The sequence below is a fragment of the Clostridium saudiense genome (assembly GCF_000577815.1).
In the GTDB taxonomy this organism is placed as follows: Bacteria; Bacillota; Clostridia; order Clostridiales; family Clostridiaceae; genus Clostridium; species Clostridium saudiense.
In genome coordinates this window covers 1-57,671 of record NZ_CBYM010000014.1, presented here as the reverse complement: position 1 = coordinate 57,671, position 57,671 = coordinate 1, and the positions used below count along the sequence as shown (strand labels likewise).

At 27.0% G+C, this 57,671-nt stretch carries 54 protein-coding genes and 3 pseudogenes (1 of these 57 running past the window's edge); 10 read left to right on the top strand and 47 right to left on the bottom strand.

Translation table 11 applies throughout. From position 1 onward, the window contains the following. A protein-coding gene (locus TY07_RS08840; protein WP_042398287.1) for an MATE family efflux transporter crosses the window boundary here: on the top strand, positions 1–1,107 show its 3' portion. It extends 231 nt beyond the left edge of the window; only the last 1,107 of its 1,338 coding nucleotides appear in the window; the start codon falls outside the window, past its left edge; it ends in the stop codon at positions 1,105–1,107. Between the two features lie 63 nt (positions 1,108–1,170). Here the strand turns inward: TY07_RS08840 and TY07_RS08835 are convergent, their stop codons facing one another. Further along, the gene (locus TY07_RS08835; RefSeq protein WP_042398284.1) at positions 1,171–1,644 is read right to left on the bottom strand and encodes a hypothetical protein; all 474 of its coding nucleotides are present in this window, start codon (positions 1,642–1,644) and stop codon (positions 1,171–1,173) included. A gap of 188 nt (positions 1,645–1,832) precedes the next feature. Then, on the bottom strand, positions 1,833–2,072 hold the full coding sequence (locus TY07_RS08830; RefSeq protein ID WP_042398281.1) for a hypothetical protein: 240 nt from the start codon (positions 2,070–2,072) through the stop codon (positions 1,833–1,835). Between the two features lie 321 nt (positions 2,073–2,393). On the opposite strand from TY07_RS08830, the gene TY07_RS08825 reads away from it, so the two are divergent. Beyond that, positions 2,394–2,657: a DUF4190 domain-containing protein gene (locus tag TY07_RS08825; RefSeq protein ID WP_052330662.1), complete on the top strand. Its 264-nt coding sequence runs from the start codon at positions 2,394–2,396 to the stop codon at positions 2,655–2,657. 56 nt (positions 2,658–2,713) lie between these two features. Here the strand turns inward: TY07_RS08825 and TY07_RS08820 are convergent, their stop codons facing one another. From TY07_RS08820 to TY07_RS08805, 4 genes are all read right to left on the bottom strand, one after another. Beyond that, positions 2,714–3,280: a 50S ribosomal protein L25 gene (locus TY07_RS08820; protein ID WP_042398276.1), complete on the bottom strand. Its 567-nt coding sequence runs from the start codon at positions 3,278–3,280 to the stop codon at positions 2,714–2,716. Between the two features lie 107 nt (positions 3,281–3,387). After that, positions 3,388–3,954 (bottom strand): GNAT family N-acetyltransferase, encoded by a 567-nt coding sequence (locus TY07_RS08815; RefSeq protein ID WP_042398274.1) that lies wholly within the window; start codon positions 3,952–3,954, stop codon positions 3,388–3,390. A gap of 131 nt (positions 3,955–4,085) precedes the next feature. After that, positions 4,086–4,955 carry an N-acetylmuramoyl-L-alanine amidase gene (locus tag TY07_RS08810; protein WP_042398271.1) on the bottom strand — a complete coding sequence of 290 codons (870 nt, stop codon included), beginning with the start codon at positions 4,953–4,955 and terminating at the stop codon, positions 4,086–4,088. 276 nt (positions 4,956–5,231) lie between these two features. Beyond that, complete coding sequence (locus TY07_RS08805) at positions 5,232–5,435, bottom strand: heavy-metal-associated domain-containing protein (protein ID WP_042398268.1); 204 nt, start codon at positions 5,433–5,435, stop codon at positions 5,232–5,234. A gap of 221 nt (positions 5,436–5,656) precedes the next feature. On the opposite strand from TY07_RS08805, the gene TY07_RS08800 reads away from it, so the two are divergent. Beyond that, positions 5,657–7,093 (top strand): carbon starvation CstA family protein, encoded by a 1,437-nt coding sequence (locus TY07_RS08800; protein ID WP_042398265.1) that lies wholly within the window; start codon positions 5,657–5,659, stop codon positions 7,091–7,093. A 139-nt stretch (positions 7,094–7,232) separates the two neighbouring features. Here TY07_RS08800 and TY07_RS08795 read toward each other — a convergent pair whose 3' ends face one another. The 11 genes from TY07_RS08795 to treP form a co-directional block, all read right to left on the bottom strand. After that, positions 7,233–7,910, bottom strand: coding sequence for a hypothetical protein (locus TY07_RS08795; RefSeq protein WP_042398262.1), 678 nt, complete (start codon positions 7,908–7,910; stop codon positions 7,233–7,235). A gap of 32 nt (positions 7,911–7,942) precedes the next feature. Beyond that, positions 7,943–8,353: a peptide deformylase gene (locus tag TY07_RS08790; RefSeq protein WP_042398259.1), complete on the bottom strand. Its 411-nt coding sequence runs from the start codon at positions 8,351–8,353 to the stop codon at positions 7,943–7,945. 36 nt (positions 8,354–8,389) lie between these two features. Next, positions 8,390–8,893 carry a GNAT family N-acetyltransferase gene (locus TY07_RS08785; RefSeq protein ID WP_042398256.1) on the bottom strand — a complete coding sequence of 168 codons (504 nt, stop codon included), beginning with the start codon at positions 8,891–8,893 and terminating at the stop codon, positions 8,390–8,392. A gap of 426 nt (positions 8,894–9,319) precedes the next feature. Then, on the bottom strand, positions 9,320–11,086 hold the full coding sequence (locus TY07_RS08780; protein ID WP_042398252.1) for an ABC transporter ATP-binding protein: 1,767 nt from the start codon (positions 11,084–11,086) through the stop codon (positions 9,320–9,322). Continuing rightward, complete coding sequence (locus TY07_RS08775; protein ID WP_042398249.1) at positions 11,086–12,891, bottom strand: ABC transporter ATP-binding protein; 1,806 nt, start codon at positions 12,889–12,891, stop codon at positions 11,086–11,088. Before TY07_RS08775 ends, TY07_RS08780 begins: the two co-directional genes overlap by 1 nt. A gap of 170 nt (positions 12,892–13,061) precedes the next feature. Beyond that, positions 13,062–14,012, bottom strand: coding sequence for a HAMP domain-containing sensor histidine kinase (locus TY07_RS08770; RefSeq protein WP_242833243.1), 951 nt, complete (start codon positions 14,010–14,012; stop codon positions 13,062–13,064). Between the two features lie 226 nt (positions 14,013–14,238). Continuing rightward, positions 14,239–14,862 carry a hypothetical protein gene (locus tag TY07_RS08765; protein ID WP_042398243.1) on the bottom strand — a complete coding sequence of 208 codons (624 nt, stop codon included), beginning with the start codon at positions 14,860–14,862 and terminating at the stop codon, positions 14,239–14,241. 339 nt (positions 14,863–15,201) lie between these two features. Continuing rightward, complete coding sequence (locus tag TY07_RS08760) at positions 15,202–17,991, bottom strand: sugar-binding domain-containing protein (RefSeq protein WP_042398240.1); 2,790 nt, start codon at positions 17,989–17,991, stop codon at positions 15,202–15,204. Between the two features lie 305 nt (positions 17,992–18,296). Continuing rightward, positions 18,297–19,007, bottom strand: coding sequence for a trehalose operon repressor (gene treR / locus TY07_RS08755; protein ID WP_042398237.1), 711 nt, complete (start codon positions 19,005–19,007; stop codon positions 18,297–18,299). A 34-nt stretch (positions 19,008–19,041) separates the two neighbouring features. Next, positions 19,042–20,706 (bottom strand): alpha,alpha-phosphotrehalase, encoded by a 1,665-nt coding sequence (gene treC, locus TY07_RS08750; RefSeq protein ID WP_042398235.1) that lies wholly within the window; start codon positions 20,704–20,706, stop codon positions 19,042–19,044. Between the two features lie 97 nt (positions 20,707–20,803). Next, a complete protein-coding gene (gene treP, locus TY07_RS08745; protein WP_042398232.1) occupies positions 20,804–22,246 on the bottom strand; it encodes a PTS system trehalose-specific EIIBC component in 1,443 nt (480 codons plus the stop codon). Between the two features lie 233 nt (positions 22,247–22,479). Here treP and TY07_RS17260 point away from each other — a divergent pair, with 233 nt between their 5' ends. Continuing rightward, entirely contained in the window at positions 22,480–23,277 is a 798-nt protein-coding gene (locus TY07_RS17260) for a hypothetical protein (protein ID WP_052330661.1), read from the top strand. Between the two features lie 336 nt (positions 23,278–23,613). Beyond that, on the top strand, positions 23,614–24,567 hold the full coding sequence (locus TY07_RS08735) for a calcium/sodium antiporter (RefSeq protein ID WP_042398229.1): 954 nt from the start codon (positions 23,614–23,616) through the stop codon (positions 24,565–24,567). 109 nt (positions 24,568–24,676) lie between these two features. Here TY07_RS08735 and TY07_RS08730 read toward each other — a convergent pair whose 3' ends face one another. Beyond that, entirely contained in the window at positions 24,677–25,630 is a 954-nt protein-coding gene (locus TY07_RS08730) for an L-lactate dehydrogenase (protein WP_042398226.1), read from the bottom strand. 331 nt (positions 25,631–25,961) lie between these two features. On the opposite strand from TY07_RS08730, the pseudogene TY07_RS18885 reads away from it, so the two are divergent. Then, positions 25,962–26,483 (top strand): annotated as a pseudogene (locus TY07_RS18885) (metallophosphoesterase family protein); the annotation flags it as partial. A 329-nt stretch (positions 26,484–26,812) separates the two neighbouring features. On the opposite strand, the gene TY07_RS08725 reads toward TY07_RS18885, so the two are convergent. The 9 genes and pseudogenes from TY07_RS08725 to TY07_RS18560 form a co-directional block, all read right to left on the bottom strand. Next, entirely contained in the window at positions 26,813–27,127 is a 315-nt protein-coding gene (locus TY07_RS08725; RefSeq protein WP_042398224.1) for a hypothetical protein, read from the bottom strand. 84 nt (positions 27,128–27,211) lie between these two features. Continuing rightward, positions 27,212–27,955 carry an ATP-binding cassette domain-containing protein gene (locus tag TY07_RS08720; protein WP_042398223.1) on the bottom strand — a complete coding sequence of 248 codons (744 nt, stop codon included), beginning with the start codon at positions 27,953–27,955 and terminating at the stop codon, positions 27,212–27,214. 22 nt (positions 27,956–27,977) lie between these two features. After that, entirely contained in the window at positions 27,978–28,874 is an 897-nt protein-coding gene (locus TY07_RS18575) for a glycine betaine ABC transporter substrate-binding protein (RefSeq protein ID WP_042398221.1), read from the bottom strand. Positions 28,875–28,876: 2 nt separating this feature from the next. Beyond that, the gene (locus tag TY07_RS18570; protein ID WP_042398219.1) at positions 28,877–29,521 is read right to left on the bottom strand and encodes an ABC transporter permease; all 645 of its coding nucleotides are present in this window, start codon (positions 29,519–29,521) and stop codon (positions 28,877–28,879) included. Positions 29,522–29,623: 102 nt separating this feature from the next. Beyond that, positions 29,624–30,214 carry an MFS transporter gene (locus TY07_RS08705; RefSeq protein WP_052330660.1) on the bottom strand — a complete coding sequence of 197 codons (591 nt, stop codon included), beginning with the start codon at positions 30,212–30,214 and terminating at the stop codon, positions 29,624–29,626. 198 nt (positions 30,215–30,412) lie between these two features. Beyond that, entirely contained in the window at positions 30,413–31,606 is a 1,194-nt protein-coding gene (locus tag TY07_RS08700) for an MFS transporter (protein WP_042398216.1), read from the bottom strand. An 86-nt stretch (positions 31,607–31,692) separates the two neighbouring features. Then, positions 31,693–32,487, bottom strand: coding sequence for an ATP-dependent sacrificial sulfur transferase LarE (larE, locus tag TY07_RS08695; protein WP_042398213.1), 795 nt, complete (start codon positions 32,485–32,487; stop codon positions 31,693–31,695). 618 nt (positions 32,488–33,105) lie between these two features. Beyond that, positions 33,106–33,690, bottom strand: a complete 585-nt coding sequence (locus tag TY07_RS18565; protein WP_278244482.1) for a beta-xylosidase family glycoside hydrolase — start codon at positions 33,688–33,690, stop codon at positions 33,106–33,108. 75 nt (positions 33,691–33,765) lie between these two features. Further along, positions 33,766–34,602, bottom strand: a pseudogene (locus tag TY07_RS18560) (glycoside hydrolase family 43 protein); the annotation flags it as partial. Between the two features lie 294 nt (positions 34,603–34,896). Here TY07_RS18560 and TY07_RS08685 point away from each other — a divergent pair. Beyond that, positions 34,897–35,547, top strand: coding sequence for a hypothetical protein (locus TY07_RS08685; RefSeq protein ID WP_207743027.1), 651 nt, complete (start codon positions 34,897–34,899; stop codon positions 35,545–35,547). A gap of 200 nt (positions 35,548–35,747) precedes the next feature. On the opposite strand, the gene TY07_RS08680 is transcribed toward TY07_RS08685, so the two are convergent. The 18 genes from TY07_RS08680 to TY07_RS08595 form a co-directional block, all read right to left on the bottom strand. After that, positions 35,748–37,007 carry an MATE family efflux transporter gene (locus tag TY07_RS08680; RefSeq protein WP_242833242.1) on the bottom strand — a complete coding sequence of 420 codons (1,260 nt, stop codon included), beginning with the start codon at positions 37,005–37,007 and terminating at the stop codon, positions 35,748–35,750. Between the two features lie 73 nt (positions 37,008–37,080). After that, positions 37,081–37,506, bottom strand: a complete 426-nt coding sequence (locus TY07_RS08675; protein ID WP_052330659.1) for a MarR family winged helix-turn-helix transcriptional regulator — start codon at positions 37,504–37,506, stop codon at positions 37,081–37,083. Positions 37,507–37,629: 123 nt separating this feature from the next. Then, positions 37,630–38,286, bottom strand: coding sequence for a 7-cyano-7-deazaguanine synthase QueC (gene queC / locus TY07_RS08670; RefSeq protein WP_042398210.1), 657 nt, complete (start codon positions 38,284–38,286; stop codon positions 37,630–37,632). Between the two features lie 392 nt (positions 38,287–38,678). Beyond that, positions 38,679–38,834 carry a zinc-ribbon domain-containing protein gene (locus tag TY07_RS08665; protein WP_042398208.1) on the bottom strand — a complete coding sequence of 52 codons (156 nt, stop codon included), beginning with the start codon at positions 38,832–38,834 and terminating at the stop codon, positions 38,679–38,681. A 148-nt stretch (positions 38,835–38,982) separates the two neighbouring features. Beyond that, positions 38,983–39,489 carry a CarD family transcriptional regulator gene (locus TY07_RS08660; RefSeq protein ID WP_042398206.1) on the bottom strand — a complete coding sequence of 169 codons (507 nt, stop codon included), beginning with the start codon at positions 39,487–39,489 and terminating at the stop codon, positions 38,983–38,985. A 177-nt stretch (positions 39,490–39,666) separates the two neighbouring features. Further along, on the bottom strand, positions 39,667–41,130 hold the full coding sequence (locus tag TY07_RS08655) for a protein adenylyltransferase SelO (RefSeq protein WP_042398203.1): 1,464 nt from the start codon (positions 41,128–41,130) through the stop codon (positions 39,667–39,669). Between the two features lie 279 nt (positions 41,131–41,409). Continuing rightward, entirely contained in the window at positions 41,410–42,963 is a 1,554-nt protein-coding gene (locus tag TY07_RS08650) for a GxxExxY protein (RefSeq protein ID WP_042398200.1), read from the bottom strand. Positions 42,964–43,224: 261 nt separating this feature from the next. Continuing rightward, the gene (locus tag TY07_RS08645) at positions 43,225–44,217 is read right to left on the bottom strand and encodes a hypothetical protein (protein ID WP_042398197.1); all 993 of its coding nucleotides are present in this window, start codon (positions 44,215–44,217) and stop codon (positions 43,225–43,227) included. Positions 44,218–44,571: 354 nt separating this feature from the next. Then, positions 44,572–44,979 (bottom strand): cupin domain-containing protein, encoded by a 408-nt coding sequence (locus tag TY07_RS08640; RefSeq protein WP_042398194.1) that lies wholly within the window; start codon positions 44,977–44,979, stop codon positions 44,572–44,574. Positions 44,980–44,999: 20 nt separating this feature from the next. Beyond that, positions 45,000–45,761 (bottom strand): carboxymuconolactone decarboxylase family protein, encoded by a 762-nt coding sequence (locus TY07_RS08635; RefSeq protein ID WP_042398191.1) that lies wholly within the window; start codon positions 45,759–45,761, stop codon positions 45,000–45,002. Positions 45,762–45,844: 83 nt separating this feature from the next. Beyond that, positions 45,845–46,663 (bottom strand): MBL fold metallo-hydrolase, encoded by an 819-nt coding sequence (locus TY07_RS08630; RefSeq protein ID WP_042398186.1) that lies wholly within the window; start codon positions 46,661–46,663, stop codon positions 45,845–45,847. 35 nt (positions 46,664–46,698) lie between these two features. Beyond that, a complete protein-coding gene (locus TY07_RS08625) occupies positions 46,699–47,583 on the bottom strand; it encodes a LysR family transcriptional regulator (protein WP_042398181.1) in 885 nt (294 codons plus the stop codon). 64 nt (positions 47,584–47,647) lie between these two features. After that, a complete protein-coding gene (locus TY07_RS08620; protein WP_042398177.1) occupies positions 47,648–48,877 on the bottom strand; it encodes an MFS transporter in 1,230 nt (409 codons plus the stop codon). 14 nt (positions 48,878–48,891) lie between these two features. Continuing rightward, positions 48,892–49,869 (bottom strand): aldo/keto reductase, encoded by a 978-nt coding sequence (locus TY07_RS08615; RefSeq protein ID WP_042398175.1) that lies wholly within the window; start codon positions 49,867–49,869, stop codon positions 48,892–48,894. Between the two features lie 241 nt (positions 49,870–50,110). Then, positions 50,111–50,650 carry a flavodoxin family protein gene (locus TY07_RS08610; RefSeq protein ID WP_042398172.1) on the bottom strand — a complete coding sequence of 180 codons (540 nt, stop codon included), beginning with the start codon at positions 50,648–50,650 and terminating at the stop codon, positions 50,111–50,113. 309 nt (positions 50,651–50,959) lie between these two features. After that, positions 50,960–51,385 (bottom strand): hypothetical protein, encoded by a 426-nt coding sequence (locus TY07_RS08605; RefSeq protein ID WP_042398168.1) that lies wholly within the window; start codon positions 51,383–51,385, stop codon positions 50,960–50,962. Next, positions 51,378–51,812: a nucleotidyltransferase family protein gene (locus TY07_RS18350; RefSeq protein ID WP_052330658.1), complete on the bottom strand. Its 435-nt coding sequence runs from the start codon at positions 51,810–51,812 to the stop codon at positions 51,378–51,380. The genes TY07_RS08605 and TY07_RS18350 overlap by 8 nt, the downstream gene beginning before the upstream one ends. A gap of 145 nt (positions 51,813–51,957) precedes the next feature. Further along, positions 51,958–52,845, bottom strand: coding sequence for an AraC family transcriptional regulator (locus TY07_RS08595; RefSeq protein ID WP_042398165.1), 888 nt, complete (start codon positions 52,843–52,845; stop codon positions 51,958–51,960). A 107-nt stretch (positions 52,846–52,952) separates the two neighbouring features. Here TY07_RS08595 and TY07_RS08590 point away from each other — a divergent pair, with 107 nt between their 5' ends. After that, positions 52,953–54,146, top strand: a complete 1,194-nt coding sequence (locus TY07_RS08590) for an MFS transporter (protein WP_042398162.1) — start codon at positions 52,953–52,955, stop codon at positions 54,144–54,146. Positions 54,147–54,229: 83 nt separating this feature from the next. Here the strand turns inward: TY07_RS08590 and TY07_RS08585 are convergent, their stop codons facing one another. Then, positions 54,230–54,739: a ferritin gene (locus TY07_RS08585; RefSeq protein WP_042398159.1), complete on the bottom strand. Its 510-nt coding sequence runs from the start codon at positions 54,737–54,739 to the stop codon at positions 54,230–54,232. 281 nt (positions 54,740–55,020) lie between these two features. Then, entirely contained in the window at positions 55,021–55,800 is a 780-nt protein-coding gene (locus tag TY07_RS08580; protein ID WP_042398157.1) for a formate/nitrite transporter family protein, read from the bottom strand. A 937-nt stretch (positions 55,801–56,737) separates the two neighbouring features. Here TY07_RS08580 and TY07_RS18880 point away from each other — a divergent pair. Both TY07_RS18880 and TY07_RS08575 read left to right on the top strand, forming a co-directional pair. Then, a pseudogene (locus tag TY07_RS18880) lies at positions 56,738–56,848 on the top strand (ribbon-helix-helix domain-containing protein); the annotation flags it as partial. Positions 56,849–56,987: 139 nt separating this feature from the next. Further along, positions 56,988–57,563, top strand: a complete 576-nt coding sequence (locus TY07_RS08575) for a Uma2 family endonuclease (protein ID WP_078061319.1) — start codon at positions 56,988–56,990, stop codon at positions 57,561–57,563. Positions 57,564–57,671: the final 108 nt, after the last annotated feature.

Below are 57,671 nucleotides of genomic sequence, written 5' to 3'. Positions count from 1 at the left end.
CTTTATTTAGGCGCTGAAAAAAAAGAAAAAGCTAATTCTATAGCAACTCAAGGAATGGTATTTAGTATTATTCATGGTATTATACTTACTATTATTGGAATCATTATTATGCCACAATTTTTAAAATTATTTACTTCGGATACTACAATAATAAATTTAGGAATACGCTATTCAAACATTGTATTATCTTTTTCAGTAATCGTTATGCTTGGAGTTACATTTGAAAAAGTCTTTCAATCAGTTGGTAAAATGGTAATTGCAATGATTAGTTTAGTAGCTGGTTGTATTGTTAATATAATATTAGACCCTATCATGATCTTTGGACTTGGACCTATTCCAGCTATGGGAATTGAAGGTGCAGCTTGGGCCACATGTATTGGACAAACAGTAACATTACTTATTTATATAATTGCTTATTTACTTAAAGCTATTAATATTAAAATGTCATTTAAATATTTAAAACCTGGAAATCATATTTGTTGGAAGGTTTATTCAATTGGAATTCCTGCCTCATTAAACATGGCTCTACCTTCATTATTGGTATCAGCATTAAATGGAATTCTTTCATCCTTCTCTCCAATGTATGTAGTTATACTAGGTATATATTATAAACTTCAAACATTTATATACCTTCCAGCTAACGGAATAATTCAAGGTATGCGTCCAATTTTAAGCTATAATTATGGTGCCAAAGAATATAAGAGAGTTAAAAAAATATATAATATTTCATTACTATTAATTCTTGGAATAATGTTTTTTGGAATGATTTTATGCTTAGTAATTCCAAATCAACTACTTGGAATGTTTACTGATAATCCTGAAACTATAAAAGCTGGTGTAATAGCTCTAAGAATTATAAGTATAGGATTTATAGTATCTGCTTTCTCAATAGCAGCTTCTGGTGCATTAGAAGCCCTTGGTAAAGGCTTAAATTCACTAATAATTTCTTTATTACGTTATGTATTAATAATTATTCCACTAGCATTTTTATTAAGCCTTCCTTTTGGTGTAAATGGTGTATGGAATGCCTTTTGGATTACTGAATTAATTACTGCAGTAATTGCATATATTATATATAATAAATCAGTTAATAATCAGTTAATATAAATAATATCTAAAAAATATCGCTAACTTACAGAAGCTAGCGATATTTTTTATTTAAAATTATGTTTAATTTTCTTCACTGATACAGTTTTTCAATTCTTCTTGATAATCTCTTACGGCTTCTAATGCATTTAGACATTCCTCTCCATCTTTTAAATTAATATATAATAAAGCAGATAAATTACCATCCCTTTCACTTATTCTTGTTGCAACTCTATAGTGATCCTCTAATTTTTTAATCTCCATTTTGTAAATTAAATCTAAATGCGTTGTTTTTCCATTTAATTTTACGTTTATATTATTTTTCTCTACTTCTAGTTTAACATCTTTTTCAGTAATTCCTTCACTTATATTTCCAAACTTAGTAAAAGTATAGGATGCTTGATTATAATCAAATCGATTGCTCTCTTTTAAATTTTTTAATATATATTCTCCATCTTTAACAGCTTCTATAAATTCTTCTTCTTCATAAAAATGATATTTTCCTACATAGTCTAAAGTATAACTTTTAAAAATATTATCATTTATAGCTTCGTTCATTATTAAATCACATCCATTTTTTATTGTTTGTTTAAAAGAATTTGATTACTTTATTATAGTATGTACTATATTTTTTCTTTTTATTTTATTCTCATTTACGAGTATATTATTTAAAAGTATAAATATAAAAATAATAGAGAATAGCTTTATAATAATTAATAAAACTATTCTCTATTTAGAAAAATCTATTACTTTTTATATGCTTTTGTTGCTTCAATGGCTTCTTCCTTTGAAGAAAAGATAAACTTACCAATATTAGAATCACTTACAGAATACGCCCCATTCCAATAATCACAATTATTGTCACTAGTTAAGAATATTAAATTTTCATTTCCTCTATTCTCTACATTTGATACCTTTAATTCCAGTAATGTTTTATGATCTGATTCAATAGTATAATAACTATCGCCTACGTTTATATTGTTCATTTTTATATCCTCTTTCTTTAATAAATTAATTAATTATTATTTATTAATATTTAAAACATTTTTTCACTTCCTATATCAAATCTATTTAGATGTGATTTTCTTTTTATCACCATTTTTAATAATGATTCTATATATTGCAAATTAAACCAATCAGCAAGATTATTATGTGCATATATGTTAAATTATATTCCTTTTTTAGTATTTTTTTCTCATTTTCTTACAAATGCATTAGTAATTATTTTTTATACAATTATATTTCTTTTATCATTATTGCTAATTATTAATCATATACTATATTAATCAATGCTGGGGGTACTTAATTTGGATAATAATAAAGATGATCAAATAATTACTACTAAAAATTCTTATAATGTTTTTGCAATCGTAGGATTTGTTTTAGGAATTATTTCTTTTTTCCTTAACTTTTTTGGTATTGTAGGAATTTTAGCTGTAGTTTTTTCTGCAATTGGTTTATCTCAAATATCTAAAAATCAACAAAAAGGAAAAGTCTTAGCTATTTTAGGTATAATCTTTGGAGCAATTAATATCATTTATGCTATTTGCGCTATTTCTCTTATTTTTTAACATTTTCAATTTTAATTGTACATTAATAAAGGATGGCATATGCCATCCCTTATCTTTTATTCTTCAGATTCATCTTCACTTACATTATTTGTTCTATAACTAATTTTAGCTACTGCTAAATCAACATTGCCTTCAATTACCATATCCTTTGAAATAGGTAAATCTCTAACAAGTATTTGGTTTCCTTCTTCTAATTTAGATACATCAATAGATATATTATCTGGGAACTTACCTACTTCCCCTTGTAATTCAACCTCATTAACAAATGATTCTAATAATAATCCTTTTGCTTCTAGTGCTTCTTGTCCATAGAATATTACTGGTATTTTTAGCTTTACTAATTCACCTTTACTTATGCTTTGGAAATCTATATGAATTATCTTTCCAAAAGGATCTTTTTGCATTTCTTTTACTATGCATTTCTTATAATCTCCATTTAAATTTAAAGATACTACAGAACTCTTAGGATATCCTAATAATCTAATCAACTCTCTTTTAGTGATTTTTGCAGATAAAGCCTTATTAAGATCTCTTCCATAAATAATACATGGAATTTGTCCATTCATTCGTACCTTTTTACCATTTTCACATCTTTCACTTATGTTGAATACTAAATTATCCATTCTAATCCTTCCTTTTCATTTATGATATATAGTTTTTTTATTCTGTACATCATATACTATTCAGAAAAGGTATTTAATATTACTTTAACTTCTACTCTTGACTGTTCTTATTTGTTATTTACATATAAATTTTTAACTAAAACATATCTTCTTAAACCACCATATTTTAATTTGTCTTTTTTTATTTCATAACCTAAATTTATAAATGTATTTACACTAAATTTATTATAAGGTGATGCTGTAGCACATAATAATTCATTATTATTTTCCTTTGCTATTTTTTCTAATTCTTCACACATCAATTTTTGAAGTTTATTTCCTCTATATTCATCTTTTACTATAGTTGCTTCTATTTGTCCGACCTTTAATATATCTTCGCCACATAAATCTAAATCATATGCATAATTAGATTCATCGTATCCCTTACTAACATATACGCCCATTGCTATAAGCTCATGATCACTTGTTACATATCCTATTACTTTTCCCTTACCATTTAAATATTCTTCAAACTCATCTTTTTCTGTTTCTGCATAAATTTCTTTATTTTCTAATCCATTTATTATAGCTTCTTGAAGCTCCATTATCTTATCTATATCTGATAATTTTAATTCTATTAATTGTGTATCTACCATTACTCCGTCTTTTCTTTTTAGTTTTAGTAAATTATTCATTTTTCTTTCTCCTTATATTGGTAATCCTAATTACTAAAGTGCATTATATCCCATGGAAATAAGAAAAGCAAGGATATGAACAACACCATATTAAACTTTAAGGTTTGTCCAATAATCCTTGACTTAAATAATTATAAACCTAATAATTTTTTCCAAGTATTAGGTCCTACAATTCCATCAGCAGATAATCCATTAGCTTTTTGATAAGAAATAACTGCTGCTTTAGTATTAGCTCCAAAAATTCCATCAGCACTTATACCTAATTTTTCTTGAAGTAACTTTGTAATATTGCCCCTAGCACCTTGCTTTAACATAGGGCATCCATTTAAAGTATTAGGACCTGCAATACCATCTACCTTTTGATTTGAAAAACCTTGTTTATTGCATTCTTCTTGTAATCTAGCCACCCAGCTATCATAATTAGTAGTTGGTGGGTTTGATGGAGTAGGCTCAGGTGTTGTAGAGTCTGTTGAATTTGTAGAACTATTGACTATAGCCTCTGCTATTGTCTTACCAATTTTATCATAACCGAGCTTCTTATATAAAGCAACATCTTCAGTTGCTTCAACAAAACAAACTTCTACTATCATTGATTTCATGCTAGTATGCCTCAATTCATACAAACCAGTTCTTACCTTTTGTCCTCTATTTTTAAATCCTAAAGAAGCCATTTTATTAACGACTCTTTTAGCTGTATCATATTCAGAATAAACACATACTTCAGTTCCTAACGCTCCATTATAAGAGCTATAAGCATTATTAAAGTGTATTGATACAAATAAGTCAGCACCCCAATTATTAGCTTCATTAACCCCATAACTTAAGTCTGAAGATGAAGATGAAGTTGTATCTGGTGGTGTAACATCAAGAACATTTATTCCTAATTGTTTTAAATATTTAATTACTGCATTTTTTACTAATCTATCTTCTGTCAATTCATCTATTAAAGCACTTGATCCTGGAACATTTGGACAATGTCCTCCTCTAACTGCAATTTTCATAATTAACACACTCCTTTAGTTTATATTATGAAAAGTCTAATGCTATTGTTCTGAATTTGTGTCATAATTCACCACTTTTCTTTTAAAACTCTATTTTTCTATTTTTTTTAACATTATATATTCTAGATTTTCATTCTAAATCGCTACTAAATAATGAAAATATTAAAGCCATATTTTTTAACTTTTCATTTATATAATACAAATACTCTCTTTAATTTTTACAAAAAAATAAAGTTAATTTCATTAAAAAAATTAACCTTATTTATTGCTTATTTCTTATTCTATTTTATGGCCAGTATTTTCTATGCAACTTCTTATTTCTTGTTCTGTAGCTGGGTTGTTATATATAACTTCAACACTTCCCCTTGACATATCCACACAAACATTATTTACTCCATCTATTTTTTCAAGTGAATTTTTAATTTGTGTTTTCATATTTTCATTTGCTATTCCATTTACTATATAATGTTCTCTTTTCATTAATTCGTCTCCTTATGTTTAAAATCACATAAATAATATTTACAAAAAGATATAATAATATTAAATTTATAAAAATCTATTACAAATTAGGTACTAACAAATTATTATAATTTAGTACTAATAAATATATTAGCTACATATATTTTTACTAAAAGATATCTTTTGTAAACGTTTTATTACTACTGTTATATTCAAAAATAATTATTCAAGGAGGACTTATTTTGATTAGTTTTTTTGTCTGTCTAGCTATTTTAATTCTTGGCTATTTTCTTTATGGTAAACTTGTTGAAAAGGTATTTGGTCCAGAATTTGATAGAAAAACTCCAGCTTTAGTTCATCCAGATGGAGTTGACTATATGCCAATGAAACCTTGGAAATCTTTCTTAATTCAACTTCTTAACATAGCGGGTCTTGGACCAATATTTGGTGCTTTATCTGGAGCTATATGGGGACCATCTGTATATCTTTGGATTGTTTTTGGTACTATATTAGCCGGAGGTGTTCATGATTTTCTAAGTGGTATGTTATCAGTTAGAAATGATGGTGCTAGTATTTCTGAAATAGTTGGTATTTACTTAGGAAAAGTAATGAAAAATGTTATGAGAGTTTTTTCAGTAATTCTACTTGTTATGGTTGGGGTCGTATTTATGGTAGGCCCTGCTGGTCTTTTAGCAAAGCTTACTCCAAATTTTATGAATATTACATTTTGGACAATCGTTGTATTAATTTATTATTTTTTAGCTACCTTATTACCTATTGATAAAATCATAGGTAAACTTTATCCTATATTTGGTATATGTCTAATAGTTATGGCTCTTGGTATTGCAGGTGCAACAATTGCTCATAGTGGAACTAATCCAATGATGGAAATTACCTTTGAAAATCTTCATCCAAATGGTGCTCCAATTTGGCCATTAATGTTTATAACCGTTGCATGTGGTGCTATTTCTGGTTTCCATGCAACTCAATCACCAATAATTTCACGTTGCATTAATAATGAAAAAAACGGCAGAAAGATCTTTTATGGCGCAATGGTTGCTGAAGGTATAATTGCTCTTATTTGGGCTTCAGCTGGTGTTGCTTTCTATAAGGGTACTGGTGGATTACTTGCAGCTGGTGGTGGTAATTCATCTACTGTTTATGAAATGTCTATTGGTTTACTAGGTAAATTTGGTGGTGTACTTGCAATGATTGGTGTTATTGTTTGTCCAATTACTTCAGGTGATACAGCCTTTAGAAGTGCAAGGCTTACCATTGCAGATTGGTTTAAAATTGACCAAACTAAAATTCCTAAGAGACTTATGTTAGCAGTACCTCTTCTTGGAATTGGATATTTAATTTCCCTTATCGATTACTCTGTTGTTTGGAGATATTTCTCATGGTCTAACCAGACATTAGCTATGATCGTACTTTGGGCAGGCTCTGTATATCTTGCTAAATATGCTAAAGTTGCTAAACCTGCTTCATCATTAATTGCAGCATTACCGGCAACATTCATGTCCGCTGTAAGCTGTACTTATATTTTATATGCAGAAGAAGGATTTAAACTTTCAACAACAATAGCATATCCTATAGGAATAATCTTTGCAGCTGTTTGTCTTTGCTTATTTTTGTTTAAAACATTTATTCCTGCATTAAAAGCAAAAGCCAATTACTAAAATTTACTAATTATATAAAAATAAAAGATTCACAAAGCACTTTTACTTTGTGAATCTTTTTCATTTAATATATTTTTCACTCCAAAATCATTATTATAAATTATTTCATACCATATTATAATTCATGTGCAGTTTAATTTTACTTTTGTAATATATTTGCATCAATCATCATATCTAAAGTTATTCCCTCATCACTTACTAAAATAGAATTTAAATCTATTCCATTAAAATTTTCTTTAGAAATTATTACTTTATTATTTTCATACGCTACTATAATATCACTATTTACAAACCAGTCTTTAATGAAAGTTTTTAATGCTAAATTTACAATAAAATCAGCTAACTTTAAATCAAGAATCTTTACTGATCCAATATTAATAACTAGGTCCTTATTTTCATTTAAATTAGGCGATATATCAACCTTAATAGGTGTACTAATTTTATCTGTAACTGCATAATTAACATATAAACTAATATTATTGTCTTCAGTAACTGCTTCTAAGTTACTCATTTTATTATTTTTTGTCTTTTCTAAAAAGTAATTTATACCATTTACTATTGATTCTTCTGGTACAAATATTTTACCTTTAACTCCAATTATAGGGTTATTTATTATTTCTAGTTCTTCAGCTTTAACTCCCGCAATTGCATTAAGGAAATCCATTATATCTGAATCTACTTTTTCATTTGTTTCCTCTTTTTTTATATCTTCTTTTATTTCAGGTTGCTTTTCAACCTTTATAGCTACAAATACTATACTTCCTAAAATAAATAGTCCAAGTAGTATAGCTATTATTATATTTCTCTTTTTATTCATAAGATACCTCTTTTGTATATAAAATAATTTTACTATATTATAATTCCATTACAATGATCTATTTCATGTTGAATAATTTGAGCTACAAACCCAGTAAATTTTTGCTTTTGTTTATTAAAATTTGCATCTAAATATTCTACTTCAATTTCTTCATATCTTATAGCTTTTCTAAAACCAGTTAATGATAAACAACATTCTTCTGCTTCATATCTTTTTTGCTTTTTTAAAATAACTGGATTTACCATTGGTACTATTAACTCTCCAGCAGCAAACACTATAATACGCTTTTTAACGCCTATCATATTTGCAGCCATTCCAACACACTCTTCAATATTTGCTCTTAATGTATCTATTAAATCTTCAATTATGCTTGCATCTTCTTTATTGGCATCTTCTGATTTTTGAGCTAAAAATAATTCATCTTTTACAATTGGTCTTATCATCTTTACTTCCCCTTTTCTACTATTACTCTTTTATTTTTATATAGTTTTCTCAAAAGCTATTCTTTTTGCACCATCTTCTAAAAAGATAATTCCACAATATTTGAAATTATTTTTCTTAAGTAAATTTTGCATTGGTATATTTTCCTCATGAGTATCAACTCTAATACTATGTATATTATTGCTTAAGCAAAGCTCTTCTGAATATTTAATAATTTCATGCGATAAACCTAATCCTTTATAATTACTATCTACTGCTATTCTATGAATTACCCCGTATTTATCATTTGTAATCCATTTACCATCAATAATATTTTCATATGATTTTTCTTCTTTAAATGAAACAACTGTAGTTGCTACTATATTATTATCTTTTAACATTACATAGCTTTGCCCATTATCTATGTCATTATTTATTACTTCTTTGTTTGGATAATTATTTTGCCATTGATTAATTCCTTGTAATTTAAAATACTCTTGAGCCTGTCTAATAATTTCCATTATTCTACTAACATCTGATTTTATCGATTTTCTAAATTCCATTTTATTCTCCTTAAGCTCTAGATTTTTCTTGCCAATACTTCTTTATATTTTCATTCATTTGTTTTTATAAGTTTAAATAATTTAACCTTTAACTGTTTTAGTATAATTAAATTTAGTTTAAACTTCAACTTTTTCCAATATATTTGCCAAAATTTAATCCACTAAAAAAGAGGTAAATTCTTATTGGATTATTAAACTCTATAATATACTTTTTAAAAATTGCCTTATTCTTTCATTCTTTGAATTAGTGAATTAGCTGCATTTTAATTCCATCTAAAAAAAACAAAGAGACGGTGTTGTTTAACAACATCATCTCTTTGTGTATATTATATATCTATTACAATAATTTATAAATATATTTTAGATATATATTCTTATTTTTCAATAAGTAATCAAAGAAATAAATCTTTATTACTTTTTTCTATATTAAGCTACCTGTTCAAATTGACTATTATACAACTCTGCATAGAATCCATCCTTAGCAAGTAACTCTTCATGATTTCCACTCTCTAAAATATCTCCATCTTTTAATACAAGAATAACATCAGCATTCTTAATAGTTGAAAGTCTATGAGCTATAACAAAAGATGTTCTTCCTTCCATAAGCTTATCCATTGCACTTTGAATTAAAAGCTCTGTTCTTGTATCTACTGAACTTGTTGCTTCATCTAAAATTAACATTGGAGCATCTTTAATCATTGCTCTTGCAATTGTAAGCTGTTGCTTTTGTCCTGCAGATAAATTAACTTTATCATTTAAAATTGTGTTATATCCATCATGTAATGTTTCAATAAAGTGATCTAAACCAACTGCTTTACATGCCTCTTTTATAACCTCATCACTTACTCCTTCTTTGTTATATACAAGGTTTTCTCTAATTGTACCTTCAAATAACCATGTATCTTGTAGTACCATGCAGAATAAATCATGAATATTTTCCCTTGTTAAATAACTTGTAGGAATATCATCAATTAAAATTTCACCACTATTAATTTCATTAAAACGCATTAGTAAATTTACTAGTGTAGATTTACCTGCCCCTGTAGGCCCAACTATGGCAACTTTTTGACCTGGCTTTGCAATTGCAGAAAAATCATTGATTATTATTCTATCTGATCCTTCATAACCAAACTTAACATTTTTAAATTCTACTTTTCCTTTAGCATTTTCAAGTGATTTAGTCTTATGACTTTCATCTTCCATTTCTTTTGCTTCTAAAAATTCAAAAACACGATGACTTGCAGCAGCTGCTGATTGTAAATTTTGAACTCCTTGAGCCATTTGAGCTAAAGGTTGAGTAAAGTAACGAACATACATTATAAATGCTACAATTACCCCAAAAGAAATATTACCATTCATTGCAAGAGCTGCACCTACTACGCAAACTGCAACATATCCTAAATTTCCTATAAATGTCATAATAGGCATCATTAATCCTGATAGGAATTGAGCTTTAAATGTACTATTTTTAAGTGTTGAATTTAAAGCCCTGAACTTATTATCCATTTGTTCTTCTGCATTATAGGCTTTTACAATAGTATGCCCTGAATATACTTCTTCAATATGTCCATTAATTTTTCCTAAATATTCTTGTTGTCTCATAAAATACTTTTGAGAGCTTTTCATAATTATCATCATTAGTGCAAAACCAATCATTGTAGCTAGTACTGCAGTTACTGTCATTATGACATTTGTCTTTAACATCATAATTAAAGAACCAAAGAATAAACATATTGCACTAATTAATGTTCCAACACTTTGATTTAACGCTTGCCCTATAGTATCTACATCATTTGTAACACGAGAAAGTAAATCCCCAGTAGTATTATTGTTATAATATGACATTGGTAATTTATTTATTTTCTTAGAAATATCACTTCTTAAGTTTTTAGAAACTTTTTGTGTAATAGTTGCCATAATATAACCTTGAGCAAAAGTTAAAATTGCACTAATTACGTATATAGCAACTAATGTTAGTCCTATTGATGCTATTTTATCTAAATCAATACTAGTCATTATCCCAGCTGTAATAATATCTGTCATTTCTGATAGCTTATCAGGTCCTATTATAGTTAATATAGTTCCTATAACTGCACTGGTCAAAGCAATAATTATTACTGGAATATATTTTTTACAATAAGTTATAAGCTTACTTAAACTTTTTTCTGAATTTTTACTTTTGTTTCTATTCATTATACAACCTCCTCCTCTGAAATATCTGAACAAGCTGCTTCCATGTCCACAGCTAATTCCTCCTTTGAAAGTTGAGAGTATGCAATTTCTTTATATACATTACATGTTTTCATTAATTCATCATGTTTTCCTATACCAACCATTTGACCATCTTCTAATACAATAATCTTATCTGCATCTCTTATACTACTTATTCTTTGAGCTACGACAAGCATTGTTGTTCCTATACTTTCTTTTTTCAAGAATTTACGAAGTTTGCTATCTGTTTTGTAATCAAGAGCTGAGAATGAATCATCAAAAATTAATATTTCTGGATAACGTGCTATTGCTCTTGCTATTGATAAACGTTGCTTTTGACCTCCTGAAAGGTTAGTACCACCTTGTGAAATATGAGCATCATATTCTCCATCTAAAATTTCAACAAACTCAGCTGCTTGTGCTGCATATACCCCATAAATAACATCATTTTTTGTAATTTCTGATTTGCCATTTTCTCCAAATGCTACATTTGATTCAACTGTTCCTTCGAATAAAGTAACCTTTTGAGAAACATATCCTAATTTATTTCTAAGATATTTTTGATCATATTCTTTTACATTAACTCCATCCACTAATACTTCACCTTCTGTAGCATCATAAAAACGTGGAATAAGATTAATTAATGTACTTTTACCAGCACCAGTTGCTCCTATAAATGCAATTGTTTCTCCTCTATTAGCTTTAAAACTAATATTTTTTATAACATAATCATCTGCATCTGGATATTTAAAACTAACATTTTTAAATTCAACTTGTCCTAATACTCCAATTGGTGATTGTGTATTTGTTCCATTTTTTATAGTAATTTTAGTCTCTAATACCTCATTAATTCTTTTTGCTGCTACAGTTGCACGTGGCATTATAATAAATACCATAACAAGCATCATAAATGCCATTATTACTTGTATTGCATATGATGAAAATACTATAACATCTGAAAATAATCCCATTTTTTCAGTAATATTTGCATTTTGAATTAATACTGCTCCAACCCAATAAATAGCAAGACTAACTCCACTCATTATAAATGTTATACTTGGCATTAATACTGCCATAACTCGATTTGTAAACAAGTTAACTTTTGTAAGATCATTATTTGCAACTTCAAATTTATCTTCTTGATATTTTTCTGCATTATATGCACGAGTAACAGAAATTCCCGAAAGATTTTCTCTTGAAACACGATTTAAGTTATCTGTTAATTGTTGAAGTTTTGTAAACTTTGGAAGAGCTAACACAATACAAGTACCAACAATTAATATTAATACTACAACTGCACCAGCTACAGTTAATGATAGTTGCCAGTTTCTACCTACAATCTTTAGTATCGCCCATACTGCAAGTATAGGAGCTTTTATTAAAGCTTGTAATCCCATAACTATAAATGTTTGAATTTGATTAATATCATTTGTAGAACGTGTAATTAAACTTGCTGTAGAATAATTATTAATCTCTTCCATAGAAAATGATTGAACCTTATCAAACATTTTAAATCTAAGTCTTGCAGACAAATTAGCTGCTATTTTTGCCGCTAAAGCAGCAACAATAATAGAAGCTACTAAACTTCCTAATGCACAAAGTAACATCCATCCACCTGAAGTTAAAATTTCACTCATCTCACTTCCTGGTGTTTGTACAAGTTGTGTAATTTCACTCATATAATCTGGTAATTTTAAATCAAGCCATACTTGTGAAACTACAAATGCAATACTAATAATTAAAAGTATCCATTCCTTCCCCTTAAAGTTTTTAAATATTTTTAACATATATTAAATCTCCTTCCTTGATGTCTTGATTAAATCATATATTATAAAAATTAACTGAAAATAAACTTAATCTACCTTTTATTAATTTAATTATTAGAAATAAAAAAACTGATAACCACTAAATTTATAGTAGCTATCAGTTCTTAAATAAATTACATTGTATTTAATTTTTATATTTGCTCTATTGGCAATATTATTGTAAATTTTGTTCCCTTTGAAACAATACTCTCACATTCTATTGTTCCACCATGCAATTCTATTATTTTCTTAACTATAGTAAGACCAAGTCCATTACCTTTAGTTGAATGAGAAGTATCTTCTTGATAAAATTTATCAAATATTTTAGATACGACCTCTTTAGAAATTCCTATTCCCGAATCTATAATAGTAATTAAAATTTCCTTTTCTTTTTTCTTCATATTAACACTAACTAATCCATTTTCATTATTAAATTTAATTGCATTATCTAATAAATTTAGCCATACTTGATTTAGCATTTCTTTATTAGCATATATATTACAATCTTCAATATTAATATCTAATGAAATATTTTTAGACTGAAACTTAGAATCTAAAAGTAATATACTTTGACGAATTTGCTCACCTATATTGAACATCTGCTTTTCTTTTAATATAGCTTGAGTTTCAATTTTAGAAAGATTTAAAACATTAGTAGCAAGTGATGTTAACCTTTTAGATTCTTCTATAATTATATCTAAATATTCATTTCTTTCTTCTTTAGAAAGATCATCATCCTTTAAAATTTCCGCAAAGCCTTTAATAGATATAATTGGTGTTTTAAATTCATGAGAAAAATTATTTATAAAATCTGTACGTAATACTTCAATACTACCTAATTCTTCTGCCATTGTATTAAAATTTTTAGATAATATTCTAAATTCAGGTGGCTTTCTTATATTTAAACGGGCTGAAAAATCTCCACGTGATAGTTTATCTGTTGCTTCGATAAACTCTCTAACATTTTTTAATACAGCTCTACTTGAACATGCAGAAACTACAACACCTATTAAAATACATGAAACTAATGTAATTATAGGTAATACCATTATACCTGTAATATTTTTTTCATTTAAAATTCCTAGAGCAAATGATATATACATTAAAACCCCTGTAATAACTGTAGTAATTAAATTAATAATGATACTAAATAATAAACTTAACATAAACAAAATGTTTATTACTGTTAAATACATTAGAATAAATCATCATATTTAATATTTTACAATAGATTTATTTACCAATCCATAATTCATATTATAATAATAAAAAGAGAAGTTGTACCCTATTTACTTAGTTGTGCAACTTCTCTTTTTTATAATTAAATCCTTATTTCTTTTTCATTGAACGTATAACTTCAACTCTTGTTACAACATTATTTGTTATTTTTGCTACTCTTAATGCAAATCCTGGATAATAAATACATACTCCTGTGCCTAACTCTAGTTTTCTTGCTTCTATTTCCTTTAGTACAATATCTTCTAATGTATCTTCTTTATTTTCATGTGGTATATCGATATGTTCTAAAAAGTTTATCCTTTTTACTCTTTCACTACTTCTATAAATAGTTTTATCAACTTCATCAAAGTTATAAAATAAGTACTTTCTTGTAGCAAACAATGCTGCTATAGCTAGTACCCCTATTAAATTTTGGAATATTGTCATGTGTTCAACTATTAATTGTCTTGCAATAGCAAAAAGTAAAACTTCAATTACAGTTTCTGGTGTATGTTTACATAACATCTTTATAAATTCTATTCCAATAACAAAGTTAAATGCTATTGAAAGATAATCATTAAATGCATCTAAATTATTTCTAAATGAGAATACCGATGTAATATCAAAAATTAGATATATAACAGATATTCCAATACAAATTGCTAAAAGTACCCCTATTATAGTCTCAAGTGTATCTACTACTTTTAGCACCTGTTCTTTTATAAATTTCTTCATAATATTTACCCCCCTACTTAATATCTAATTATTTAATAAAACTAAATATAAAAATAACATAATTATATCTCGTATTTTTACATTCTTATTTTTATTTATTTTTTTATTATATCATGAAATATCCCTCTTTTATGTGATAACAATTACATTTTTCTATTATTTTTACATTAAATATATTATTTTTTAAGTTAAAAGAGCTTTCTTTGTTATAATAGTTATAATAAACACTTTTTACTGGAGGTAATGTATGCTTATAAGAGAGATACAAGAAAAAGATAATAAAGCCTCCTAATCCAATTTGAATAATTGACTCGGAGGCTACATCATTTTTTATCTCTATTACTTACTATTAAATATACTATTAAACGTATCTATCCTAATAGTTTTCTCTGGCTTAAAATCTTTACTTTCCATATATTTAATTAAACTATATTGAAGCCATTCTGCTGGACTACTATCCACTATTTCTTTAAGGGGTGAATTGCAAACTAAAATTTTAGCTTCATTTACTTTAAATTCATAAACTAATCCTAACAAATGATTTCTCTCAAAATTATCAATCATTTGTACAATTGGATCAATCTTAACATTATCTAAAATAGATAAACGGGAATTCATAATAATATCCCACCATTGTGGAGTTGAATAAAACTCGCATGGAAAATTCATTAATGCAGGATGTTTATCATTTATTAATAATCCCATTGTTCCTACTGGTATAGGTTTACCCATACTTTCTGAAATAGATCTAAACATTGGATAACACCAGAAATCTGTACAATAAGTTCCTTCAATTGAATTTATATTTTCCTCTTCTTTTGGATAATATAATATCTTTTTATTATTTGAAACTCCACTTATCACTTCTAATAAATCATCAGTAATAATAATATTTTCTTTATCTAATTCTGGGACTATAGGATATACCCATAACTCATAGTGATTTAATATATCTAAATCTTCAATTGTTAATTTAAATGTATATTTTTGTGGTACTTCACATTTTGGTAATTGAAAGCTTACAGTTGATAAATTATTTACACCAATAGCAAGTTTACTTACTATTACTTCTTCCTTCCATAGACAACTTGTTTCATTCACAAGTTCTATCTTTAAAACCATATTGCAATTTTTAATTTCTTTTCTATAATTAGTAAGTTTTATATTACATTTAAATTTTTCTCCTGCATCCCATACATACTTTGAAAACTCTCCAAGCAATATACAATCCGAACAGAACTCTCTCCATTCTTCTGATGATATTATTCCCTTATTATCCATAAAAGCATCTAAAATCCCTACTAAAGCAGTTCCTTGTCCACTAAAATCCTGCAAGTCTAGCAATTGGAATCCTGCTAATTCATTGCTTCTAAATGCTGTTTCTAATTCACCTTTATAGCATTCTGCTGCTAATTTACCTGATGCTTTAAAGTACATATCAGCCTTATCAATTAATCCTTTTTCCTCTAAACGCTCTTTAAACACTTCGAAATTCCTAGCTTTTAATACTCCAGTATATTTATCTATTTCTTTGAAATTAGGAAAAGTTTCATATTGTCCAATTTCATGTGAAATAACTGGTACCTTAGGAATAAACTCTTCTGTTTCAGACACAAGTACTTCTTTTACTCCAGTTCCATATTGAATTTGCTTAACTCCAACTTCCCCTGCTGAACTTTTTTTCTTTGAAGTTGGTCTTATTATTTCATCATAATTATGAATTGTATTTGGTGCGTCTGTTTGTATATGACCTTGTGGAGCATCACACATTGCATAAGAACCTCTATATAATCTATCACCTGTAAAACGAACTCCACTAAAGAAATCATCCTCTTCTAAAATACATGGTGCCCATTGGAAGTTATTACATCCTTGTACATAAAGATGTCTATTATCATATTCTTTATATCCCTTTAAAATAGAATTTAGAGTTTCCTTGCTTCCCCATAATTCATTACCTAAAGACATCATAACAAATGATGGATGATTACCAAATTCATCTAACATTCTATATCCTTCTTTAATTAAATACTCTTCCATAGCTTCATCATGATTTTCATCTTCTTTTGTTGTTATTGTCCCCCAGAAAGGTAGTTCTGGTTCCATATAAATACCAACAATGTCTGCTGCCTCAAAAGCAGCTTTAGGTGGACAGCATGTATGGAATCTATAATGATTAATACCGTATTCCTTTGATGTTTTTAAAACCTTTATCCAGCTTTCTAAATCTGTTGGTGCATATCCTGTTAAAGGAAAAATTAACCCATCATGTTTTCCTCTAAGAAAAGTCTCTTGTCCATTTATTAAAAACTTCTTTTCATTAGTTTTAAAAGATAACATACCAAATGAATAAGTATCTTCATTTATAACTTTTTCTTCATTTTGAATTTGTATTTTCATTTTATAAGTATGTGGATTATATTCACTCCAAAGTTGAACATCCTCTCCCATTAAGTACTTTACTTCAAATGAATTATTATTTATGTTATAACCTTTTTTATCAAATACTTTAATCTCATCAAAAGCTGTCAATGAAACTTTTTCTATTTTATTACCTAAAATATTTCCTCTTACTATAACAGATTTATCTTCGATATTAGGATAAAACTTAACATTTGATAATCTAGTTTTATTAGTAATTTTAATAGAAATTTCCCCAGTAATTCCATTCCAATTTGTTTGAGTATCTGGTGAAGTCATATGTCCACCTTTTGTTGGATATGAGGTATTATCAACCATTATAGTTACCTTGTGCTTGTTATTGTTTACATAAGGGGTAATATCGTAATGATGAGATGTACATAAACTATTATATGTTCCCACATAATTATCATCTATCCAAAGGTGTGTTATCCTTGTTCTTTCCATTATTAATTCTATATAATCATTTTCACTTTTATTTGGAAATTCTACTTCTTTAGAAAACCAAGCAAATCCTTCGAATTTGTATAAATCAGTAAGATATCCAACTTCTCTATCAGTATTTATTTCACCTTTCTTTGCTTCAGAAGTTGTTGTTGGTAAAGTAATTGTATCATTTAATTCTTTTTTATATAATTCATTATTTAATCCTTGTTTATCTTTATCTAATTGAAAATTCCATTCACCATGCAAATTTATTTTAGTCATATCTATTCCCATCCTTTTATATAGTTAAAATTTATAATCTAATTATTATAAAAATACAATTAAATTTTATATGTAATTAATTATAATATTAACCTTTTACTTTAAATACCCGAAAAATATCACCAAAATTATAGTATTTATTTTATTACCTACATGAAAATTCAAATTATTTAATAGTTAAATAAATATATTTATTAATTAATTAATAAAAAAAAGTGCACTGATGTAAACTGATATCTATAAACTTAAACACTTTTTTATAAGTGTCTAGTCTATAGGTATCAATTTATAAGTGCACCTTTTTATTAATGTCTTCTTGCGAAATCTACAAATACAAATTTATCTGGCCTATGTCTTGACTCTGTATACTGAAATAAACTTGTATCATCTAAATATGTATAGCTTTTAACTACTACTATCATATCAAAGCCCTTCATATCTAAATACTTTTTATCTTCCTCTGAAGCATTTTGAACTGTTATTTCTTTTTTTGCATATGCTATCTTTAATCCTAACACATTTTCAACATATTCATATAAAGAATTCTTGCATATATCTTCAGTAAGATTTTCTACAAATTTTTGAACTACGTAATCCTTATCTAATATTACCTTTTCTCCATCTATAGTTCTTGCTCTTACTATTCTCCATACTTTCTCATCTTCATTTATCTCAAGCCCTTTTGAAATGTTTTTTTTAGGAATAATACACTCTAAAGCCTCAACTGTTGTTTCAATAGCCCTTCCTGACTTTTCACTAAGCTCTTTAAGACTAACTACACCTGAAACTGGGAAATTAAACTTATTTATGTCTAAAACAAATGAACCTTTTCCTTTACTTTTTTGAATATATCCATTTTGTTCTAGCATATTTAAAGATTTTCTTACAGTATCCCTTGAGACATTATACTCATCCATTAATTCCTTTTCAGAAGGTAATTTATCATTTGCTACATATTCTTTACTTTCAATTTTATTAACTATAATGTTATATATATTTAAATACTTCTTATCCATTTCATCACCATAGTTATTTTATCATAAATATCTACTATTTCTCAATATAATAAACTATTGACTCATATGGTCTAAGTATTATTTCTTCCTTTAATTTTCTAGAATTTGAATAATTTGATATTAATGTATTTACTTTATATTCATTGCATAATAATTCTGATGGTAATTTTACCATTGTTTCTTCACCATAGAAGTTATTTAAAACTACTAAAGTTTTATTTTCATAATTTCTTGTATAAGCTAATACTTTGTTATGTTCTTCTAATATCATTTCTATATTACCTTTTGAAATAACATCATATTCTTTTCTTAAAGATATTAACTTTTTATAATGGTAAAATACTGAATCCTTATTTTCTAATGCCTTTTCCGCATTTATTTCTTTATACATTTTACTAACTGGTATCCATGGAGTTCCTACAGTAAACCCTGCATTTTCTTTACTATTCCATTGTATCGGAGTTCTTGAATTATCTCTTGATTTTGATCTTAATATTTCTAAAATATCCTCTTCAGTTTCACCTTGTTCTTTTAATATATTATAATAATTTATAGATTCAACATCTCTATATTCTTCTATTGAATCAAAGTAAGGATTAGTCATTCCAAACTCTTCACCTTGATAAATATAAGGAGTTCCCCTCATCATATGAATAGTTGTTGCTAACATTTTACCACTTTCATTATGATACTTTTTATCATTTCCAAATCTAGATATTGCTCTAGGTTGATCATGATTGCACCAAAATACTGCACTCCATCCATTACCCTCTTGCATTTCCTCTTGCCATTGTTTGAATATATCTTTTAACATCTTAAAATCAAAATCCATCATTGTCCACTTATCACCATTTTTATAGTCAACCTTTAAATGATGGAAATTAAACACCATTGAAAGTTCTTTTTCTTCAGGATTTGAATACTTAATACAATTATCTACTGATGTTGAAGACATTTCTCCAACTGTAATTATATCTTCATACTTACCAAATGTATTTTTATTAAGTTCTTTTAAATACTTATGAATATTAGGTCCATCAGTATAAAATCTTCTTCCATCACCTATATTGTCACTTTCAAACACTTCTGGCTTTGAAATAAGATTAATTACATCTAATCTAAAGCCTTTTACCCCTTTATCTAACCAAAAGTTTACTACTTTATAAATTTCACTTCTTACTTCTTCATTATCCCAATTTAAATCACCTTGTGTAACGTCAAATAAGTGAAGATAATATTCATTAAACTCTTCTACATACTCCCAAGCATTACCACCAAATTTTGAAACCCAATTAGTTGGAGGTTCATTATTTTTCCCTTCCTTAAATATATAGAAATCTTTATACTTCTTATCACCTTTTAAAGCTTTTTTAAACCACTCATGTTCAGTAGAAGTATGATTAAATACCATATCTAACATAATATCAATATTTCTTTTTTTTGCTTCCTCTACAAGATTATCGAAATCTTCCATAGTCCCCATTCTTGGATCTATTTTGTAGTAATCTGCAACGTCATATCCATTATCTTTTTGAGGAGATACATAAACAGGAGTTAACCATATATAATCTACACCAAGTTCTTTTAAATAATCTAATTTTTCTGTTACTCCGTTTATATCTCCAATTCCATCTCCGTTTGAATCATTAAATGACTTAGGGTATATTTGATAAACTACACTTTCTCTAAAATCTTTCATTTTAACTATCTCCTTCTATCTAGCAAATAATGGACGATATATGCCTAGTAATTTTATACTATTCATATATCATCCTTTTATAATTTTTTATATTTTATTAAGCAGCTTTCTTTACTTTAGCATCTACTGATGCATTTCCTAATTTTTTTCTTCCAACAATTATTGTTAATACAAATGGAATTACTATTGCTACTACCATAGCTACAGCAAACATTAACATATGTTGAGGTTGAATTGAAAGTATTCCAGGAATACCCCCTATACCAATTGCATTTGCCATAACTCCTGTTGCTACTGATATTACTGCTGCAATACCTGAACCAATCATTCCACAAATAAATGGGAATCCATATTTTAAGTTAACACCAAACAATGCTGGTTCTGTTACACCTAAATATGCTGAAATACATGCTGGTATTGAAACTTGCTTTTCTTCTTCATTTTTTCTTTGTAAGTATATCATTGCAAGTACAGCTGATCCTTGAGCAATATTTGATAAAGCAATCATTGGCCATAATAATGTACCACCAACTTGTGACATTAATTGAAGGTCAATTGCATTTGTCATGTGATGTAAACCAGTAATAACTAATGGAGCATAAACAAATCCAAATATACCTGCAAATAACCAACTAAATGATGAAGTTAATCCTGAATAAACAACTGTTGAAATCATATCTCCAATTTTCCAACCAATAGGTCCAAGTACTGTATGTGCTATAAGTACTGATGGTACTAATGCAAAGAATGGCACTATTATCATTGAAATTGCAGCTGGTGATATTTTTCTAAAGAATTTCTCTAAATAAACTAATACAAACCCTGCTAATATCGCTGGAATAACTTGTGCTTGATATCCAATCATATTAACTTTAGCAAATCCAAAATCCCAGAATGGAATATCAGCTCCACCTGATACCGCATATGCATTTAAAAGTTGTGGTGATACTAATGTAATACCTAATACTATACCAAGTATTTGAGTAGTTCCCATCTTCTTAGTAATTGCCCATACGATTCCTACAGGTAAGAAGTGGAATATCGCTTCACCTATTAGCCATAAGAAACTATAAGTTCCTGCCCAAAATTGTGATATTTCAATTAATGTTTTTGTTCCATCTTCGAAGAACTTTACATCACCTATGATATTTCTAAATCCTAAAATAAGACCTCCAACTATAATTGCTGGAATAAGTGGTGAAAATATCTCTGCTAAATTTGCCATTAACTTTTGAATAAAGCTCATATTTGATTTAGCTGCATCTTTAACACTATCCTTACTTACTCCTTCAATACCAGAAACCTTTACAAAGTCATTGTAAAAATCAGTAACTGTATTTCCAATTATTACTTGGAATTGTCCAGCTTGAATAAATGTTCCTTTTACACATTTTAATGCTTCTATTTTTTCTTTATCTGCTTTACTTGTATCCTTTAATACAAATCTCATACGAGTTACACAATGTGTAACTGCACTAATGTTTTCTTTTCCGCCAACGTATTCTAGTAATGCTTTTGAGTCATCAATATACTTTCCCATCTTTTTACCTCCTAACATAATGACCTGTACGCATATTATTGTCCTACGCTATCAACAACCTGTACGTACATCTTGTCTATGTATCAATAATAACTTGTACGTATATGTTTGTCAACACATTTTGTAATCATTTTCTTAAAAATATTTGATTTATATATTTTATAAGTATTCTCAAAATGAATTATTTTATATGTATTTTCATATACTCTATTAGCACTTACTTGGAGGTTAATATGAAAAAATTTAGTGAAATAAAAGAAGATTTCACAGATTGGATTATCGGAGCTACTAAAGAAGATTTCTTAAATGTAGTAATTATTTATTCTAAAAGATTAGGATTAATAGCTTTAGGTTTTGTTTTAGCACTAATTGTAAACGTTATTTTTTCAACACCTGTAGAAGGAACTGAAGAATACAAAACTTTAAATTCTCTCTATGAAAGCTCCAAGGAATATGGTGAATCACTTAATGAAAAAGTAACTGAGTTAAAAAAATCTATTAAAGACTTAGAGGAAGAAAACTCACTCCTTACAAAAAAGGTAGAAGAAGCTGCTCCTTGGTTTGAAATGAAAGAAGAGGAACGTAAAGCCGAAGAAGAAAGAATTGCGCAAGAAAAGGCCCAAAAAGAAGCTGAGGAAAAAGCAAAAAAAGAGGCTGAAGAAAAGGCTGCTGCTGAAAAGAAAGCACAAGAAGAAGCCGCTGCTAAAGAAGCTGAAGCTCATAAATATGAAACTGGTCTAACTTGGGAAGACATAGCTAGAGAGGGTAAAATCGGAACACTAGGTCAATTCGAAGGTAAAATTATTCAAGTCATGAATGGTAATGGATATACTCAATACAGAGTAGCAATAAACGGAAACTATGATACTATAATGCTAGTTGAAATTGATGATAGCATAAAAACTGAAACTTTATTAGAAAATGACTATATATACTTTAAAGGTTCATCTGCTGGTAATATGACTTATACCACAGTTTTAGGTGCCGAAATGACTATACCAGCTTTTATAGTTGATGAAGTTACTAGATAATTATCTAATTTAAATTAAAAATAGATTTTACAGACCTCTAATAAATAGTATTAGTAGTCTGTAAAATTTATAAATACGATCTCTATTTTTTTTGCCTTTAATTAGTATACTAAAACAAACTTATGAAAACTTATTAATTATAAAATCTACCTTTATAAAATAATCTATGTATTCATAAACTAACCCTTTATATAAGTTATATAAAATCAAACCTCATAAGATAAGAAAAAATATTATTTTTTAAGTTTAATCATAAAAAAAATTTGTAACTTTACCTTTCATATGATATCTTTCTATTTAGCACATAATTTTTATCAAATTTTTGGAGGATATACTATGTCATTTATTCTTTTAATTATAGGTTTCTTTTTTCTTATAAAAGGAGCTGATTTATTTGTTGATGGAGCTGCTTCTATAGCAAGAAAATTTAATATTCCATCAATGATAATAGGACTTACCATAGTTGCAATGGGGACAAGTGCTCCTGAGGCTGCTGTAAGTATTACATCTTCATTATCTGGGCAAAACGATATGAGCGTAGCTAATGTAGTTGGTTCAAACTTTTTTAATATTCTTGTAGTTCTTGGTGTTTCTTCACTAATATCTAAGCTACCTGTACAAAAAAATACAATAAAAAAGGATACACCTTTTTTATTAATTGTAAGTGGTTTGCTTTTAGTATTTGGAATTAATAAATATATAAGCAGAATTGAAGGATTAATATTATTAATTGTTTTTGTATACTTTTTATATTCCACAGTTAAAATGGCCAAATCTGCAACAAATTTAGATAGTTCATCTGATAATGAAATTGCCTTAGCTGAAAGTGATACTACTACACAAACTCCAATATTAAAAACTGTTATTTTAAGTGTAATAGGAATTTTAGGTATTGTTATAGGTGGAGATATGGTTGTTGATTCTGCTACTTCCATTGCAACTTTATTCGGTATGAGTGCAAATTTAGTTGGTTTAACTATTGTTGCTATTGGAACATCATTACCTGAATTTGTTACTTCTATAGTTGCAATAAAGAAAGGTGAAACTGAAATTGCAATTGGAAATGTAATTGGATCAAATATATTTAACATATTACTAGTTTTAGGGCTAGCTACTTTCATTTCCCCAATAACAATTAGTACTTTAGCATTAATAGATATTATTTTTATGTTATGTATAACAATACTATTATATCTATTTATGAAAAAAGATTATTCTCTATTAAAAAAACATGGCATTATTTTAGTAGGAATTTATATAGTTTATATGAGTTATACAATAATTAGATAATATTTATAAATAAAAAGAAATCTTAGTTGCTTTTTTCAGCTAAGATTTCTTTTTTATATAAAACATATTTATTTCTATAATTTTCTTTAACTTCTAGAATAACCAAATACTAAAAATTAAGCTCTTTATATTTATCACGTACTATTTTACATGAATTATCGAAATTTCTTTGTTCCTCTTCTGTTAAATTTAATTCAACAATTTCCTTTACTCCTTGGCGATCAATTATTGCTGGCACACTTATAAAAATATCATGTTCATTATACTCTCCAGACAATAAAGTAGATACTGGTAAGATTCTATTTTCATTATGTAAAATAGTTTTTACTATTCCAGCTACAGATGCTGCAATCCCATAAGATGTGTTTCCTTTTTTATGGAATATTTCCCATCCCCCTTTAATAGTTTCTTCTTCAAGAGAATCATATGGTTCTACCCCAACTCTCTCTTTATTATCTCTTACAATACTTTCAAAATCTTTTCCGCCTACTGTAACAGTGCTCCAAGATACAAGCTCACTATCACCGTGTTCTCCTATAACAAATGCCTCAACACTTCTTGGATCAACATCTATACGTTTTGCTAAGTAATATTTAAGTCTAGCTGTATCTAAAGTTGTTCCGCTTCCAATAACTTGATTCTTCGGAAGACCTGATATTTTCCATGTATAATAAGTCATAATATCAACTGGATTAGATACTACGATAAAAATCCCTTCAAATCCACTTTCCATTACAGAATCTACAACTGATTTAACTATGTTTTGAGATTTTTCTAACATTTTTAAACGATCATTATCTGTAATTGCCATAGGTGCAGAAGCTGTCATTACTACAATATCAGCATCCTTACAATCTTTATAATCTCCTACACTTATTTTTACATTTCTATTCATAAATGCACCTGCATGATTTAAATCAAGAACTTCACCTAATGCTTTATCCCTATTTATATCTATTAATATAATTTCATCACAAAGCCCCTGATTTTGTAAACAAAAGGCTGTAGTCACACCTACATTCCCAGCCCCTATAATTGCAACTTTACTATTTTTTATTAGCATATTTACTGCCTACCTTTCTGTCTTTCATTTATACTTCGCCCCTATTTTTATATCCTATAGGATAATTATAAAGAACATATTTTATTTTCATATATGATTTTACCATTTCACTTAATTTTAGTAAATATTTCTTAGCATGACATAAGTAACATATCTCTTTCTCTATATTAACCTTATCCTTTTCATTTCATATATTAATATTATTAATTCTTTTAAGGTGCAATATGAAAATATACGAAAATATAAATATAAATGAACTACAACTATTAGGAAAAGGTACTCAAGGAAGCGTATATAAAATAGATGATAAAAAATGCATAAAACTATTTAGATAACTCCAACTGCTGACTTTATTGTAATATTAGGAGATTCAGTAGCTGGAGGTAATAATTCTAATGCCTTATTAAGTCAGCTTAACGATTTTAGAAACATAGTAGCTAGTTATTATGAAACAAAGCCTTTAATTCCTGTTTTAGGTAATCATGAAGTTAATATTAATCCTACTGATGATACTTTTGAAAAACTATTTAGCAAATGTTATGCTGATCTTAATGTAACTGATTATTTAGATGAATATAATAAAACAGTTTATTATATTGACTTTGATAATTATAGATTAATATTTCTTAATTCATTTCATTATAACGAAATCCATAAAATCACTAATAACCAATTAAAATGGTTTGAAAACATATGTAAACAAAGTAATAAGAATAAATTACTTTTTCTTCACTCACCAGCTTTTCCTACTGGTGCACATCTTGGGCATTGTCTTGATTTATATCCTAAATGTAGGGATGATTTTTGGTCAATAGTTGATAAATATGAAATTAAATTAGTATTTTCATCTCATGAGCATAATTATTCACGTCGTGTTGTATCTGGTAAAAATGATATTTATCAAATTATTTCTGGAGGTGCTGGTGAAAAACTCCGAAATAAATATAATAGTAAGAATGGAGTTATAATACCACCTATTGCTGTATATCATTTTGTTGTTATGGATTTACTTCCTAACACAATTGAAGTATCTGCTATTGATTTAAAAGGAAAAATACTTGATGAATTTATTATACATTTAAATGATAACTAATTTATGTTGATACATTATGTTATCCTACTAAAAGAAAATAGCAGTACTAGATTTTTATCTACTACTGCTAACTATTTTATATATTCACTTCATAAAAGTTGTATACATGCTACTATTATACCCATCATAATTAATGTAATAACTAGAGATACACATTGTACTACTATATAACCAACCAAATTTATTTTTGTTTTTCCACAATGCTTAAAGAAAAAATACCTAATAGCTCTATATGATACTGTTATTAAAAATACACATATAATAATTGTTATCATTTTGATAAGTATGCTAACTTCATTATTTATTGTTAGCCAATTTAGAAATACAATTATAGGTAACCCCAAAAATACAAACATTAAAAAAACTACTCTGAAATCCGGAATCTTATTCTTTTCATTTTTCATATATATGTTACCCCCTCTCATAGTATATTTTATGAAAGGTATTTTAAAATATAACGATGAACTTATAATATAAATAAATTAAAGTTAGCTTATTTTATTATCACCCAAAAGTTCTTTAACAAAGATATTCTTAGGATTTTTAATCAATTGTTCTGGTGTATCAATTTGTATTAACTCCCCCTTATCCATTACCATAATCCTTGTTCCAAGTTTTAATGCTTCCTTAATATCATGAGTAATAAATATAATTGTCATATTATATTCCTTATAAATTTTTAATATTTCATCTTGCAGTAATTTTCTTGTTATTTCATCTATAGCTCCAAATGGTTCATCCATTAAAATGATATTTGGATTAATTGCCAAGGCCCTTGCAATACCTACTCTTTGTCTTTGCCCGCCAGAAAGTTCATTTGGATAATTATCTAACATTTCTTCTTTTAACCCAACTTTATTTATTAATTCTTTAACTCTATTTTCAATGCTATCCTTTTTTTCTTTTTTTATTAAATTAGGTACATATGATATGTTTTTTCTTACAGTCATATGTGGAAATAAGCCAATTTCTTGAATAACATAACCTATTTTTCTCCTTAAAGCTATTTTATCTACTTTTGAGATGTCATTACCTTCTACATAAACTTTTCCATCATCTGGTTCAATTAAACCATTAATAAGCTTTAAAAATGTAGTCTTACCACACCCTGAGCTACCAATTACAGTTATAAATTCACCTTTATTAATTTTTAAATTTATATTTTTAAGTATTACTTTATTACCATATATTTTACTTATATTTTTGACTTCTATAATGCTTTTTTCCTCCATATTATCTCCCTTTTTTAAAAGATTACTTTACCAAACCTTTTTCTATTAAAAAGTCTTTTGCAACCTTACTTTCATCTTGTCCTTCTGTCTCAACTAAATAATTTAGCTTGGCCATTTCTTCTTCATTTATAATATTATCTAACTTCATAATAGCTTCTTTTAACTCTGGATATTTTTCTAAAGTATCATTACGTACTACAGTGCCACAATAATAAGTTTGATAAAAATCCTTATCATCTTCTAAAACAACAACATCTGAATTTGAAAGTTGACCATCTGTAGTAAATATATTCATTACATCTATTTCTTTAGAGTTTATTGCATTATACTTAAGACCAATATCCAAATCTACAGATTTTTTAAAATTCATATTATATTCTTCACATAAAGCATCAAACCCGTCATCTCTTTCATAAAAATCATATTCAGCTCCAAATGTAAGCTCTTCTGAATATTTTGCCAAATCAGAATAAGTTTTTATATTGTACTTTTCTGCTAAATCTTTTCTTATTACTAACCCAAATGTATTATTAAATCCAAACAAATTAACCCAAGTTAAATCATATTCACTATTATATTTTTCTTGTAATTGTTTATATAAAGTTTCATCATCTGGGATTTCTGTTTCCTTCAAAACAAAACTCCAACCAGTACCAGTATACTCAGGATACATATCAAAATCTCCCTTTAATATAGCTGGATGAATATTACTTGTACCTCCACCTATTCCTTTTGTAATTTCTACATTTAAATTTGTATTTTCTTCAATAATTAGCTTTAACATTTCGCCTAATATAAACTGCTCTGTCATTGGTTTTGTAGCAATTTTTATGGTCTCACTCTTCTTAGAACATCCTACTGGAATAATAATTAGTAAAATTGCCAAAATACATATTAATACCTTTCCCTTCTTTTTCACCTTTATAACCTCCACTTTCTTTTTATTATTTTCTCTATACCTCCAATAATTAAATCACATAATAAAGCTAATAATGCAATTAATAAACTTCCTGCTATAGTCATGGTTTGGTTATTTGTTGTTATTCCCCTATATACAGCAATACCAAGACCTCCTGCCCCTATAAATGATGCAATACCAGCAAGTGCTATAGTCATTACAACCATATTTTTAAAACCTGCTAAAATTACTGTTGTTGCTAATGGAATTTTTATTTTATATAATATTTGAAATTCCGTACTTCCCATTCCTCTAGCTGATTCTATAATCGACTTGTCTATATTATCAATTCCTGCATAAGTATTTCTAATCATAGGTAGTAACGCATATATAGTAAGTGCAATAATTGCTGTAGTATTCCCAATTCCTGAAAAGGGAATCAAAAAACCAAGTAAAGATATTGATGGTATAGTGTAAAGAAAGTTTGTTATGGATAAGACTAATGTTGATGTTTTTTTGTATTCACTTATTAATATTCCTAAAATTCCACCTATAAGAGTTGCTATTATTATAGAAATTCCTGAAATTTTTAAATGTTCTAATGTTAACTTTAAAAAGAAATCATACCTTTCTATATAAAGTTTTATTAATTCACTAATCTTTTTCACCTCCCATAAGTCTTATTTAAATCAGTTTACCTTCATAAATAACATAGTAAATGCTTCATTATATAATACTATTAATATAAAAAAAAATTCCTAAATTAAAATTTAGGAATTTTTTATGTTAAAGGCTTTCTTTTTTAATACTATAAAAATTGCAAATACTCCTATAGTAAAAATTAATAACCCTGGAAAAAGCCATACCTTACTTAAATTATAAACATATGATGATATTAAGGGTCCAATTGCATATCCAAGTGCTTCACATGCACCTACAAATCCAAATACAATTCCTTCACTTTTCTTATCTTCTCCAAACTTTAAAAGTGAATTTTGTAATCCTGAATTTAAAAATGTTGCACCTAAAAAATATATAATAATAGCTATTGTAAATATGCTTATTCTTCTTACAATTGATAATGTAGCTAAGGAAAGTATCATAAATATAAATGATATTATTAGTAATAATTTATCCCCAATTTTATTTGTAACAACTCCAAATGGTATTTGTATTAAAGCCTTTGCAAAACCATAAGATGACATAACTGCACCTATAATTAATGTGCTTATTCCTAATGAATTAAAATACAAAGGTATTATTGGTATCATTAAACTATAACTAAATCCAAAAGCAAACCTTTGAATGCAAAAATATAAAAGCTCTTTTTTAGTGAATAATATATTGTTTTTTATATTCATAATAAACCCCTTTGATTATAAGGAAGACTTTATCTGCTGACTAGTCATAATAACCTACTATAGATAGCAAATTCTAAACTTCAAATGAAGTTAAATCCCTATCTAAAGTTAAGAAGTCAGTTTATTTTATTATTTATCACTATAGCTTTTTTATACTCTAATATTATTTCATATTGATTTTTCTTTTAGTTAATATTTTTATATTCCTGATTTATTGAATAAAACCACATAAATTGCAGTAATAAAAATAGATACCATTAATAAACCTAAAAATAAATAATTTTTATTATATTCATAAATATAAGATGAAACCAGTGGTCCAACTGCATATCCAAGTGACTCTGATGCCCCCACAACTCCAAAAACAAAACCTTTAATTTTAGGATATGATCCAAATTCCGAAAGACAGCTTTGTACAGAAGCATTTAAATATGTTGCACCCAAGAAGTACAATATAATTATTATAGTAAATATAGTTACATTTCTAGTTATAATAAGACCTAACAATGTAAAATTCATAGTAAAAAAAGAATATAATAATTGCTTTTTATTTCCTATTTTATCACTAACCCATCCTGCTATTGGCGCACCTAATCCAAAAACTAATAAGTATACTGATATAATGGAAGAAGTATAAGACGTTGATACATGAAGTACATCTTGTCCATAAAAATGAATTAATGCTACAACACAAGAATAAATATAATCTCCTAAAAATGCACTACTTGATAAAATAATAATTTTACAAACAAATTCTCTTCTTCTTATTTCATATAAAATTTCCTTTATACTCTCTTTCTTATTATCTTTATTTTTCATAGGTTTTACTTTGTTAACTCTAATGATTACATATATTAATGTAAAAAATATTCCAAGAGATGATATATTAAATGCCATACTAAAGTTATTTAACTTTGTTAATATAAAACTTGCAATTGCAGCACCTATTCCCCCACCTAAAGTAAACACTGCTGAAGCAAGGCCAGTACACTCTCCTCTTCTTTTAACATTCAATGTCCTAGCAAGTACTGAATAAGTTGCAGGTGCTGCCATTCCAAGAATAGCACCTTGAATAACATATAAGCTTCCTGCCTGAAGGCTTGTATTTGATAATATATAGCCAATAGGTACTAACCCCATTAACAATAAAGCTAACTTTAGAGTTAATTTATCCCCTATTTTATCACAGACAATTCCAAAGGGAATTTGCATTATTGTCTTACTTACTCCATATAATGAAATTACCATTCCTATAGTTACAGTTTCCATTCCTATTGACTTAAAGAATAGTGGTATTATTGGTATCATAATGCTGTAGCTTATTCCAAAAAGCAGCCTATATATGCAAAACGCTCTAAATTTTTTATCATTTAATATAAACTCATTTTTCATAGTTTCTCCTAATAAATTTTCGATACTTCATAATAAACTTATGTGTACAAATAATTTATTATTACTTAAGTTAAATGAGTATTTAATTACCTTAATGTTTCATTCATACTTCCAGTTCTATAACCCTCTAAATCAAGAGTTATATAATTAAACCCTATTTCTTTAAATTTTGCTATAATTACCTCTGATAGTTGTAACACTTTTGGAATATCTTCTTTTAATACTTCTATTTTAGCTAAATCATCATAATACCTTACCCTAAATTGCTTAAAATTATTACTCAATAAAAATTCTTCAGCAATTTCTATCTTCTTTAGCTTCTCTCTTGTTATTACACTACCATAAGGTATTCTTGAAGCAAGACATGCCATAGAAGGCTTGTCCCATGTTGATAAGCCTAATTCCTTAGATAATTCTCTTATTTCATTTTTAGTTAGTCCCGCTTCTTTTAATGGACTAATTATTCCTAATTCCTTTAATGCTTTAATTCCTGGTCTATAATCACCTTCATCATCTAAATTACTTCCATCTGCAACAATATCAAAACCTTCTTTTTTGGCTATTTCCTTTAGCTTAGAAAATATACCCTTTTTACAAAAATAACATCTATCCTTACTATTTGCTACAAATTCTGGTACACTGTATTCATTTGCATCTAAAAATATATGTTTTATTTTAAGTGACTTACAAAATTCCTTACTTTCTTTTAATTCCCTATCTGGATACATAGAAGATCTAACTGTAATAGCTAATACATTTTCTCCTAAAACATTTTGTGCAACCTTTAATAAAAATGTTGAGTCTACTCCCCCCGAAAATGCAATACATATTTTTCCCTTTTCCTTTAGACTATTAATTAAATTATTATACTTCTCTCTCATAATCTCACCCTTTCATAATAATATAGTAGTTATATAAAACTGTTAAAATTATCTTTAGTTAATTATATATTTTTCTAAATATAACCTCTTAAATATTTTGTATTTACTAATATTTTTATGCTAATCTTCTTATAATTTATATAATTACACTATACCATTTAAGTTAACTCTAAAGTCAATGTTTTTTATCTATTATTGAAGAGTAAAAATAAAATTATCATTGATACTAAATACTTATTATTAAACTAATTCTTTAAGAAAATTAAATAAAAATATAATCTAGAAATAGAATATCACTATCCCACCTCTAGACTATTTTAACTTCAAAAGACACAAAGTATCTTTAGCTGAAAAGTTGGTATTTTTTATTTATTATTTTTAATCTTAAAAACTTTTATATATTTAGCTATTAATTTTTATGTATTTTTTCTAATAATATTGACATACTAATAGTGAGGAAAAGATTCCAAAAGCTTCTTTTTCTAAAAAGATAAAATACTAATGCATTGCTCTTATGTCATTAGTATTTTATCTTTTCTTTTTTATTCTTTATAATACCGATAATCATAACTTATTTGATAAATCATACTTTACACAAATTAAATATTACTACTTATATTATTTATACATGCACTTAAAGTTTGTGAATTCAGCATAATTAAAAGAATTTGATGCACATGCATATAATCCAATTACAACACCCGTAAATCCACCAGCAACTTCTGAAGATAAATATCTTGTTTTAGCATATCCAAGAATACTTTCTTCATTTTCACTTTTAATAGAAAAACTATAATAGCTATTACTTGCATTAATGATAAGTGAAATATTATTTTTATTTTCTAGATAGATAGATTTTTCAACTGATTTTATATCACCAATATTAAGACGTTCAATTGCTTCATACCCATTTTCACACTTACGTATTGCTAAATCATAATGGTGATTTTCATCCATATATAGAGTAATACCTGCTTCACCATCTGTAATCTCAACATTACATGATATAGTAGCATTGAAATCTCTTTGCCTTATTCCTATAAATGTAGGTGAATCAACATCATCTAATGTAATATCAGTACCTTTTAATATTAACTTATTTTTATCAAGCTTATAGTTTTTCTTATTAGGAATACGTAAATAACACCAATCATTATCCCACTTAGTATTTTCAAATGTATAATGTTTCTTTTCTTTTTGAATTACATCATTATTTATATAATTAATCTCAAAGCTCTTAGTAGTCCTTCCATTATCACCTGCCGTAAACCAGCCATCTTCTCCAAATATAACTGGAGTTAGGAAAACTTCACGTCCTAAATGATGATAAGCTTCCCACTGTCCACTTTGGCGGAATCCAAGATGTAAAAGCCACCAATTATCATAATTATCTTGAATAAGATCACCATGTCCTACCCCTTGAACTTCGTATCCACCTAAATTACGATTAGTCAAAACTGGATTATTCTCATAACCTTCAAATTTGCCATATAAAGAATCTGCTCTAGCATATGTTACCATATGGCCATATTCAGTTCCTCCTTCTGCTGCAACAAGATAGTACTTACCATTAATTTTATACATATGTGGACTTTCAAGATAACGTCCACCTGATCCTGTCCAAATTGTTTTACTTGGAGTTAACTTTTCACCACTTTCAATATCAATTTCACACTGAACAATACCACTTACTCCATAATCATCTATTCCATTACTCATAAAATATGTTTTATTATCTTCAAAAAATAGCGATGGATCAATTCCACTTTGATCTACATATATAGGCTCTTACCATTCACCATAAATATCATCTGTCCATACGTAAAAGTGCTGATGAGTTGTATCATTAGTAGTCGTCATATAAAAACGACCATTATTATATCGTATAGTAGGAGCAAAAACTCCCCCTGAACTATTTATTTTATCAAGTTGAACTTGACTCTTTCTTGTTAAACAATGTCCAATTTGTTTCCAATTAACTAAATCCTTACTTTCAAATAAGGGAACTCCAGGAAAATATTGAAATGAGCTACATACAAGATAATATGTATCTCCAACCTTACAAACACTTGGATCTGGATAAAAACCTTTAATTACAGGATTATTATATTTCATTTGCTTACCTCCAATTATTAATACCTAAATTTACAATTATAACACTATCTTTGTAAACGTTATTCTTTGATAATCTCTTTATATTATCATTAATCATCACTATCAAATACCCAAACTTCTAGTAATGAAATACATATATTTTTTTATTATTCAATTGCTATCCTTAAACACATAGATTTTATAAATTTTCTATATAATAACTAATGAACAACTTAAATTTCATTATTTTTTTGCTTTTCTTCCAATACTTTGCTATACTTATGTGACTTTAATTAAATTAGTGAGGTGTTAAAATTGAATAAAATTATTAATGATATAGGTAACTACTATGAAGTAAAAGAAGATGTTGCTTATATTACAGTATTAAAAAAAGATGGAACTGAGCTTATAACTAAAATTGATCTTGAAAATTTAGAAAAGATAAAAAATATGGGAACTTGGTTTGCAGAATGGAATAAAGATTATAATAATTACATAGTGCAAAATATTAGTTCGACAAAAAAGAATAAAAAATCTAAACCATTAAAACAAAGTCTTCAAAGTGTTATATTAAATGTAAATCCTAAAGCTCCTATTAGATATATTAATGGTGATACATTAGATAATAGAAAGTGTAACTTAGAGATTTTTAATCAAAATACTATGAATGAATATGAGAAAAAAGATGGTGTTGTTTCTATTATTTTAAAAGATAAGTTTGGTAAAAAGGAAGGTATTGCTTTAATATCTGAAGAAGATTTGCCTATTGTTATCAATGAAAAATATAGTTGGGTGCTACATAAATCTCATAATAAAATATCTGTTGTAGCAAATACTCCTGAAGGAAGAATTCATCTTGAAGATATTATTATGCCAAGAGAAGAAAATCATAAGATTGAACATATAAACAACAATCCTCTTGATAACAGAAAAAGCAATTTAAAACTAGTTAGTTTAGAAGAATAACTTATATAAGTATAGGCTATAGATAATTATATAAATTTATCTATAGCCTATAAAATATTTATATTATATACATGTTAGTTTGAATTTATTTTATACTCTTTATATTCCTTATCCTCTTCTAATTTCATCATCTTTTTAGATACCCATAAATATAAAACTATTGCTATCAAAATAGATAAAATATCTGCTACAGGCTGTGACTATGCAAGACCTGTTATTCCTAAAGCTTCTCTTAAAATAAATAATGCAGGAATATATATAAGTCCTTGTCTACTTAAATTAATAATTAAAGATGAAACTGCTGCTCCCATAGCTTGTAAAGCGTTAGTTAATACATAGAACACTCCAAAAAATGTACTTGTTGTAAGCAATATTCTTGAAAATTGTACAGAATAATCAAATGCACTAGGTTCGGTTAAAAATGCACTAACTATTGAATTTGTAAACAAATAACATAAAACTGTAAGTATTAAGCCAAGTAAGAAAGAAAATATCAATGAAAATTTCATTATTTTCTTAAATCTATCCCATGTATTAGCACCAACACAATAACCTAATAAAGGCTGAACTCCTTGCCCAATTCCCATTGAAATCATTCCTGTAATCATAGTTACTTTCATTGCAACTCCAATTCCAGCAAGTGCCATATCGCCATATCCAGCCATAAGCCCGTTCATTATAATTTGTGAAATACTCATCATAACTGACGCAAGAGAAGCTGGAATACCTATAATTAAAACACCACTACATATTTTATCTTTAATTGAAAAATCATTAATATTTATACTTAGAGATGATTTTCCCCTAATGAAATAAAGAATATAATATGCTGCTGCTGCTAAATTACCAATAACAGTAGCTATTGCTGCACCCTTTATATTCCATCCAAATCCTAAAATCATAATTGGATCAAGTATAATATTAAGAAAATTGCCTATAAGTTGACCCATCATAGCTTTATTTGCTTGACCTTCAGCACGTAAAATATTTGAATAACAATTTGAAATAAGTACAAAAGGACCACTTAAAGATACAATAATAAGATAACTTCTTGCAAAATCCCAAGTATCACTACTTGCACCTATTAAAGAAAGAATTTGATCCATAAAAATTAAAAACACTAAAGACATTGCAATACCCACAATTACACATGACCACATACAAAAAGAACATACTTTTTTAGCATATTCCTTACGGCCTTCTCCTAAAGCACGAGAAATTACCGATGTACCACCAATCCCAAAAACTGTACCTACAGCCATAAACATTAGAAATACTGGTGTTGCAAGAGAAACTGCTGCAACTTGATAAGCATCATGTGTTTGACCAATAAAAAAAGTATCTGCCAAATTATAAATAAGAACCATTAACATTGCTATCATAGCTGGAATAGCATTCTTAATTACCGCTTTCGATACTGGCATTGAATTAAATGCCTCTAAAGAGTTATTGTTTTCCATTATAATCCCTTCAAATTCAATCGCATACGATTGATTATATTTTATTATATGCTCGTTTATATAAACGAGCATTTTATTTTAAAGTATTATTAACTTTTTCTAGTAAATCCTTAAATAGTACTTTTTCTATTTCTGTTAAATTAGATAAAAGGAATGTTTCAGTTTTTAACATAGAATCTTCAGCTTCTTTACAGCATTGTTCACCAAGTTCTGTAATTCTAACATATTTAATTCTTTTATCATTATCATCAATATAGCTTGTTACAAGATTTTTTTGTTCTAATCTTGAAATAATCCCTACTGTAGTAGATTGTGCAAGATGAAGTATTTTTTCTAGCTCTTTAAATGTTACTTTCTTTTCTGCAGTATCATTTATACTAAACAATGCTGACACTTGTACAAGAGTTAATCCTTTTTCCTTTAAATCTTTATTTGACATTTTTTCTAATGAATTGTGTATTTGCCTAATTAACATTCCACAAGTATTATCTATATCCAATTATATCACTCCAATCTACATACATAATATACTATTTAAAATTATAAAAGTAAATAGTATGCGATTGAATTTTTATAATTACATGTTCTTATAAGTCCTAATTTTAATAATAAATTTATGCTATTATTTATTGTCTTTTATTTTTAAATACTTTTCTAGACCATTTCTTCTTAATTTACAAGCTGGACACTCTCCACATCCATTACCTATTATTCCATTATAACAAGTAAGAGTTTTTTCTCTAATATAATCTAATTTTCCAAAGCTATCTGCAAGTTCCCAAGTTTGTGCCTTATCTATCCACATTAAAGGAGTATGAACTACAAAATCATAATCCATAGCTAAATTAAGTGTAACATTAAGTGATTTAATAAATACATCTCTACAATCAGGATATCCGCTAAAATCTGTTTCACATACACCTGTTACAATATGTTTTGCCCCCTTTACTTTTGCCAAAACTGCAGCAAAAGTTAAAAATAACATATTACGTCCTTCAACAAAAGTTGATGGTGGCTCTTTGCCTTCTCCTTCTTTTATTTCTATATTATTACGAGTAAGAGCATTTGGAGCTAATTGATTTAATAAATCCATATCTAAAATATGATGCTCTACCCCTAATTCCTTTGCAATATTTTTTGCACACTCAATTTCTAAGCTATGCCTCTGATTATAATTAAATGTAACTGCTATTACTTCATCAAATTTTTTAAGGGCCCAAAATAAACATGTTGTAGAATCTTGGCCTCCACTAAATACAACTACTGCTTTCTTATTCATACTTATCACTCCTATTTAATATTTTTAGGCCTTATTTTATTAAATAAAAAAGGTTTATTTTATTACACAAACTAGCATAATAAAATAAACCTTAACTTTTTAATCTATTTAATATTTCTTAGCCTAGTTTTGTTTAAGGACAGGATGGTCTTAATGAACTGTCCATATTAAGTTTTTCAGTTTTTAGTATAATATACCTTATGGTAATTTTCAAATATAAAAAGTATTCTGCAAAAAAACTTATAACTTTTTATTATATTTTAACTCATAATATAGTTTTTTTATTTCTACTCACCGCTAAAAGCTTTCTAGAACCACAGGTCGAACCTGTGATATTCTAAATACATCAAAAAAGGAACTACTTAAAAAGTAGTTCCTTAAACTTAACAGAATTATCTTCTATTTTGTTGTTCTTTTTTAGCTCTTCTACAAGCAACACATCTTGTTGGTTCGTTAGTGAATCCTTTTTCTTTGTAGAATTCTTGTTCTCCAGTAGTGAATACGAATTCAGAACCACAATCTCTGCATACTAAAGTCTTATCAGTCATATAAATTTCCTCCTTTTCAAAGACAAATACATTTAATAATATAAGCTTCTAAGTAAGTAGAAATTTACATACATATATATATTAAAATCTTTATTTTTTTGGCTATGTTTATTATTTTATCATAATAAATTAAAATTGCAAGAGTTTTTTATTTATTATTTGAAAATACATCTAAATGTCCATCTAAAAACTCATTAGCCTCTTCAATACTCATCCCTTTAACTTCAGATATTTCTTGAACTACAAAGCCTCTCGTTGAATTTAATGTTTGACTTTCACTTGAATTTGCATTTCCACAGTTTTTAACTTGTGTTAAGTTACAAACTACACTTAAATAATCATCGAAAGTTCCATTTTTAACTTTCTTACTATTATTTTCTTCTCTTTCTCTTTTAACAGATTTTTGTAGATTATCAACTTCTTCAGTATAATTAACTATATCTTTAAGACTATTATCAATTTCCTCTGAATCACTAACTAATCTAATATTAGCATTTTCAAATCTACTAGCTGGTAATTTTAACTTCATTGTACTATTTACTATGTCTATTTCGTAAAAGTTTTGTTCCTCACCTTTAAACTCTCTTTCTTCAATACATGAAATAATACCAACACCTTGACCTGGGTAAACAATTTTGTCACCTACATTGAACATATAATTACCTCCTTATATGTTTATCATTATATTATATCATACTTTTACAATTTAAGGTTGATTTTTTCATAATTTTATGTATACCAATTATTGGATTAATATATTTATATAAAATAAAAAATTAATCCTGAAAATAATATTTTATCTACAAGATTAATTTCCCCCCTATTTTTTTAATTACGTACCACAATATGTTTTATAAGGACAAGATGGCACTTCTGGTATTTTTGAGTACTCTTCACTTATATTTGAATAATCATAAGGATTCTTAAGAGCTTCTAAAAACTTATTTATAACACTATAGTCATTATTATTTACTGCAGCTTTTATTGCATTCTCTACAATATAATTTCTTGGTATTACTGTTGGATTGTTTGATTGCATAAGTTTTTTAATTTCATCTCTAGATTTATTTTGTTTAGCTAATCTAGCTTGCCATGATTCATACCACTTTTTAAAATCATCACTTTTAAAAATACTCATTTCTTCTAAATTACCTAATGTTAAGTTTAAAAAAGTATTTGTATAATCAGCTTTAAATTTATTCATTATAGTTAAAAGTGATAAAATTAAATTTTCATCTTTCTCTTCTTTATTAAATAACCCAAGCTTTGCTCTCATTCCATTAAAATAATACTCATTATATAATTTTCCATAGTTTGATAATGCCTCTTCAGCTATTTTAATTGCATTATCTATATCATCATCTAGTAATGGTAGTAAACTTTCCGCAAATCTAGTTAAGTTCCAAACACCAATTTTAGGCTGATTTCCATAAGCATATCTTCCATTAATATCAATAGAACTAAATACTGTATTTATATCATATGAATCCATAAATGCACATGGACCATAATCTATAGTTTCTCCACTAATCGTCATATTATCAGTATTCATAACACCATGAATAAATCCAACTAGCTGCCATTTTGAAATAAGTTTTGCTTGATTATTTATAACCTCTTTTAGAAGATATAAGTAAGGATTTCCTTCATAGGTATCTTTTTTAAAGTGTCTATTTAAAGTATAATCTGCTAGTTTTTTAAGATCTTCAACATCTCCAAAATTTCTTGCAAATTGAAATGTTCCAACTCGTATATGACTTTTTGCTATACGTACTAATAATGCACCTTCTAAAATTTCTTCTCTTATTACATTTTCACCAGTAGAAATAACTGCTAAACTACGGGTTGTTGGAATTTTAAGCCCATACATACCTTCGCTTATTATATATTCTCTAAGCATTGGCCCTAAAGCTGCTTTTCCATCTCCACCTCTTGAATATTTAGTTTTTCCTGCTCCTTTAAGTTGAATATCAAATCTTTGTCCATTTCTTGATATAAATTCACCTAAAAGTATAGCTCTACCATCTCCAAGCATTGTAAAGTGTCCAAATTGATGACCTGCATAGGCTTGTGCTATTGGTGTACTTCCTTCTAAAAGTTTATTTCCTACTAAATACTGTATTCCTTCGTCACTATTTAAAAACTTTAAATCTAATCCTAAATCTTCTGCTAACTCTTTATTAAATTCTACTAATTTAGGATTTAATATTTTTTCAGGAATTTCTTTTGAATAAAATATATTTGGCAATTCACAGTATGTATTTTCTAATTTTAAGTTTTTATTATCCTGTATCATTATATCTCCTTTTTTATTTTTTTTATTTTATCATTATTTAATATTAGTATTTTGTATTATCTTAATATATATTCATTAGTTTATACAGTAGCTATATTTACTAATTTACTAATTTACTAATACTTAGATGATATAAAATACATTAAAATGACATTTAATATAAATTAAGGGACAGTAGGTATATTGCTATGAAAGCAACTCTATCTACTGTCCCAAAAAGCCACCGACTTAGCTAGTGGAAATTTATTTTTTATCCATATATATATTATCTACTTATTTTTACACCCAAATTGCAAATATCTTTTTACTATCAACCATTATTGTTTCACTTTTATATTCTTTCGTCTTATTAAAGTTATAAATAATAAGATAGCCACAATCTAATTCATTAATCTCTAAATAATCACTTAACTGTTTAAGACCTTTTTTGTGATATTCCTCACCTCTCCAAATCTTAAGCTCTACTAAATACTTTTCTTTTAAATAAGTAATTACAACGTCTAATCTCTTTTCTTCTGAAATTTGTACTTCTTTAAAGTCAAAACCAATTCCATTTATTATTGGTTTTATAAATGCTAAGAATAGAAGTCTACCTTCTCTTTCTATAAATTTAGAATCAATAGAACTATATTGTTCCTTAATAAACTGTTGGAATCTTAGAAGAATCTTTTTAAAATCTAACCCTGTAGAAGTTATAAAGTTTTCCTTAAAATTATAAGAACTCATATCAACTTTATTTTCCAACTTAGAAGAATAATAATTATATAATCTTTGTTCAAATATTCTATTTGATATTTTCACGTTTCCGTCCTTATTTATAAAATATCCAAATACATTTCCTAAATTAATTATAGGATTATCAAGATTAAAACTCTTTTCTTCTCCATTCATTATTAGATCAAATATATAGTCTTTTAACTCTTCATTATTTTCAACATTTTTTATTAAATCTTCAAACAAAGTATTACGCTCTGATAATAAGATTTTATTTGCCTTAATTATATATTCTTCTGTCCATTCTAAATTTTCTTTGTTAAGTTTTTCATCAATCATCTTGCATATTCTAGTAACTAAAAAAGGGTATCCACTTGTATATCTATATAATAACTGTGCTATATTTCTTGTATTCATAATTACATTTTTCTCTGAAGAATACTCTTTTAACATAGATTCTATTTCTTTCTCATTAAATTTCATATCTATGTCAAAATCAACCGCTATGTTCCAAGGACTATTATATTTCTTTTCATCTTCATTTCTAAATTTTAGTTTTAAATTTCTTATATCATATACTCCAGCTAAAATTACACTACTAAAAGTTTTATCTTTTCCTTGTTTCCTTAACAAATACTTATTTCTAAGCATTCCTAAAAAGCTCAAAAATAACTGATTATTAGAGTTCTTATCTACTTCATCAATAAATAAAATAACATCTTTCTTACTATCCCTAACAAACCTTGTTATAAGCTTAGATAAGTCTCTTAAATTATCAATATCATTTTCATATCCTAATAACCTTTTACTTTCTTCTTCGTTTGTAAATTCCAAGCTTTCTGCCATTAATTCTATAAATACCTTAGAAAATGTTTTTTCTTTAAGAAAGACTTCATCCCCTATCCCTTCAAAACTCATGCTTACTACCAAGTAATCATTTTTCAGTCTCTGTTCTAACATATACATAGTTGTAGTTTTTCCATACTGTCTTGGTCTATTTATAATAAAGTAATCTTTTTCTTTTATCAGTTCTATAATTTTATCAAGTTTATCTGTTATATCAACCATATAATGCATAGTTGGTATACATACACCAGTAGTATTGAATCTTTTTTTCATTAATATCGCCTCCTTTTTAAATAACATATATAAGATTATGTTAATTAATATTTTCTACAATCAAACCTTGCTATATCTATATCATCTTAAAATACATTTTTTCTCAAATGTAATTTTGTATAACTTTTTCCTTACAAATCATATCTTAAAAGAACATTCTTATTCATAATTTTATATTATTACTAAAAAAATAACTAGACTCAAACTAAATAAAATTTTATATAATTATCAAAAACATATAAACAATTTTCCTAACGTTTATTAATCTATATAATCCTCAATATTAATACCATTTCTCTTCAATTTCTCACTATAAGAACAATGATTATTATAATAATTCATCCACATATCACCAGTATCCAAAAAGCGTCCAATGCCATTAGGCTTGTTCAAAAAATTCGCCAAACTCCATCTATAATCATAAAAATAATCACTTTCAAATACCAATCCATAATTATTTATAGCACCAACAATTTCATCTACAGAATAAAATTTCAGAGCATTATCCATAGCCCCCTTAACTTTAGAGTCTAAACTCCCTATATTAGCTATACCTTTGTCATTCCAAGTATTTAAAATATATATATATAATTTATTATTTATATTATTATTAATATTATTATTAATATCATAACAACTAGTATCACTTTGGTATCTACCTCTGCTAAACCCTTTATTTTCAACACTTTCGTTCAAAATAGCACCTGGTGTTTTAAGGATACTAGTATCATAATAATCACCACTACCAGTACCTCTAGAGATACCAGTACTAGTATCATTTATATAACCAGTACTAGTATCACTTACATAACTACTACTAGTGACATTTTTATTACCTGTATCTATTTTATTACAGGTACCTATACTCCCAAATACCCTGGTACCATTCCCTATTTCACCCCTAGTTGTTATTCCACAACTCAAACAATCGTTACTATTAGAATTCATAGTATCGTTATTTTCAATTATTTCATTAGAAACAATTTCATCATTTATCATATAATCCTTAACTATTTTATAACTGCTAACCCTTCCTTTAGTTTTAATAATTTCTATATAACACTTTTCTTCTAATGCTCTTAATATATTTGAGATTTTTACTTTTCTTTTTGTTTGAAATTTATCCATTAAATATTTTAATGGAACAGTTACTATATTTTCTTCTGTCTTTAATGTCTCAAATAAAATTAACATATACCCCTCATTTATATTTATCTCTTTATCATTTAAAATTTTCCCTACACAATTATCCATAGTACAGCCCCCTTAAATGGCAAATATTTATATATGTATCTATATTTTACACTATCAATGTTGCAATAATATTGCATTTTGCACCTAAAACAAAAAAATTTTGTTAAATTTCGCAACATCTATCATATTTCATTATTTATATTGTCTTATGCATAAATTTTTAATTAAAATCAGTTCCTTATTATTGTTTTTATAATTAATACCTATTTAATAGTATATTGTTTACGTATAAGCTCTAACTTTCCCTCCATATAATTAACTTAAAACAAAAAAAACATTCTAGTAGATATGAAATGTCTACCTACTAGAATGTTTTTCACTAATACGAATTATTTATTATTTTAACACTTTTAATTATTTTAACTTACAATAAATTTCATCGCTAACAGCTTCAAGCCATTCATTACTTGCACCTTCTGCTGGTATCTCAATAGCTAGATGACAGAACCAACTGTCTGCTGCTGCACCATGCCAATGCTTAACTTCAGCTGGAATATTAACAACATCCCCTGCTTTTAATTCTCTAGCTTCTTCTCCCCATGCTTGATAATATCCTCTTCCCCCAGTAACAAGTAAAATCTGTCCACCCTTATGATGAATATGCCAATTATTACGACATCCTGGTTCAAAAGTTACATTACCAATACTAACTCCTTCAGTTGTTAACATATTTAAATGTGCATTTCCTATAAAATACTTAGAAAACATTTCTGGTAATGGTTCTCCCATTTTAAATACACTTAAATTCTTATTATCACTCATCTTAAAACTCCCTTTAATACCTATTTAATAAATTCTTTTGCTGCTGCATCAACACATTTTAATGCATTTAATGAGCGTGGATAACCAATGTACGGTAAACATTGTGAAATAATCTTAATTAAAAACTCCTTGTCATTTCCAATTTTCATATTTGCAGCAGCATGTGAAGTCAATTGTGGTTCACACCCACCTTGTGCTGATAAGAAACAAAATGTAATCATTTCTCTTTGCTTATAATCAAGCCCTCTACGAGTGTAGTAATCTCCAAAGCAGTTAGCTGCTAGCCAATAATTAATGTGACGTTTTTCCTCTGGTCCAGACTTCCAAAAATCCTTCATGTTATCTCCAAAAATATCTACCTGTACTTTCGTTCCAGATTCACGTCTATTTTCTGTATTAGTAATTGATTGACCTTCAAGTGGCAATTTAATTCCTCTACATTTAAGTATTTCATTTGTAGCTTTTAAAAATGGAAATACACGTGCCATACCAAGATAAGCAACTGCTTGATATACAATTTCCTTAACTTCAATTGGTGTTACTTCAAAGTTAAGTGCAACTGGAAGAATATCTTTATATATATCAATTCCTTGACATCCTATAAGAGTTGCTATAATTGCCATAAATCTTGTTTTATCATCTAGATCATCTTGATTAACTACTTCATCAAAAGCAAAATTTTCAAATATCTCAACAAATTCTGGATCAGTTTCACCAAACTCCGAAATACAACCTAATCTCATTTTTTCACGATACTCATTTGTTTTATTTGTAATTTTCATAATTAAACACCTCCATTTATTGGAATAACTTTATAATAGAACTTTAAGTTAACTCTAAGTCAATATCTAATTATAGAATTTTATTATTTATCATTTTTGCTATCTAACTTAAAAACTTCTCCTGCTGCAAGTATATTAATACGCTCTTGATTTACTAATCTTCCTATTAAATCAGCCGGGTCTCCATTAAAAGCATTCATTTCTGGAGCATCTACTGTTCCCCAATGAATTAAAATTAACTCTGCATCAGGATAAGTATTAGCAAGTTTAACCGCATCATCTAATCCAATATGCCATGAGTTATCAGAAAAATCTAATAATATTACATCAGGAGATGGCATTTCTAACTGCTCCTTTAATAGTCTTGAATCACCTGGTAACCAAATAGTACCTTCTGGAGTATCAATCCAAAATCCACAATAATCTTCAAACTCAAATTTTCTAATTTTACTATACTTACTACTTTCATTTTGCCATGCATGATCAGCAGGTGTTAATTTTACATTTAAATTTCCCACCTTAAAACTTTCATATATATCATGACCAATACCATTTAATCCTTCTTCCTTCATTAATTCTGCTACATAATGTGGTCCATGATATGAATTACATACATTAGAAAGATTTTTACATGTAGTTCTACTAAAATGATCATTATCACAATGTGTAATTAAAACAGCATCTAAATTAGGAACCTCTTCAGACTTAATTGGCATATCTACTAATAATGGTAAATCAAATCCTTCTAATAGTGGATCAATCATTATTACTGTTCCATGTGAATTTATCATTATTCCTGCACTTGATAACCATCGAATTTCAGTATCATTTATTTTATCAAAAGCCTCTCTCAAAATTGGTATAGTCTTTGGAGCTACTGCTTGCTTTTTTACGTTTCTCATTATTCTTAATCCCACTTTCATTAAATTTTTAAAACTTATTTTTCTTTAAAAGCACTTTTAATTTCTTCTATAAATTTAGTTGTTGCAGAAGAAAATATTTGATGTTTTTTCCATACAATCACTGTTCCAGTTTCAACCTTTGGAAAAATTGGTTTAAAACAAATATTAGTTTCATCATTAACATTAATTAAATTCTCTAAACTAAAAGCATATCCTACCCCTTCTTCTACCATAACAGAAGCATTTAAAACAAGATTATATGTTGAAATAATATTTAACTTATCATAATTCTTACCAAACCAATTAAAAATTTCATTTTGAATCATTCCACGTCTTGAACTAATTAAGGGCTTATCAATTAAATCATCAGCTGTAACATAATCTTTACTAGCTAAAACGTCATCTTTTCTCATTAAAACGCCCCAAACCTCTTTTTCCTTTAGACGTACAAAATCATATTTTGAAATATCTACTGGCTCAGTTAAAAGTCCTATATCAATTAAGCCTTTATCTATTTTCTCTTTAATATCATCAGCATTTGCACTATATAAGTTATACTGAACTTGAGGATATAAATCATGAAAGTCTTTCATTACTTTTGCAAGACTATGCATAGAATTAGTTTCTCCACTACCAATGAATATTTCTCCTGCAATAATATCCTCATAATTTGAAAATTCATTTTCTGTTTTTTCAGCTAACCCTACTATTTCCTCTGCCCTTCTTCTTAAAAGCATACCTTTATCAGTTAAAACTATTTTACTTTTACTTCTTATAAAAAGCTGAACCTTTAGCTCTTCTTCTAGTTGCATTAGTTGTCTTGATAATGTAGGTTGTGTTATATTTAAACTTTCAGCTGCCCTTGTAATATTTTCTTCTCTTGCAACAGCTAAAAAATATTTTAAAACTCTAATTTCCATGTTATCACCTCTACTTTTGTATATTATACATTATTTCCCTCGAGCTTAAATAATTATATACAATTTAAGATACTAATTTTTCTCTATTTATGATTTTATTTTCTTTAGTAATAACAAAAGTTAAAATTAAACATATTGTATTAATTCCTATAGCTAATATAAATGAAAAATTATATGAGTTTGTAAAATCATATATATAACCTACTAATGTTAATGCAAAAGCTGCACCTAAATTTGATAAAAAAGATATAATTGGAAATACCTTTGAGTAATTATCTATTCCAAAGAAATACTTTGTTAAAACTGGTAGTCCTACCGCACCAACTGAATATATAGATCCCAAAAGGAAGGCACCAACTATTATCATTGATGATAATCCACTCATAAGTAAAATAACTCCTAAAGTATTTATTACTATCATTGTAATACTTGCTTTAACTGGTCCAATCTTATCACTCATAAATCCAATTACTAGCTTTGAAATAACATTCCCAAGCATCCCTGCTGATAATAAGCTAGCTCCTACTGATGCACTATATCCTATTGATTGTGCAAAACCTGGTAAATGCTGAGTTATTCCTGTAATTGTTGTATTTATAAGTGCAAATATACAAAAGCTTATAAATATGGTTGTCATAAAATCAAATCTTTGATTTTTATTAATATTTTTATTTATAATTTCATTTGTGCTATAACCAAAAGGTAACTTACCTTCATCTTTTGCAGTAACTTCAAATGGATAAATAACTGCTGGTAAACATAATGCAAGAATTATTCCAGCTTTGACTATATAAGCAGTTTCCCATCCTAACACTTCAATACATCTAGCTAAGATAGGTGAGCAAATAGCTCCAGCAAGTCCACTAAAGCCAAAAACTATTGATGTAGCCAATCCATGATTCTTTTCAAACCACCCATTTACTATCATTGTCAAAGGCACAATTGAAAATAAACCTGTACTAAATCCTCTTATAGCACCTAATAAATAAAATATATAAATATTTCTTGAATAAGCCATCATTCCAGTAGAAATAACTGAAATTAATACACTAAGTATTAAAATTAATTTATATGAAAATTTATTCATAATTTTAGGTACAATAAGTGCTGACATTGCAGTTACAATAGAAAATATAGTCATATGCATGGAAAATGTTCCTCTCATAATTCCTAAATCTTCAGATACAGGAGTATAAAACACTCCTGATGAATTAATTGATATTCCAATTGAAGATGCAGCAAGTCCACAACATACAACTAAAACAAGCCAAGGCTTAATATTATTTTTATTCATCAAATAACCCTTTCTTATTCATGTCCAACAATATTATGTGGAATATATTTCTCTTCAAGATATTTTATATCTTCATCAGTTAATTTAACTTTTAAGGCTTGTTCAAAATCATATAAGTATTTTTCCTTTGTAACTCCTACAATAGGTGCTGTAACTCCTTTGCTCCATAACCAAGCAATTGATACTTGCGACTTTGTTACATTATATTTTTTTGCAATTTCAGAAACTCTTTCAACGATTATTTTATCGCTTTCTTCTGTAGTATCATATTTTACTTTTGCAACTTTATCCTCTTTAAATCTCTTTGAATCTGAATTCCAATCACGAGTCAATCGTCCTGCTGCTAATGGACTATATGGAACTAAAGCTACCCCCATATCCTTACATAATTGATTCATTTCTCTTTCCTCTTCACGATATAATAAATTATAATGACCTTGCATTACCGAAAACTTTGTCCATCCATTCTTTTCAGCTATATATTGAGCCTTTGCAAATTGCCATGCATACATTGATGATGCTCCTAAATATAAAACTTTTCCTGAACGTACTAAATCATTAAGTGCACACATAGTTTCTTCAATTGGTGTATTATAATCCCATCTATGAATGTATAAAATATCAATATATTCTACTCCTAAACGTTTTAAACTTGCATCAACCTCATTCATAATAGCTTTTCTAGATAATCCTGATTTATTTGGCCCTTTTCCCATTGACCCACTAACCTTTGTTGCAATAACAATCTCATCTCTACTTGCATAGTCTTTTAATGCACGTCCTAATATTTCTTCACTAGCTCCTAAACCATATACATTTGCTGTATCAAAAAAATTTATTCCAATATCTAATGATTTTTTTATTATCTTTCTAGATTCTTCTTCATTTAATACCCAACTATGAATCCATTTTTCTGGATCTCCAAAACTCATGCATCCTAAACAAATCTTTGATACTTCTAATCCTGTATTACCTAATTTTACGTATTCCATATATTATTCCTCCTTAAATCACTTTCTTTTACCTTATACTAATATTTTATTTTACAATTTCAATAATGTCTAATACCTATAATAAATATAAAATAATGCCTAATAAGCATTATCAATTTAGGCTTTCTAAAAAAAACTCTAATTTTCACACCTATCATTTGGATTAACTATTTCCTAAAATAAAACACTCAAGGTAAATTAATTATTATCACCTTGAGCATTTTCCTTATACTATATTAACCTATATATTTTTTCCCATTTCATAAGCCTCTAAGAATTGTGGAGTATTTTTAATTTCTCCCTTTCCCCATGCTCCAGTTCCATAAATTATCCCTTTTTCCTTTGCACCCGAAAGGCAATCTTCTGTAAATCCACGTATTGCCTCTACTGTACGTTTAAGCATATCTTTATTTGTATCAGCTGCAGTCATGATATAATAAAAATCCTTATTTCTTATTTCAGTATATCTTGGTACAGTTCTATCAATAAGTGTTTTTAATTGCCCATCCATTGAATAAAAATAAATTGGTGTTGCTAAAACAATTGCATCCGCACTAACCATTTTATCAAGTATTTCAGCCATATCATCATGTTGAACACATTTGCTAGTTGAATTACAGACTCCACAACCCATACAGTAATTTATTTTTTTCTGTGCTATAAATATTTTTTCAACATCATGCCCACTTTCTTTTGCACCTCTCATAAACTCATCACAAAGCAAATCTGAATTTCCACCTTTTCTTGGACTTGAAGATAAAATTAATACTTTTTTACTCATATTCACACCCCATTATATAATTAAAATTTTTAATTTAATTTTATATTTTAAGTATAAGTATTGAAGTTAACTCTAAGTCAATAGCATTTCTAAAGTTTTCTTATAAAACAAAAAATTAAATTCTTGATTGTAATACTAAATTAATCCTCGCACTACAAATTACAATCATCAAAACCACTAAAACTTATCTTATATGAAATATTTTCTTAAATTTATATTAATAAAACCCAAGTAGAACAATATAATCTTTCTACTTGGGTTTTTGAATTATTTTAAATTCATCTAACTTTATTTTCGTTGAAATTTCTATTATTTTAAAAAGCTTTTTACAAATTCAAACAAACTATTTCTTACCTCAATATTTTCTTCTAAAAAGTTTACTAAGGTCTCTATTTTAGGTTGCTTATATCTATGACCAATTCTATTTCTTATAATTCTTGCCGAATTTATATAATTAGCTATTTCATCTGAAAAGATATTTTTTTCTTTTAATAGTTTTATCGCTGCATCAACCGTAATTCCTATTTTATATATGTTATATTCTTTCAAAAGCATTGATATAAAATCCTCATATAAAATAAACATACTTAAGTACTTATATTTTAAACTATTTGAAATTTCCTTTCTTAATATATCGTTTTCTAAGTAATTTTCTAATAGTTTTAATGAATCTTCTATATCCTTACTTTCACTTTCTATATCATAAATTAATTTTTTTAACTTTTCCTTATTCACTATCTAAAACCACCCTATCTAATCTATTCCAAAACTCAATATTTTCTCTAAATAAGTTATCATAATAATTATATGTTTCTTCATATATTCTATCCTTAATTATAACCATATCACTATTTAAAGCCTCTATTTTTATAATATTTTCTATCTCCTCATCATTTATATCTATAAGATCTATGCTTCTTCCTAGAAAATCCTCTAACTCTAAAGTTAGATTTAAATCCACTGTATCTGATATTTTATTCTCTCCAATAATTGCTATATCAATATCTGATTCTTCATTAAAGTCATCTTTTGTTAAACTACCAAATATAATTACATTCTCTATATTATTTCTTTTAAAGATTTCCTTAAATTCATTACTTTTTACTAATCTTAAAATATCTTCTTTTGAATTCTCTCCTAATATATTTCTATTAAAACTCATGTAAATCTCCTCTAATTTAACCAAATTTTAATTAACTTCTATCATTAAAACTGACTTTTATATAAATAATTATAACATTTGTTATATAAAAAGTCACAATAACGTAATCTTTAATGAACATACACCTTCATTTAAATACTTAATGCTATTTCCCCCTGTATTTTGACGGTGTACAACCATAGATATTACGGAATGTTTTTGCAAAATAACTCATATCCTGAAAACCACACATTATACCAATATCAACTATTTTCATATCTGTATTTGTTAATAATTCAGCAGCCTTTTTAATACGAAAAGACTTTAAATATTGTATAGGTGTAGTTCCAATTGTATTATGAAAACAACGTAAACATTCACTTACACTTAAAGATACACTTTCAGCAATTTCATCAATAGTAATATTATCTGAATAATGTTCATCAATATATTTAATCATATTTTTCATACGCTGACTATCTCTTAACTTCTTTGTTGATGTATTTGATTCTATACACTCTAAATGTTTAGACATAAGATAAATGATCTTTGATAAAGCATTACGAACTTCAAATTCATACCCCTCTTCTTCATTAGCACAAAGATACCATGCTTCATCAATACTACAAAGTATATCTTTTTGCCAGTGTATTGAATAATCTAAAAACAATCCTTTAAAAGAAATATTACTCAAAATCGGATTTAAATATTTAGTCCAAAATATACTATTAGAACTTCCACCAACTAAACGAGGATGAAATACAATAGAATGAAATCTACAGTTAATACTTTCATAAATCCATCCACCATGAAGAACCCCTGTATTAATAAAAAATCCATTTCCTTCATTTACAATATGCTTTTCACCATCTACAGCAATAATAGCTCCCCCTTCTGAAACAACAATTAACTCTAATTCTTCATGCCAATGCCAATCAACACATTCTCTTTGTAAATCATCATGGTAACATGCTATAGGGAAACTAGCAATTCCATGTTCTATTAATTCAAGACCAGTTTTATCTATTTTTGATATACATTCTGATAAAGCCATAACTACTCCTTTTTGAAGATATTGTCATATGAAAACGACTATTTTATCTTATTAATTTTATTTTTTTGATGATATAATCATATCAATATATAAAGGAGGAAATCAATATGTTTAGTTTATTATTAGCAGTTATATATTTAGCTTTTATTAGCTTAGGACTGCCAGATTCATTATTAGGTTCTGTATGGCCTACAATTTATCAAGAATTTAATGTTCCTGTATCTTATGCAGGTGCAATTTTTATGATTATTTCAGCTGGTACAATTTTTTCTAGCTTGCAAAGTGATCGTCTTACAAAATTATTAGGAACAGGTAAGGTTACAGCATTTAGTGTTCTGATGACAGCAGTAGCTTTATGGGGATTTTCTATAAGTAGCTCTTATTGGATGTTAGTATTATGGGCAATACCTTATGGTCTTGGTGCTGGTAGTGTTGATGCTTCATTAAATAACTATGTAGCTCTAAATTATAAGAGTCATCATATGAGTTGGCTTCATTGTATGTGGGGTGTTGGCGCTAGTATAGGTCCATATATTATGAGCTTTGCATTACTTAATGGACAAACTTGGAACATGGGATATCGTTATATATCATTAATACAAGTTGTATTAACTATTATAATTATGTTAAGTTTACCACTTTGGAAAAAACGTCCTGTTATAGACGATGTAGATGGTGTTCAAGAATCTGAAAATAAAAAAGATAAAGCACTTACTTTAAAAGAAATAGTTAATATTCCAGGAGCTAAACAAGTAATGCTTATGTTTTTCTGCTATTGTGCATTAGAACAAACAACTGGATTATGGGCTAGTAGCTACTTAGTACTACAACATGGATTTGATTTAGAAATATCAGCAAGTTATGCAAGTCTATTCTTTATAGGAATTACAGTAGGACGAGCTGTTAGTGGGTTTATTACTATGAAGCTCAATGATAAACAAATGATTTATTTAGGACAAGTCATTATTTTAATTGGTATTATACTTATGTGTTTACCATTTGGTCATCAAGTTGCTCTAGTAGGCTTGGTTACTATTGGTTTAGGTTGTGCTCCAATATACCCATGCATTATTCATTCTACACCAACGAATTTTGGAGCAGATAAATCACAAGCAGTTATAGGTGTACAAATGGCAAGTGCTTATGTTGGAAACTTACTAATGCCACCTCTATTTGGTATTATTGCAAATCATATAAGTGTAAGGCTATTTCCAGTATATTTACTATTAATTTTAATAGTTATGGTAGTAATGCATATTAAGTTAAATAAAAGTGTATCAAAAGATATGTTAATAAATTAAAAAAGTGCTAGGTATTTATAATTTTATATACCTAGCACTTTTTCTATTAATTGTTCCCACTCAAAATTAATAGAATTCAAAAACTATACATTTTGTGGAGATAAATATTGTCTCTTTTGTAATTCATCATCAAGTAAATATAATGCTGCTTGGTTATCCCCAGCTCTTCTTACTTTTTTAAGTAAAGCATTAAAGTTATTTTCTTCTTCTACTTGTTCATCGATAAACCACTTAAGTAAACTAATTGTAGAATGTTCTCTTTCTTCATAAGCTATATCAGTTAATAAATATATCTTTTTTGTAACTAATTGCTCATGCTCATATCCTTTTTGGAACACATCAATTACTCCATCATATTGTGTTTGTGGTTTATTTACTTGCTCTAATTCAATTGATCCATTTTTTTGATATACATAATCATATAATTTCATGGCATGATCTAATTCTTCTTTAGCTTGAACTCTAAAGAAATTAGCAAATCCGCTTAAATCAATTGATTCACAATATCCCGCCATTGCAAGATATGTATAAGAAGAATAAAATTCAAAATTAACTTGTTCATTAAGAGCTTTTAATAATTTTTCACTAAGCATTGCCTTAACTCCTCCTCTATTAAAATATAACTATATAATATATTAAATATTATATTAATTGCAATAATTTGTTAGTAATTTCAACAAAAATTTCTACTTGTTAAATTTAATAATACTATTACTTTTATTCTGTTTTTATAAGTGAAAATGCACTAATTTCTGCAACACAAAATATCTACGTTATTATAAAATATATAGTACATATTAAATATAACAAAAAAAGATATAGAATCTAATGTATTACTAGACACTATATCTTTTTTATATAAATCTTTAAATAATTAATTAGAAACTTTTTTATTCTTTGAAATTAAGTAGTAAGGAATTGCTACAAATAAAATTCCTCCAACCATATTTCCTAAAGTAACTATTCCTATATTATAAATATATCCTGATACACTTACAGCTGCTGTTCCTGGAGCTAATAGTGCTATTGTAAGTAATGTCATATTAGCAACACTATGCTCAAATCCACATGTTATGAATATGAATAAGCACCAGAATATCATTATTAATTTTGAAACATCATCTTTACATCTAAAGCTACACCATACAGCTAAACAAACTAATATATTACAGAATAATCCTCTAAAGAATAATTCTGAAACTGGTAAGCTCATTTTTGTAGCTGCAGTATTTGCTATAAACTCTCCAACTGGTCCTGTTGCAAGACCTGTTAAGTAAAACATATATCCTGCTAATATTGAACCTGCTAAATTTCCAATAAATCCTGCTATCCAAACCTTTATAGTATCCATCCATGATACAGTCTTGTTTAATGATCCAACTGCCATTACAAAGTTGTTACCTGTAAATAATTCAGATCCAGCCATTACAACTAAGCTTAAAGCTCCACCAAAAGCAATTCCCATTACTATTTTAGTTGCTGGTGAACCTGCTGATGATAATAATCCTCCTATTGTAAATATAAGCATTATAGCCATACCTACAAAAAGTCCTGCTAACATCGCTGAAACTAAATATCCAACTTTATTATTTTTTAATAATTCATTTTTAGCTTTAGCTGCACCTGCAACTTTGTTAAATTCTTCGTTAAACATTATTATTCCCCCTAACTCTATTTGTTATTTTAATAACAATCTGTAAGGTTATTATAATGTCTAATTTGATTGTATTCAGTGATTATTATCACAAAATTGTTGTATTTTTTAGATTTTTTTCTATATTTTTTGTATTTTTTATTGTTATTTTAGTCATTTTTTCTATTTTAGTTATAATTAAAGTAAATTTTAGCAATTAAATTTTATTAAGATTATTCTTTTATTTGGATAATCAGAAAAAATACTATTATTTTATTTGATATTTTTTTATCACTTTTTTTAACTTATATCAAATAAATAAGAAAAGCATCTTTAATACTTATTATCAAAATAAATTCTAAAAGATATTGTTCATTTGCTGATAAAGTCTTTAGTTCTAATATATTGTTTAAGCGATATGAAATTTTTAGATGTCTTTAATGTTCTAATTTAATTTATCCTCCATTACGTAACTATCAACTTTTTTTATTTTACGTAATTTCTTTTCTTACGTAATTATGATAAAATTAAGTTAAATTGAATAAAGAAACTTTTTTGAGGAATTAGCATTAAAAAAATTTAACTATCATGGTTGATAAAAACTTAACTTTACAAGCAAAGAAATAATACCTTAATAAAGTAATGTCGTTAAGTAATTTAATAAATATATTTTTAGAAAATTATCTTAATAATACTAATAATTAAAATAATTATAGTTAAAAATAATTTGTAAAAGACTATATAAAAAAGTAATAAATTGAAATCAAGTTTATTATATTTTTTTAAACTTAAATGTTCTTATTAGATAGCTTTTTATTATTGTATTAGATATCTTTAAATACCAAATTATCTTTTATCAAAAACTAATTTATAAAAATATATCTAAAATAAATTGAATTTGATTAATATTATTACATTAATGAAGTAAATATAGAAAGTTAAAACTAAAGTTAGATTCAATACATCAATAGATTTAGATTACAATAATAGACTGGATAAACTTAGTGCAAAAACTATGATACCATGGTCGAAACTGGTTGATATATCTCTAGAACTACTATTTAATTAATATAAAAAAGTGATTTATCTGATACTAAAACTGATGTTAAGTTCATAACTCGTAAGGTTCAAGATACTGAAAAAGATGTTTTTGTAATTCAAGATCACTTAAATGTAATAAAATAAAATAAATTAATTGAGGTGATGAATTGGCTATCCAACAAATAAATAATAAAGTTTATACTTATTATGATTATTTAAATTTCCCAAATGATGAGTTTGTTGAAATTATTGATGGCAAGATTTTTGCAATGTCTCCTGCTCCAAGTAGAATACATCAAGAATTAATAATGGAAATTTCAGCAGAATTAAGAAATTATATTAAATCTAACAAAGGACAATGTAAAGTCTATCCTGCTCCTTTTGACGTTGTGTTAATTAACGAAAATGAAAATGAAAATGATAGCAAAAATATTGTTCAACCTGATATATCAGTAATTTGTGATAAAAATAAATTAAATGATAAAGGTTGCTTTGGTTCTCCTGATATGATTGTTAAGATTGTTTCTAAATTTAATCCTGGAAATGACTATGTAAAAAAACTTTACCTTTATGAAAAATATAAAGTTAAAGAATATTGGATAGTAAATCCTATGAAAAAAAACATTTTAGTTTATACTTTAACTGAAAGTGGCTATAATCAGCCTGATTTGTATACTTTTAATGACAAAATAAAAGTAAACATCTTCAACAACTTAGAAATAGATTTTAATGGTATTATCTAAAAATAATAGCTTAAAAGACTATACTTAAAAATAAATTAAAAACCTTTGATCTTTAAAATGTACCCTATAGAGTAAACAATATAAAAGAGTCTTATCCTATAGAGTACA

Bases quoted from the DNA above. Each gene is read 5' to 3' on its own strand.
- TY07_RS08785 (WP_042398256.1), bottom strand. From the start codon at position 8,893: ATGGAATTTAGAAAATCGATAAAATCAGATGTTAGTAGAATAATGGAA.
- larE (WP_042398213.1), bottom strand. From the start codon at position 32,487: ATGAGAGAGAAGTATAATAATTTAATTAATAGTCTAAAGGAAAAGGGA.
- TY07_RS08820 (WP_042398276.1), bottom strand. From the start codon at position 3,280: ATGGATAATTTAGTATTCAACATAAGTGAAAGATGTGAAAATGGTAAA.
- TY07_RS08780 (WP_042398252.1), bottom strand. From the start codon at position 11,086: ATGAATAGAAACAAAAGTAAAAATTCAGAAAAAAGTTTAAGTAAGCTT.
- TY07_RS08665 (WP_042398208.1), bottom strand. From the start codon at position 38,834: ATGACTGATAAGACTTTAGTATGCAGAGATTGTGGTTCTGAATTCGTA.
- TY07_RS08735 (WP_042398229.1), top strand. From the start codon at position 23,614: ATGTCATTTATTCTTTTAATTATAGGTTTCTTTTTTCTTATAAAAGGA.
- TY07_RS08725 (WP_042398224.1), bottom strand. From the start codon at position 27,127: ATGAAAAATGAAAAGAATAAGATTCCGGATTTCAGAGTAGTTTTTTTA.
- TY07_RS08590 (WP_042398162.1), top strand. From the start codon at position 52,953: ATGTTTAGTTTATTATTAGCAGTTATATATTTAGCTTTTATTAGCTTA.
- TY07_RS08585 (WP_042398159.1), bottom strand. From the start codon at position 54,739: ATGCTTAGTGAAAAATTATTAAAAGCTCTTAATGAACAAGTTAATTTT.
- TY07_RS08700 (WP_042398216.1), bottom strand. From the start codon at position 31,606: ATGAAAAATGAGTTTATATTAAATGATAAAAAATTTAGAGCGTTTTGC.
- TY07_RS08810 (WP_042398271.1), bottom strand. From the start codon at position 4,955: ATGAAAATTGCAGTTAGAGGAGGACATTGTCCAAATGTTCCAGGATCA.
- treR (WP_042398237.1), bottom strand. From the start codon at position 19,007: ATGGATAAGAAGTATTTAAATATATATAACATTATAGTTAATAAAATT.
- TY07_RS08640 (WP_042398194.1), bottom strand. From the start codon at position 44,979: ATGAGTGATAATAAGAATTTAAGTGTATTTAAAATGGGAGAACCATTA.
- TY07_RS08620 (WP_042398177.1), bottom strand. From the start codon at position 48,877: ATGAATAAAAATAATATTAAGCCTTGGCTTGTTTTAGTTGTATGTTGT.
- TY07_RS08815 (WP_042398274.1), bottom strand. From the start codon at position 3,954: ATGAATAATTTACTAAAACTAAAAAGAAAAGACGGAGTAATGGTAGAT.
- TY07_RS08595 (WP_042398165.1), bottom strand. From the start codon at position 52,845: ATGGCTTTATCAGAATGTATATCAAAAATAGATAAAACTGGTCTTGAA.
- TY07_RS08790 (WP_042398259.1), bottom strand. From the start codon at position 8,353: ATGATAAGACCAATTGTAAAAGATGAATTATTTTTAGCTCAAAAATCA.
- TY07_RS08655 (WP_042398203.1), bottom strand. From the start codon at position 41,130: ATGATACAGGATAATAAAAACTTAAAATTAGAAAATACATACTGTGAA.
- TY07_RS08610 (WP_042398172.1), bottom strand. From the start codon at position 50,650: ATGAGTAAAAAAGTATTAATTTTATCTTCAAGTCCAAGAAAAGGTGGA.
- TY07_RS08770 (WP_242833243.1), bottom strand. From the start codon at position 14,012: ATGTATATATCATTTGCTCTAGGAATTTTAAATGAAAAAAATATTACA.
- TY07_RS08830 (WP_042398281.1), bottom strand. From the start codon at position 2,072: ATGAACAATATAAACGTAGGCGATAGTTATTATACTATTGAATCAGAT.
- TY07_RS08705 (WP_052330660.1), bottom strand. From the start codon at position 30,214: ATGAATATAAAAAACAATATATTATTCACTAAAAAAGAGCTTTTATAT.
- TY07_RS08720 (WP_042398223.1), bottom strand. From the start codon at position 27,955: ATGGAGGAAAAAAGCATTATAGAAGTCAAAAATATAAGTAAAATATAT.
- TY07_RS18350 (WP_052330658.1), bottom strand. From the start codon at position 51,812: ATGAGTTTTAATAGAAATATATTAGGAGAGAATTCAAAAGAAGATATT.
- TY07_RS08630 (WP_042398186.1), bottom strand. From the start codon at position 46,663: ATGAGAAACGTAAAAAAGCAAGCAGTAGCTCCAAAGACTATACCAATT.
- TY07_RS08730 (WP_042398226.1), bottom strand. From the start codon at position 25,630: ATGCTAATAAAAAATAGTAAAGTTGCAATTATAGGGGCTGGGAATGTA.
- TY07_RS08760 (WP_042398240.1), bottom strand. From the start codon at position 17,991: ATGACTAAAATAAATTTGCATGGTGAATGGAATTTTCAATTAGATAAA.
- treP (WP_042398232.1), bottom strand. From the start codon at position 22,246: ATGGGAAAGTATATTGATGACTCAAAAGCATTACTAGAATACGTTGGC.
- TY07_RS08680 (WP_242833242.1), bottom strand. From the start codon at position 37,007: ATGGAAAACAATAACTCTTTAGAGGCATTTAATTCAATGCCAGTATCG.
- TY07_RS08650 (WP_042398200.1), bottom strand. From the start codon at position 42,963: ATGAAAAAAAGATTCAATACTACTGGTGTATGTATACCAACTATGCAT.
- TY07_RS08625 (WP_042398181.1), bottom strand. From the start codon at position 47,583: ATGGAAATTAGAGTTTTAAAATATTTTTTAGCTGTTGCAAGAGAAGAA.
- TY07_RS08775 (WP_042398249.1), bottom strand. From the start codon at position 12,891: ATGTTAAAAATATTTAAAAACTTTAAGGGGAAGGAATGGATACTTTTA.
- queC (WP_042398210.1), bottom strand. From the start codon at position 38,286: ATGAATAAGAAAGCAGTAGTTGTATTTAGTGGAGGCCAAGATTCTACA.
- TY07_RS08615 (WP_042398175.1), bottom strand. From the start codon at position 49,869: ATGGAATACGTAAAATTAGGTAATACAGGATTAGAAGTATCAAAGATT.
- TY07_RS08805 (WP_042398268.1), bottom strand. From the start codon at position 5,435: ATGAAAAGAGAACATTATATAGTAAATGGAATAGCAAATGAAAATATG.
- TY07_RS08765 (WP_042398243.1), bottom strand. From the start codon at position 14,862: ATGAAGAAATTTATAAAAGAACAGGTGCTAAAAGTAGTAGATACACTT.
- TY07_RS08645 (WP_042398197.1), bottom strand. From the start codon at position 44,217: ATGGATAATTGTGTAGGGAAAATTTTAAATGATAAAGAGATAAATATA.
- TY07_RS08635 (WP_042398191.1), bottom strand. From the start codon at position 45,761: ATGAAAATTACAAATAAAACAAATGAGTATCGTGAAAAAATGAGATTA.
- treC (WP_042398235.1), bottom strand. From the start codon at position 20,706: ATGAAAGATTTTAGAGAAAGTGTAGTTTATCAAATATACCCTAAGTCA.
- TY07_RS08580 (WP_042398157.1), bottom strand. From the start codon at position 55,800: ATGTTTAACGAAGAATTTAACAAAGTTGCAGGTGCAGCTAAAGCTAAA.
- TY07_RS08795 (WP_042398262.1), bottom strand. From the start codon at position 7,910: ATGAATAAAAAGAGAAATATAATAATAGCTATACTACTTGGACTATTT.
- TY07_RS17260 (WP_052330661.1), top strand. From the start codon at position 22,480: ATGAAAAAATTTAGTGAAATAAAAGAAGATTTCACAGATTGGATTATC.
- TY07_RS08660 (WP_042398206.1), bottom strand. From the start codon at position 39,489: ATGTTCAATGTAGGTGACAAAATTGTTTACCCAGGTCAAGGTGTTGGT.
- TY07_RS08835 (WP_042398284.1), bottom strand. From the start codon at position 1,644: ATGAACGAAGCTATAAATGATAATATTTTTAAAAGTTATACTTTAGAC.